Source organism: Kitasatospora sp. NPDC088548 (assembly GCF_044753005.1).
Lineage (GTDB): Bacteria > Actinomycetota > Actinomycetes > Streptomycetales > Streptomycetaceae > Kitasatospora.
Genome location: NZ_JBIVMI010000028.1, coordinates 56637 through 111292, shown reverse-complemented (window position 1 = coordinate 111292; position 54656 = coordinate 56637). Strand labels below are relative to the sequence as shown.

The window sequence follows — 54656 nt, the reverse complement described above, 5'->3', positions numbered from 1 at the left end:
GGGTCTCTACACCGCCGCCGGCGCCCGGATCACCAAGGCCGCTTTCCCCGCCACCCCGGTGGCGGACCGCACCATGACCGTCACCGCCGACGTCTACAGCACTCGCCGCAGCAGCGAAGGCGATCGGAAGCCGGAAGGCTCGATCCGCACCATCGCGTTTCGGGCGGGCGCGACCATCAAGGAGTCGCAGATCGCCAAGCTCTTCCCGGCGGCCACCGTCTCCTCGGTCCTGCCGTCCACGGGGGCGGCCGCGGGTGGCACCGTCGTCACGATCACCGGCACCAACCTCGACGGAGTCAGCGCCGTCACCTTCGGCGGCACCGCGGGCACCGCGCTCACGGTCGTCTCCGACACCGTCATCAAGGTCACCACCCCCGCGAAGGCGGCTGGCGCCGTCGACATCGTGCTGACCGACGACGCCGGCCCGGTGACCAAGGTCGGCGCCTTCACCTACTCCTAACCGGCAACGGCAGGGTGGCGGGCCAGAACGCGACACAACGGCCGGCGCCCGTCACTCTGCCCTCACCAACTGCCGAAGACCTGGTGAAGGACACCCGTGACCACTTCCTCCCGCTCTCGCAAGGCCGTCGCCGACGCTGTTCCTGCCGGGAACAGCCCGGCCGACGAGGTGGCTCCCGCCCCCGAGATGGCCCCCGCTTCCACCCCCCTCCCGACAGCGGCCCCCCTGGAGCCGCCCACCGGCGAGCCCACCGAACCCCCGGCCGCACCGGACCGCGTACCCGTTGCCGACGCCATCCCCGCCACGCTCGCCGGCCTGATCATCGACTCGGCCACGGGCCGGCCTCCCACCGACCTCGACGCCATCTTCGAGAAGGTCACCGCTCACGGCACCACGCAGATCAGCCTGCTGCGCCTGGTGGAGCACACCGCAGACCACCACGGCCGGACCATGACCAAGCTGCTCGCCGCCCGTGGAGCTCACCTCAGCGGTGATTCCGCGGCCAGCATCATGCAGCGGCTCAATGACCAGGCCGACGTCCGCAATGCGATCACCACCTAGGGGGCAGGTTGTCCACGCTCGACTGGCAGGCCCGACGAGCCGGCGCGACGTACGACCTGGGCGGCGCTGGTGGCAGCGTCACCACGCTGACACTGCGGGCCGAACCCGAGCCGAGTTCCGCAACCGTCGTCACCCTCCCGGCCGCGCTACCTCTGCGGCCCGGCACCTACCGGTTCGACATCCCGGACACCCTGCCTCCGGGCCGGTACTGGGGAGCAGTCCACTACATCCCGTCAGCCGGGGCCCCGCCGGCCATCGACCACGCGATCCGCATCGACCTCCCGACCGGCGCCGGTCTGGTCGCTGCTCCCGAGGAGGTGGCCGACAAGCTCCGCATCCCGCTACCCCTCACCGAGACGCAACGGGACGATCTCCGTACCGCGATCGAGGACGCCCAGTCGGACGTCGAGGCGTACTTGGCACGTCCGCTGATCCCGCAGCTGGTCACCCTTGCCGGCGCACGCCCTGCACCGGGGGTCGACCTGACTACCTGGAAGGCGTGGGCCCACTGCGGGCCGGACGACGACTTCACCATCGAGGGCCTAACGGTCCGATCGGACGGCACCTACGACGTACAGCTTCGCGTCGGCCTGGACGGCGCAGCCGAGCGCCCGATCAGGCGGTACATCGTGGCGCACGCCGCCGAAGCGTGCCGCAACACCCCGGGCGCGGACGGGGACCGTCGGGTGTCGTCCTTGTCTGCGGAAGGCCAGTCGATCAGCTACGACGGCGCCCCGGGGCCCGGCCAGGCTGGCTCACTGCCGACCCTGCTGTCGCTCGACGGATACCGGCAGCCGCCGGTGTACGTCCGTCCGCGGCCGCCGATCGCCCCGTGGCCGGCCGGGGGACGGTACTGATGGCGGTGATCCTGGCGAATCGCCAGTTCACCGCGCACGTCAGCCCGCACCCCTGGCCGCGCGACGCCCACGGCACCCCCATCGCCCCGGCGCCCGGATCTGTTCCCGCCGGGAACAGCCGGCCGCTGCCCGGATCGGCGATCAAGCAGCAGGACGGCACATGGTCGCTGCGCGTCGACCCGACGCTGTGGCCACTTCGTGTCGGGGATCGGATCGTCGCGACCACCAACGAGTCGTGGACCGTCGACACCGCCCGGCTGTGCGCCGTGGCGGGCCACACCGCCGCGGACTACATCGCGGTCACCGCCACGCTCGATCCGCCCGAGGTGCCGTGATGGCCAAGTTCATCCCCGTCCCCGGCCTGGAGGCGTTGGTGGCGTCCCTGGTCGCCCCGGAAGTCCGCCGTGTCGGGGAGAAGGTCGTCGCGGAGGCCCGCCGCCTGGCCCCGCCTACCAAGCGATGGGTGACCGTCGCGGACAACCGGGTCCGGCACACCCACGTCCAGGCGGAAGGGCAGACCGTCCCCAACAACCTGCGCTTCGCCGTGCCGTCCATGGACTGGGACCGGCGGCACCGCGGAGTTGGTGCCTTCACCTACATGAAGGCGCCCCGGGACCAGAGCAGCCGAGCGGTCGCCAACCTCAAGAACTGCCGCTGCCAGGTCGCCACGGATCCGAAGGGGGTGGCCCGGGGCATCAACGCCCGGCTGCCGGTCATCGCGGGCAACACGGTGAAGGTGACCGTGGTCTGCGAGGGCGACCTCGTTGTCCAGGCCGAACTCGGCGACGTCTACCCGGGTGGCCTCGTCGCGGCGGGCCTGCACTTCATGGCCCGCGCGGCCCGGACTGTCGCTGCCCAGTACTGAGGGCGCGACACAAGCCGGACGGCCCTGCAAGGTGCACCGTCATGGCAACCAACACCACCTCCAAGACCCCCACCACCACCGAGCCGGCCGCCCCCGCGGCTGGCCCCCCGTTCGTGGGCCCGCCGCTCCAGCACGGCCAGGAGGCCGAGCCGATCCGCCTTGCCCACCACCTGGCGATCGACCGTGCCGACTACCTGCCCGGCACCGACCTCCTCGTCTCCCCTGACTACGCCCGCCAGCTGCGCACCAACGGCTACGTGGCCCGAACCCGCCGCTGATGACCGACCCGAAGCACCTCTTGGCAGTGGCCGCCGCCGACCCGGTGGCGGCCTCGCTCGCCCACCTCAAGCAGCACCCCGACGTGACGGCGGCATTCGGCGGGCCCAACCACGTCTCCGGCCTGGTCGAAGCGCCCTGGCCCCGCCTGCGCGTCACGGCCGGCCCTGGGGGGAACCTCCGCGCGCTCCGCTGGGACACCGCCACCGAAGTTCTGCTGGAGGTGATCGGCGACCCCACCGGCTGGCCAGGCTCGGCCGAACTGCGCCGCCTCACCCTGATCGCCGCCGGCGCCCTGGCGCAGATGCCGGATCAGGACGGCCCACCCGACAGCCCGGTTGTCAGCCGCGTCACCCCCACCGGCCCGCTGGCGCTCACCGAACTCACCGTCGGCAGCTACCGGTACAGCGCCACCTTCGAGGTCGTACTGCACCCCCGGGTCGACTGAGGGCGCGACACAAGCACCACCAAGCCGTCACTGTCCCCGCTCGGCAGAACCCCACCGAGCAGAGGACTCCATGAGCACACCAGCGAAGACCAACGCCGCAGAAACCGTCATCCCGAGCCGGACCTTCGTCTACCTCGCGCCGACCGGCACCGCGGCGCCGGCCGACGCCACCGTGGCGCTCGCGGCCGGCTGGCGCAGCGTCGGCCACACCACCGAGGACAGCCTCAAGTTCAACGAGGAGCCGTCGTTCGAGGAGCTCAAGAGCGCGCAGAGCGACTTCCCGGTCCGCCGGTTCCAGACCAGCGACTCCGCAACGATCGAAGTCGACCTTGAGCAGTGGTCGGGCCCGAACTTCGTCGCGGTCTACGGCGGCGGCACGATCACCGAGATCACCCCGGCCGGCGGGGGCGCCGGACCCAAGCACTACAAGTTCGTTCCCCCGCGAATCGGCGGCCGCACCGAGGTCGCCGCGATCGTGGAGGTCATCGACGGCGGCAAGTCCTACCGCTTCGTCTGCCCCCGCGTCATGCAGCTCGAGGGTGTCGCCAACGACCTCCAGAAGGGCGCCGCGAGCAAGCTTCCGCTGCGCCTGGGTGTGCTGGGCGGCGACGACTCGGACGCCTGGTACCTGCTCACCAACGACCCGGCTTTCAGCATGGCCCCGTAGTTCGGCAGCACGCGCCACAAGCCCCGCCCGTGTGCGACGGTCCCGCCCACCAACTACTGGAAGGCCTTCCGCTGTGACGACCCCACCCCCGCTGATCGACCTTGACGCGCCGCGCCGCGAGGTCACCTACCCCGATGGGATCCCGGCTCTCTTCGGTGGAGAAACGTTCCTCTTCCCGGCCGAGCTGCCGCTCGACGCACTCGATCCGCTGCTGGCCAACAATTTGGATCTGATGGGGATCGCCGCGCAGGTGATCACCGACGAGGGCAACAGCAACGTGGCCGGCGGCATCGTGGACCTGCTCCTGACCCGCCCGCACCTCCCCCGGACCTTCCTCGCCGCGATGCGGGACGTCTACCTCCTGTTGCTCGGCGCCGACCAGTACGAGCGGTTCATCGCGAAGAAGCCGAGCATCCCCGACTACGTCCGGCTCACCAAGGCCCTGGCCAAGGCCTATGGGGTGGAACTGGGAAAGCTCTTCGGGTCGCCCGCCTCGCCCAACAGCGGTGGGACGACCTCGAATACGACCTCTCCCGCCACCACGGGCGAGACGCCCGCGACGCCTGGCGGCGCCCCGGAGATCCCCACTTCCTCGGAGTCCGCCGGCTGATCGTCCTGGTAGACGGGCTCCCCGAGCAGGCCCGCACCCGTCGCCCGCTCGGCCAGGCCGTCTGGTGGGGCTTTCAAGAGGAGCTGCTGGCCCAGATTGTCGAGGTCGTCTCCGTCCTCGCTTCGGACCACCGGTTCAAGGAGCCCCTCACCATCCCCCGCCCCAACAGCCTGACCAGCGCACCCCGACGCCGCGGCCCGTCCGGGTTCCAGAAGATGCTCGCCGCCGCGACGCAGAGAGGACGGATCCAGCATGGCTGAGGGGCACCTCGCTGGCCGTCTGCTGCTCGAGATCGAGGCCTCTGCCGCCGGCTTCGCCCGCGACCTCCGCGACAAGGTGGACGCAGCCGCTGCCGGCGTCACGGCCAAGATCGGCATCGAGCTCGACGGTGAAGGTCTGCGCAAGCGGCTCAAGGCCATCGTCAAGACGGCCGCCAAGGGCGTCACCGCCACCGTCAAGGTCGACGTCGACCAGGACGACCTGCGGGGCAAGCTCGAAGGCGCGGTAGCGAACGCGGCCTCCCGCGTACGCGCGCAGGTGCGTGCCACTCCTGACGAAGACCACTTCCGTCAGGAGCTCCAGCGCGTCGTCACCGCGGCTGCCGGTGACTCCAGCAGCGCTGTCCGGATCCGCCCCGACATCGACCGCAGTACCCTGGTCGACGCGGTCCGCCGCCGGGTTGCAGAAGCCGGTGACGACGTCGCCCAGGGCGGCGGGGTCAGCATCCCGTTCAAGCTGCCCGGCCGCACGATGTTCCTCGGGGCGATCCTCGCCCTGGTCCAGCCGGCCGTCGGCGCGCTCGCCCAGCTCGGCGCAGGTCTGACGGCCATGGTCGGCTCGGCTCTGCCCGCGGTCAACACCCTCGGCGCGCTGCCGGGCATCCTGGTCGCACTCGGTGCGGGCCTGCTGAGTACCAAGGTGCTGTTCGGCGGCGTCGGCACAGCAGCGCAGGGCCTCGCGCAGAAGATCGCGTCGGTGCGCGACGGCACGACCATGAGCGCCGCCGAGTTCGCCAAGATGAACGCGGCCATCGCCGGCGTCGCGCCGTCCGCCCGGGACAGCATCACTGCGGTCCTCGGCTTCCAGGACGCCTGGAAGAAGATCAAGCTCGACGCGCAGGAACGCTTCTTCTCGCGGATCTCCCGCGAGCTCACTCCTCTGGGCAACACGCTGCTGCCGCTGGTCCGCGATCAGCTCGACGGCGTCGCCGGTGTTGGCGACCGCTTCGCCACCAGCGCCGCCCGCTGGATGCAGACCCCCGTGTTCAGGGCCGACGCCGCTGCGATCGTCCGCTCCAACTCTCGCGTGCTGGGCACGATGAGCCTGGCCCTCGGCGAGGTAGGGCACGCCACCGAAGACGTCCTGGTCTCCTCCGGGCCGTTCGTTGAGCGCCTGGCCGAAGCGACGCGTCGCGGTGCCCAGTGGGCCCGCAACGCGGCCTCCGCCGCACGCGAGAACGGCTCTCTCAACCGTGCGATGAACGAGGGCGCCGACGTGGCGTCCTCCTTCGGCCGGTCGGTCCGCAGTCTGGGCAAGGGGCTGGGCGGGGTGTTCACCGCTGGGCGCGACTCAGGGAACTCGCTGCTCGCCGGGATGGAGAAAACACTCGACCGGTTCGACAAGTGGACGCACTCCGACGCCGGCAAGTCGAAGATGAAGGACTACTTCGACCAGGCGCTGCCCGGCGCCCGCGAGATGATCGGCCTGGTCGGTGACCTCGCCCGAGGTCTCGCCAAGCTCGGCGCCGACGGCGGAATCACCTCCCTGGTCTCGCAGGTCCGCACCCAGCTCGTCCCCGCGATCGGCGCCCTGATCACCGGACTCGGCAGCCTTGGCCCGCACGTGGTCGGTGCCCTGTCCAACGTCGCCGAGATCATTGGCCGACTCGCCTCAGGCGCCTCCGCCTTTGGCCCGGTACTGGCCGTCTTCTCCGGCCTCGCCAACATCCTGGCCGTCCTCCTGCGCACCGTCCCTGGCCTCTCCACCGCGCTCGGCGGCCTGCTCGTAGTGATGCTCGCCATCAAGGCCACCCAGGGGATCGGGGGCATGTTCACCGCGGCGAACGCGAACGCCACCGGGCTGACCCGCACCACCACCGGCCTCGTCGGCACCTTCCGCGGCCTGAACGAGCAGATCCGCCTCCAGCAGTGGCACGCCGAACAGGCCGGTGTCTCCCTCGGCCGCGTCGGGGGCGCCGTCTCTGCCCTCCAGTCCAACGTGCCCCGGCTACAGTCGACCATCCCCACCGTCGACGCCATGAACCGCGCCTTCCTCAACACGCGGTCGGCGGCCGGCGACGCCGCCAGCAGCGTCACCGGCGTCGGCAGTGCCATGAGGGTGGGCCTCAAGGGCGCTATGACAGGCCTGGTCAACTTCATGGGCGGGCCGATGGGCCTAGCCGTCGCAGGCCTCGGCATCGGCCTCGGGCTGCTCGCCAACTACCACCAGCGGGCCACCCAGGCCGCCGCAGACCAGCGCCGCGCGCAGCAGAACCTCACCACCGCGCTCCGGGACACCCACGGCGCGGTTACCACCGACGTCCGCACTACCGCCGCACAGCTCCTCCAGGACACAAAGGTGCTGGACGGCAAGCAGAAGCTCCTCGACGTCATGGCGAAGGTCAACGTCGGCCTACCGGAGCTGACCACCCGCTACCTCGGTCTCAACGGCGGCCTCAAAGAGCTGTCGAAGACCATGAACGAGCAAGCCGAAGCCGCACTCAAGGCCTACCGCGGGCACCCGACCGATGAGCTGAAGGCCAAGGCCGGCGACGCCGAGCGAGCAGCCAAGGCGATCCAGGAGCTCCTGAAGGTCCAGGAGTCCGAGGCTGCAAAGACCAAGGAGGCCGCAGCCGCAGCCGGCAGCCTCGAACGCTCCGGCCTGGTCTACGAGAAGTTGAAGGGCTTGGTCGGCCAGTACTCCAACGCGACCCTCGACGCCACGGCGCGCACCGACGCGCTCAAGTCCGCGCTCGACCTGCTGGCCGGCGGCACGCTGTCGTTCAAGGACGCGCAGGCCCGTGCAGACGGTCAGGTGCTGTCCGCGATGCAGGCCGCGAAGTCCGCCATTGACGAGCGCAACGGCGCGTTGAAGGAGAGCAACGAGTACCTCAAGGGCTGGGGTGCTGAGCTCCTCCAGGCCGACGGTTCGTTGAAGACCACCACCGACAACGGCCACCAGCTCTACAACTCGCTGGTGTCGATCCGCGATGCCACCCTCGACTCCACCCGGGCCGCGTACGACCTGGCGATCAGCCAGAAGAAGACCGTTCCCGAAGCCATCGCAGTGGCCAAGACCGAGATGGGCCGACTGTACGACGCCGCGATCAAGGCGGCCATGGGGTACGGCCTGAGCAAGGAGCAGGCCGAGAAGGCGGCGGCCGCCATGGGCCTGGTCCCCGACAAGGTGACCACCCTTCTTGCCGCCACCGGCGTCGACTCCGTCATCGCCCAGCTCGCCGGCGTCCAGGGCGAGTACGCCAAGGTTCCCGGCTCCAAGCAGATCACCGTCCAGGCGATGACCAATGAGGCACAGCAGCTGCTCCAGTCGATCGGCTACACGGTGGTCACTCTCCCCGACGGCCAGGTGCAGATCACCACCACGTCGGCGACGGCGAACGCCGAACTCGACTCCGTGATGAAGGCCCTGGCGACCATCCCACCCGGCAAGAAGCTCGATGTCGACGTGCCCACGCTCAAGGCCATGGGCCAGATGCAGGCCATCCAGGACAAGCTGACCGCGACACCGGGACAGAAGAGCATCACCGTCGAGGCACCCTCGGAGCTGGCGATCTCCCAGCTACAGGCGGTCGGCTTCAAGGTCGAACGCCTGCCAGACCACCAGATCAAGATCAGCGCGCCGAGCAACGAGGTTGAAGGGTCCGTCTCCCTGATCCAGCGCGCCATCAACGCCCTCAAGGGCAAGACCGTCTCCGTAGACGTCCAGTACAACTACCCGGCCGGCCTGCACCGAGCGGAAGCGGACGGCGGCATCCTCCGCTTCGCCAACGGCGGCATCCTCGCCCGAATGAAGGCCTTCGCAAACGGCGCGGAACGGCACATCGCGCAGATCGCCCGCCCCGGCGAATGGCGCGTGTGGGCGGAGCCGGAAACCGGCGGCGAGGCCTACATCCCGCTGTCCCCTGCCAAGCGAGGCCGCTCCGAGCAGATCCTCGACCGCGTGGCTGAGATGTTCGGCGGCCAGGTGGTCTACAACGCCGCCGGCGCGCTGCGCCAGCCCGGCGGCCTCACCCCCGCCGACCTCTACCGCAGCTCCACCCAGCACCGCGCGCGCGCCGCCGCCGCGGCGGCTGCCCAGCCGGCCGCCCTCGTCAACGGCGACCTGATCATCACCCGCCCAGAGACCGAGAGCAGCGGCGACGCCCTCACCGGCGTCATGTTCCAACTGCGCCGAACCCGCCTGGGGGGTGTCCATGCCGGAGTTGCGTGAGGGCCAGTGGCACCTGGCCTACGACGGGGATGGCCCCCACCCAGGTGCCGACCTGACGTTCGGCACGCTCGCCACCGGAATCTACTTGCTGTCCGAGCCAGCCATCGACTACGTCGACGGCACTCTCGGGGACGCCCCGCTCCCGTTGCAGGACGGCGTTCGCTTCGGCCAGGACACCACGGCCACCACGACGATCAGCTTCGAGCTGGCCGTGGACACCGTTGCCAGCAGCCCCACTCGGGCGGGCCGACATACCGCCAACCTCGGCGCCGTCGACACCCTGCTCGCGACCTGGGACGCTGCCGCCGTCCGCCGCCGGATGGGCGCCGTCGCGGTACTGCGCACCAACCAGGGCGGCCGAGTCCGGCGTACCTACGGCCGGCCCCGCCGCATCGCTCCGGCCAACACCAGGTTCACCCGCCAGGGCAGCACCAGCATGGTGGCGACCTTTGTCTCCACGGGCACTTTGTGGTTTGACGACCTCGAGGAATCGACCACCCCGACCGTGGCGCCGGCCCCGATCCGCGGCTTGAAGGCACCCCTCACGGCCGCCCTGTCGCAGCGCGTCCCGGCGCCGCCCCAACCGCCCGGCGCGATGGCGGTCACCGGCACCGTTCCGACCTGGCCCGTGATTACCGTCTTCGGCCCCGGCCGGAACCCGACCTTGACCTTCCTCGGCCCCGGCCGCACTCAGGCCGGCGACCTCGAACAGCGGATGACCATCGGCCTGGACCTGGTCCTCGGCGAAGGCGAGTGGGTCACCATCGACCCCCGCCCCTGGGCCCGCACCATGCTGCGCAACGGCACCGCCAGCGTCGCGGGCGCCCTCACCAGGACCAGCCCCCGAATGCAGGACATGGTCCTGCCTCCCGGCCTCCAGCACGTCCGCTACTCCGTCACCGACGACACCGGCACCTCGCGCGCCACCGTCTCCTGGCGCCCCGCCCACCGCTTCTACTGACCCCCGAAGGAGGCCCCCGTGTCCTGGGACTCGGTGCCGTGGTTCATCGAAGGCTCTGCTGAGCACTCCGCGCAGATCGCTCGCCTGCTCGCCTACAACAGCGTCGGCGGCGCCGAAGGCGTCATCGGGCCCAACGACCTGCGCGTACGGGCGCTCGCTGCTCCTGGCCAGCAGGTCGAGGTCCTGACCGGCGCCTGCTCCATCCTCAGCCGCGCCGCAGGGGCCCAGTATGAGGCGTACGCCGGCCGCATGATCTCCATCGACAAGATCCCCATCACCCCCACCGGTCCGACCGGCCGCTCTGATCTGATCGTCGCCCGGGTCGAGAACCCGTACCTGCTCGGGGAGACCTGGGCGCAGCCATCCACTCCCGCCACCGGCCCGTACATCTTCACCAGGGTCATCTCCGGGGTGCCGGCCGGAACGACGTCGATCCGACAGATCCGCCCCAACGACTCGGCGATCACCCTGGCCCGGATCGACCTACCGCCGAACACTTCGAGCGTCCTGCCCGGCCACATCAAGGACCTACGCAAGGTCGCCCGGCCGCGCTCGGAGGAACGCGCCTACACGATCATCGGCTACCCCGAGTACTCGTACATCGACACGACTGATAGTCAGTGGAAGGCCTGGCCCGAGCGCGCCAACTGGGCCATCGACATCCCCGAGTGGGCCGTCACCGCGACGGTCACCACGAACTTCTCGGGCATGCGGCTGTCGGTCAACAACGTGTACGTGTGGATGCGTCACATGTGGGGCGGCGTCGCCGGCTCGACCAGCGAGTTGGACGACGACGGTGGCACCGGCTTCCGGCGGGCCGACAAGCTCTTGGCCGACACCTACTCCGTCCCCGCGGCCTGGCGCGGCACAACCCAGACCCTTCACGTACAGACCGCAGCGTTCGACCCCGGCCGGCTGGACGTCAACGGCACCACCCAGGTCGTGGTCCGGGTGCTGTTCCGGGAAGCCGCCGCGCAGGACGGTGCATAGCGGTGAACTGGCGGTTCATCGCCTTGCGCGTCCTCACAGGGCAGATCCTCGACTGGGACGTCCCGCTGACCCTGACTTCGTTCCCCGTGCGGGAGCTGTCCGGCCCAGGCGGGATGAGCGGCCACGTCGAGCCCGAGTACGCCCGGCTGATCGCAGCCGACGGCGAACCCCTCCTCCGGGAGTGGGACACCGCGATCTTCGCCGAGCTCAATGGGCAGATCCGAGGCGGCGGACTGATCGTCAACACCTCCGCCGACAACGGCAAGTGGATGATCCGCTGCGCCGGCTACGCCTCGTATCCGCACGGACTTCCGTTCCTCGGCCTGATCCAGTCCGGCCTGCGCATCACCCCGCCCGACCCCAACGAGGGCCTCGACAAGAACCACGACGGGTACGTGGACTTCACCGACCCGCCGCGTTCCATCCAGGTCGGCCCCCCGCCCCCGTCCTACGGGGGACCCCGCATCGACGCCTACGACGCTGTCCGCCAGATTTGGGACCACGTCCAGAGCTACGACAACGGGCGGCTCGGCCTGGTGATCGACCAGCACCAGGCCGGGGTTCTCCTCGGTGCCGAAGACGGCTCAGACCCGTACGAACTCGCCTGGTGGGACACCCCAGACTGCGGCAGCAGCATCGACACCATCGCCCAACAGGTCGGCTTCGACTACCTCGAAGAACACGCCTGGGCCGACATCGACGGCAACAACACGACCATCGTGCACCGCCTACGCCTCGGCACCCCGCGCCTGGGCCGCAAGCGCACCGACCTCCGCTTCGCCGACGGCGAGAACATCAGCAACATCGCCACACCTCGAACCCTCGGCGAGGACTTCGCGAACGAGATCCTCGTCCTCGGCCGCGGCGAAGGCGTCACCATGCCCCGCCTCCAGCTGGGCCGGCCCGACGGCCGACTGCGCCGCGTCCACGTCGTCGCCGAGAAGGCGGCCACCGGTGAAGCCGCTCTGCGAGCCCGCGGAAACCAAGAGCTCCAGGCCAGGACACAAGGCCTGTACATCCCGATGCTCGAAGTCCGCGATCACCCCAATGCGCCCGTCGGCTCGTGGGTCCCCGGAGACGACATCCTCGTCCAGGTCCACGTTCCGTGGGTCGGAGACATCGCTATCTGGCACCGCATCGTCTCCGACGAGCTGCGCACCGACGGCACGGTCCTGCTGTCCCTCAAGCGCTCGGACGCATTGGGCTGATCACTGGCCCAGCCCGAAGGGACGCTGTTGCTTAACGCACTCGATCAGACCGTCCAGCAGCGTGAACTCGCTGCTCTCCTCAAGCGCATCGACCAGCGACTGGACAACCTCGAACGCGCCGCCCAACTGCCCTACAGCGCAGCCCGCGGCCAGCTCCACGTCGTGGACGACGCTGGCACGATCATCAGCACCATCGGCCGCCAGGTGGACGGCACGGTCGGGGTCACGGTGGCCGCTTCCCCGCCGCCGCCGACCCCGCTCGCCCCGCTTGTCCAGCCGGCCATGGCGGCGTTGAACGTCACCTGGGACGGGCAGTGGGTGGACGCCTACAAGTCTCCGCTGAACCTCTCCCACGTCGAAGTCCACGTCGGGGAGGGCGCCGACTTCACGCCCAACCCGCAAACCATGGCCGCCACCCTCGCGGCCGCCGGCGCCAGCATCACCCTGGCCACCACCACCTACACGCCGCTGTGGGTTCGGCTGGTCGGCATCAACGCCGCTGGCGCCAGCGGCCCGGCCAGCGCCGCCACCAAGGGCACCGCGCTCAAGGTCGTCTCCGACGACCTGGTGAACGGCATCATCGGCGAGCTACAGATCGCCAACAGCGCCATCACCGCCGCGAAGATCGCCGTCGGGGCGATCAACAACGACGCCATCGCCGCAGCAGCCGTGACCGCCGCGAAGATCGGCCAGGCGGCCGTCATCGCGGGCAAGCTCGCCGCGGACTCCGTCACCCCCGGCACCATCGCGAGCAACACCGTCACAGCCCGCGAGATAACCGCCGGGGCGATCACCACGGCCAAGCTCGCCGCCGGCGCCGTCACCACGACGGAGCTCGCGGCCGGGGCAGTCACCGCGGGGAAGATCGCGGCCGGGACCATCACGGCAACGGAGCTCGCCGCCAACTCGGTGATCGCCGCCAAGATCGCTGCCGATGCCGTCGCCGCAGGGAAGATCGCCGCCAACGCCGTGACCGCCCGAGAGATCAAGGCCGGGACGATCACGGCCGACCGAATCGCCGCGAACTCGATCACGGCCGGGCAACTCGCCGCCGGGGCCGTCACCGCGGCCAAGCTTTCCGCGGACGCGATCGACGGCAAGACCATCACCGGGGTCACCATCGTCGGCTCCACCATTCAGACCGGTCTCACCGGCCGCCGAGTCCTGCTTTCCCCCACAGACCCGACCGACGGAAGCGACAACCCCTCCGCGCTCCTCTACTCCGGAGCAAACACCGAGAAGGCACCAGCACGCCTCACCGCAGAGGTGCGGGTGCTGAACGAGGGCGCCGGCGCGACCGGACAGATGGCTCCGCGGTCTGTCCTCCCCAGCGCCGCAACAGCCCGCCTGACTGCCCCCCAGATGACCACGGACGGCTCGCACACCCCTCGCCTACAGCTCAACAGCGGCGGGCCGAACACCGGCTACGTCCAGCAGGGCAGCTTCAGCCTGTCCGCCTCCGGCACGGGCCTCGCAGGCGAGACCTTCGTGGGTGGCTCCGCCGGCTACGCACCTGGCTCCGAAGGACTGGTCTACTCGTATGTGCGCCGGTACACCGACCTCAAGGTCGCGATCGAGCAGCTTCGCCCGGAGTCCTGGTCAGTGCAGCTATCCGACCAGATCGCCGCCATGTACCTCGAGTCCAACGGCCTGATCATCAGGGCTCTCCTGGGTGAAGTCCTCCTTCAGACCAAGGACGGCATCCGGATGAACGGCGGGAACATCACCCTCGACGCTAACGGGATCATCAAGAACGCCTACACCTCCTGGGTCACCCCCACCTGGAAGAACGGCTGCGCCCAGTTGGCGAGCTGGCAGGCCGTCGGGGTGAAACGTCGCCCGGACGGAATGGTGGCAATGCGGGGTATCGCCTCCATCCCCGCAGGCTTCACGAGCGGGGTGGTCTGCACGATCGACGACCCCGCGCTACGCCCCCGGGTCGGCGAGGTCTTCGCCGTGGCCACGCCGAACAACGTTCAGGCGAACTTGTTCGTACAGCCGAACGGCAATGTCGAGGTCTGGAACGCGACCGGCAACCTCGGTGGGTGGTTGAGCTTCGGCTGCACTGAGTGGTCGGTCGTGGACTAGCCAGGACGCGACGCAACGCCACCGGATCGCCACCCTGGGATCGCGCGGGCGGGGGCCATCACCACGACCTGCCACCGCGGGGCCCCGGCCCGCGCATCGACCCCTGAGGAAGGCACGATCCGCTTGGCGCCCATGGACACAATCACGACCGTGGTCACCCCGGTGTGCACGCTGCTGGGTGTCATCGGCGGCGGCTGGTTGGTCACCCGACAGGTCGCCCGGCAAGCAGCCGCGCAGGAGCGCGTAGCCGAGTCCCAGGCCGATGCCGCGGAGGCCCAGGCCGAAGCGACCGTCGAGACCGCCGAAGTAACGGCGGCGGCGTCCGCGGCTGAAGCCCTCCAGGCCGGCTTCATCGCGTTGTACGCCGAGCACCGCGAGGAGCGGGCCGAACTGCGCAGCCGCATCGGCGCCCTGGAGGAGCGCCAGGCCCGCCAGGACGAGCAACTCGGCCGGATCGTGGAGGATCACCGACGCTGGCGGGACGCGGCGATCCGCTACATCCGCCTCCTGCGCGCCCAGATCAAAACCCTCGGGGCCCCCTACCCGGAGCCGGAGGAACCCATCCGGGCCGATCTGGAGCCGTAGAGCACGCGACACAAGCAGCTGCCGCCGGCCACCGTGCTCCTTGCACCGCACACCACCCCCCTTCCGGAAGGCAGCATGGATCTGAACACGCTCGTCCTGAACAGCGCCGGCTACGGCGCCGCGGCCGGCGCCGCGCTCCCCCTGGTCGCCTCCGTCGTTCTCCGACCGCACTGGTCCCCCGAGGTGAAGCACTGGATCGTCATGGCCCTGTCCGTCGTGTCCGGTCTCGCCACCGTCGCGGCGCAGGGCCAGATCACCAGCGACTACAGCCCCGGCGCAGTGATCGCCGCCGTCGCCGCGGTCTACGCCGCGTCCCAGCTCGCCTACATCGGCCTGTGGCACCGAACCGGCCTCCCGCAGCGGATCGAGACCGCCACCAGCCCGACCCCCGGCCCGCACCTGCTCGCGCCGCCGGACGACGGCGACAGTTTCGCGGCCCTGCTGGCCCGACTCGACAAGGGGGACACGGAGAACACCGATCGAAGCAAATAGCCGCAACGATTCCGGAGAGCGGGTATAACCCAGTACCATCTAGAGGAGGTGGCCGTCCTGCTGCCGACCCCTACCGTTGAGGGTGCCCGTTCCTACTCTTTCGGGGGAACCGGAGAACACCCGAGACCACCGGCAGTGCGAAAGCATGATGCCGGGGCTGGTGAGCGTTGCTCCGCGATGATCCAGCACACGGTGGGGTCGCCAGCAGGACGGCCACCGCTTCGGATGGACGAGAAGCACTCGCCCCCGCAGCCTCACCGAAGGGGAGATCCCGTGGCAACGCCTGTGCGTGAAGCTCCAGTCCTGGATCCGGACGACCTTGCCGAAGAAGTCGAGTTCCTCAGCGGAGCCACAGAGGAAGCCTTCGCCGAGGAACTGGTCGACTTCGTCACTGCGCGCTCCCCAGAGGCTGAGCTCGTGGCAGCCTTCCGCAGCCCGGAGGTCGTGAGGCGGGTAGCCAAGACAGCCGATCGGCTCCTTCGGGATCACGGTCCGCTGGTCAAGCAGGAGGACAACGAGTCCCGCAACGCCTTCACTCGCCGGGCCGGCCGGGCCCGGCAAGCCATGGAGTTGGAGCTGCGCCGTGCACAGCTCATCATCGCTGGCGACGCCGCGCGGGCCACTGGCCACATCTCCGCCGCTCCGAACCCGTCCAACCGTGCGCGCCGCCGGTTGGCTGCCCTACACCCTGAGCAGTACTTTCAGCTCAAGCAGGAAGAGGAGCAGAAGGCCGCCGAGGCCCGCCGGGCGGCGAAGCAGCAGGGCAGATCGGCACGCCGGCAGGCATCGCGCTACACAGCAGCATGACTGAGACGAAGGGGCTCCCTCGGGAGCCCCTTCGTCGTGAAGCGATCAGTCGTATATGGCGCCGGCCAGGATCTCGGCGGCCTCCACCACGGGCGCCCGGTCACCGAGCTGCTCGTACTGCTGGGCCACCTCCACGAGGCCCTTCTCCCGAAGAGCGCGGATCACCAGCGGCCGGGACTGACGGATGTGCCCTTGCAGTCGCACCGGGGGCAGCGCGGCGAGCGACCCGCCGGGCGGGAGTACCGACTCCATGTGCTTCTCCAACGTCCTCCCGAGGGCCCGCGCCTGTTCGGCCGCCTCTGCCTCCAGCATCTGCTGCGGGTTGAGCGGGCCGGTCCGGCGGGGCTGAGGAGGGGCCGCCACTGCCGAGCCACGCTGTTCCAGCTCGTGGTCGGCCGGCTCCCCGCCACCGGGGATCTCCTCGGACGGGTTCCAGCCGTCCCAGGGGTCTTCGCTCGATGGTGTGTTCCCGTCGGGAACAACCTGCGTCGTCGCCTCGGGGGTCGACGGCGGGAGCTGCTCGGTGTTCGGCACCGGCTTGGGGGGCGCCTGCTCCCGTTCCGACGTACTCGCTTCTACGGGGGCCGGTCGGGCGAGCGAGTTGAGCGCCCAGTCGATGGCATCGGTGACGCTCGTCTCGCCCTTCTCGCTGGTGATCATTTTGCGGGACAGTGCCTCACGGCCGTAGAAGATGCCGATCCGGCGAAGCGCTTCCGGGTCGCCGGCGCGGTGGGCCAGCTTGATCATGCGGGCGAGGTCGTCCGGGGACGGGTTGACCGGCAGGCTCGCGAGCATCTGCTCGACCGCCTGCTCGTGGACGTACGCGGCAGCGTTCGGGGCGATGTAGGTAGAGCGGACGCGTCGATCCATTCCGAGGTCGCGGAGCAGCTTGTCCACGGTGAAGCCGGGGTAGGGCCGGATGTGCATGGCCGTCAGGTCGTGGTTCAGACTCCGAACGGCCGTCAGGAATGCGGAGTCGCGGGCGCGCAGCTGGATCACGGCAGTGGCTTCGTAGGGGAGGCTCCTCTCGGTCTTCACCTTGAACGTCCTCTCCCGAGTCGGCTTGTCGCCGTCGAACACCACCACGTCGTCCAGTCGGGACAGGAAGAGCACGGGCCCGTCGTGGTGCTTGAGGGTGTTGATGACGTCCCTCCAGCGCTCCTTGGCCTTGTTCCACTGGTCCGCGGTGATGTTCACCTCGGCGCTGAGCGGCACACCCCGCTCCGTCGCCCGGCGCCGGGCGATGATGGCCTGCTCGTCGCACAGCAGCTCCCAGAGCATGGTGACCGAGTCCACCACGATCAAGTTGGGCTTCCCGTTTGTACGGGGCTGGTGAACGGCCCATCGAACTGCGTCGAGGAAGTCGGCGTACGAGCTGTTGTGCGGGACGATCTCGTAGGGGCCCAGCGAGCCGTACTCGTGGGCGGTGTCCTCGCCGATCTCCAGCCAGAGGGTCCGCCCGATCAGGTCGGAGTTCGCGGCCTCGGCCGCCGAGTAGGACTTCCCGGACTTCTCCACGCCGGCCAGCAGGATGCGGGGCCAGGCCGGAAGGCGGTTGGGTACGGTGGTGCCCCGCTCAAGGTTGCGGGGCGCGAGCAGCGCCGTCACGTTCACTTCTTTCGGTCGTCCGGGTGCTTTCCCGGTGATGGTGCCGTGCGAAGAGGCTAAGCTCTCGCTCTCACAACTGTATCACATGAAATGCATCACTGTTGGTCCGTCAACAGCCGCGAGACCGGACTCTCCTCGGCCTCCGCACCAGGGTTCAGCAACGGCTGAACCCGGGCGAACCAGGCGTCCACAGCAGCCGCGGTGCCCGCCACATCCGGATCGCCGGCTTCACCAGGGCCCCGCATCCATGCGCCCGCCGGGTCCTGCCACAGCTCAACCGCCTGGGCATACCGCCCCTCCGCCACCGCGGGATCCAGGCCAAGAGCGGCCCCCAACTCCTCCCAGCTCGCGCCTGCCAGCGCCTCGGCGATCACGGTCCGATCCAGAACCTCCAGCGCGAGCAGGCGAAGCCTCCGTGCCGCACGGATCCGGGCGTCGGTCGTCTGGTCGGCGGGGCCGGCTGCGATCAAGCCGATCGCGAACTCGGCGACGTCTCGGTCGGCCACCGCTGCGGCGACGAACGCGCGGGCCGCGGGGTCAACATCGGTCATCGCAGGCAGTCCTTTCGGGAACACTCCGGGAACAATATCCCGGGGGTGCGGCGTGGCGGCCCACCGAAAGCGGCTACCCTCCCGATGGGAAGCACCCACACCGGAAGGGTAGGTATGGCGAACAGCCGGCCCGTGCGCGGCGCAAAGCGCACCTCGACGAAGACGACCACTAGCACCGCGCCGAGCGGGCCGAAGGCCAACGCAGGGCCTCCCTCTCAGACCCGGACATTTCTCCAGACCCCCGACAAGGACTGGGACAGTCTGGACGTCGAGCTGAAGGACATCGCCACCAACCCCTACAACAAGCGCAAGATGCGCAAGCTCGAGGAACTCGCCGCGAGCATCGAGAAGGACGGCCTGGCGCAGCCCATCGCAGTGATGGACGCCGACGAGTGGCTGCTCCGGTACCCGCACACCGCCGAGCAGATCGGCGACAAGCGCAAGGTCATCGCCTTCGGCGAGCGGCGGTTCCGCGCAACCGTCCTGACCGGCGCAACCACGATCATGGCGACGCAGCGAAACGACGTCATCCCCAAGATCCTGGATCTGCTCTACCTGGAGAACGGGCAGCGCGAGGACCTCACCGCGGTCGAAGAGGCCAACCTGCTCCAGGACATGCTCGATGAGGCCGTCGCTGCCGGCAAGCCGATGAACCAGCGCGCACTGGCCGAACGGGTCAGTCGCAGCCTTAGCCACGTCTCCCGCCGTCTCGGCCTGCTCAAGCTGCACCCCGACCTTCAAGAGGCGGTCGAGGACGGCAAGCTGCCCGTGGACCACGCCCGGATCATCCGGGAGGCGTTCGCCGACGACCACGACCAGCAGCTGGCGACCTGGGGGCTGATGCGTGATCACCAGTACGGCCCCGAAGATGCCGTCACCCTGGTGCTGGCCGGCCAGGAAGCCATCGACAGGGCGCTCGGCCTCGGCGAGGAGGTCGAAGAGGACGACGGCCCGGAGACCGAGGACTCCCCTGCGGAGTCGATGGTCGACACGGACACCGTTGGCACGCCCAGCATGTTCGAGCCGGACGGCCAGGACGAAGACGCGGACTCCCGCCCGGATCCTGCCAAGCCGATCGTCCCCGCGGGGCGCACCCCGGAGTCGAACGTCAAGCCGGCGGCCAAGGCCCCTGCCGCTGCGGCCGTGCCCAGTGGAGCAGCACAGGCCCCCAAGCCGGCAACTCGGAACGCCAAGGCAGTCGAGCGAAGTCGTGCGTCGGACGAGCGAGTGCAGGCCGGAACTCACCGCGACGAGGTCTGCAAGACGCTGATCGCGGGCGAGATCCCCGACGAGCTGTTCATCGGGGTGGTGGGCCGCGCGCTGCTGACCCGCGAGGCACTCACCTCCCCGCGCCAGCAGGACGCCGTCCACATTCGAGCCCACGCCTGGCTGCGCGCCGCCGACATGCACGGCATCGACGTCTCCCAGGCCGCCGGCTACTTCGAGGCGGTTCGCTCGTCCTCCGACAACGATCTCCAGCGGCGCTGTAGCTTTGCCGTTGCACTTGCCGCGCTCGAGATCAGGGCCGCCGACGGGCGGCGCCAGTGGGACAGCTCGGACATCGCCCACGTGACAGCCCTCATCGACCACGCCGCGTACGAGCCGAAGACGCCGTGGGAGCAAGAAGCCGTCGGCTACGTTCCCGCCGGGAACAGCCCCGCAGTCTGACGCCACAGGAGAGCACCATGACCGTGTTGATTGACTTCCGGGGGCGTTCCGTCCACCTCCGCCCCAAGGGCCGGAAGTACCCGTTGCTGATCGAGGCCATCATCGAGGCCGGTGGCACGGCCAAGACCTCGAGCATCACCGCGCTGGCGGCCATCCTGGCCGAGCGGGGATACAAGGTCCTGGCCCTGGACCTCGACGCCCAGTGCAACGCCAGCATGGTTTTCGGCTGGCACCACCTGGACCCGGGCCAGAAGACGATCTACGACGTGATCCTGGGCGAGGCCCGCCTTCACGACGCCATCGTCCCGGCCCGTATCCAGGTCGGTTCGGAAGAAGTCGAGAACCCGGATGACCCGGACGGCGAGCCGATCACGGTGCCGATCTGGGAAGCCATCGAGAACCTGGACATCATCCCCAGCAGCCCCCTGCTCAAGAACGCCGACGTCGACCTCACTGTGAAGCAGAGCCGCTTCAACTGGTTCCAGAACGAGATGGACGAGTACGAGGGCGACCACGACGTCATCCTGATCGACATGCGGGCCTCCTACGGCCGCCTGCCGGCCAGCACCCTGGTGGCCTTCGAAGACGAGGACATCGTCCTGCCTGCGATCATGGCAGGCACCAAGGGGAACATCGCGCTCGGGAAGTTGCAGGCAGAGCTGGACGAGATCCGCGAGGAGTTCCGCCGCGGCCGTGCCTTCCCCGCCCGGCCGAACATCGGCTACCTCCTCCTGTGCGGTGTCCCCACCGGCGGCAACAAGCGCGGCAACGACGAGCGCCTGGCCGTGGACGAGGTCGTGGAAGGGGAGTACGGTCACCTGCTGCTCCCGCAGGTCCGCTACTCGGACCAGGCACAGGCGATCTACCGGGACGAGTGCCCGATGCCCATCCTCGCCCCGAGCAGCCACCAGTCCAAGGACTACAACGAGGTGGCAACCGCCCTGGGCTTCGTGAAGCGCGAGAAGTCGGAAGGCGACCCCGACCGCGAGACCGCGGCCGTCGCAGTCGCGTAGCACCCCCCCGTTGGGGCCGGCCCGAACGGCCGGCCCCAACGGCGTTCACCACGTCGTCGGCCGACGACGGTCCTCCGACTTGAAGTTGAGCGCCATCGCGCTCTCGCCGAGCCGCGAGATGAACCGGTCTCCCAGTACCTGCGCGATCTGCTCCGAGCGGAGGTTCGTCGCAACGATGGTCGGCAGACCCGAGGCCATCCGCGCGGAGAACAGGTCGACGGTCTCGCGGCGGATGAACTCGGTCGCCTGACCGTCCATCTCCCCGCACAGCTCGTCCATGATCAGCAGACTGCACCGGTCGTGGAACTCACGGACCTGCACGGGAGTCATCCCGGCGGGCGCGCCGTCCGGCCGCAGCCACCGAACGTAGTCGGAGTGCTTGACGTACCGGGTCATGATGCCGGCCCGGACCGCCGCCGAGCCGGTGGCGATCACCGCGGCCGTCTTCCCGGACCCGACCCGGCCGAACGCGACAACGTGCTTCGTCGTCCCCGGCACACCAGCGGCCAGCCGGTCGACCCACTGCGCCAGCACCGCCGGGTACTGCTCGCCGTCCAGGACGTGATGGCCGGTGGGGAGCTCTCCGTGGGGGGCGACCAGGTGGTGACGCAGGTACCCGGTGTGCCGGGCGCGCTCCAGGCTCCGCAGCCAAGCCGTCTCGTACATCGACTGCTGGTACTCCCTCGGGCGGGTCCAAAGCGGCCCTTCCTCGGCCGGAATGCCCCCTCGTTGCCGCTGCTCCGTCGCGCCCTTGGCGATCAAGCTCCGGGCAGCCTGGATCGCGGCAACCTTCGCCACCAGGCGGTCATCGGCGGGGAGCGTCAGCTCGCCGATCGTCGCCATCATCTCGTCACCTCCTCCTTCGTCGCTGCGTCCGGTCATCCCTTGCTCAACAGCGCGTCGATCTCCTCCTGGGTCAGGCTGGTGGCCGCGGGTGTCTGCTCGGCCCGCTCGTGGGTCGAGGCGTCGTTGTACATCGGGGCCTGGCCTCGCGACCCGGGCCGCACCGCTCGGCCAGTCGCCGCACCGAGGGCCTCCTGCCACTGCTGGGCGGCTGGCAGGTGCTTGCCGCACCGGTCCAGGGCTGCCCAGACCTGCTGCTTGGAGTAGCCGGCCTTCAAGGCGCGCTTGATCATCGCCATCAGCGCGGGGAAGCCGTTCGAACCGCCGGCCCACGGCCCGAAGGCCGTTTGTGCGTGGTCCCACCACTTCGTCGCCCCGGCCTTCGCAGCCTCGTTGAGCTGGGCCTCCGCAACGGTGCGCTCGGCTCGTCGCTCCTCTTCGAGCTGACGCTTCGTCTTCGGGCGGGGCGGCTTGCCGTCCCCGCTGGCTTGGGTCGATGCGTCGACGGCCGGCTGCTCCGAGGCGCCCGCCAGATGGGGTGGGTTACTGGTGTGAGTTACAGGAGTGGTTTGGGGGTCTGTCAGTCCCCCCTGCTGGGACTCAGAGTCCCCCCTGTCGGGACTGTCAGTCCCCCCTGCGGAGCTCGAGGACAGGGGGGACTCTGAGTCCCAGGACTGAGAGTCCCCCCTGCCGGGCTGTGCAGGATCGTCGCCGTCAGGCTTCCGCTTCACTCCGCAGTCGGAGCGCCTGGCGCGTTCAGGCGCCGGAGCGATGTTCGGCCGGGACGTCTCGGTGAGCGGCGGCAACCCCCTCTGCGACCGCTCGTCGTTCACACGGGCGGCCCGCACGCCGAACCACTTGTACGGGATCAGCACGTCGTACACCACGGGCCGGCGCCACTCCGGGATGTACCGGGCGGCCGACTGGTCGCCTTGAGCGATCAGCTTGCGCTCGACCAGCTTCTTGAGCTTGCGGCCAACGGTCTTCTCGTCGCACAGTGCGGCCTTCGCCAAGGTGGCCTGGGACGGGAAGGCGTTGCAGCCGTCGGGGTCCGCGCGCTCGGCGAGGGTGATGAGCAGCAGTCGCTCGATGGTGTCGGCGGCCGGCGAGTCCTTGAGGGCCCACAGGATCGGGTCCAGGCTCATCGCGGGTCCTTCCACAGGGTTCGGAACGAGGTGACGGTGGTGCGGCGGCTGATCCGCCGCTCCCGGGCGACCAGGCCAACGCGGACGAGCTCGGCGAGCAACGGCCGGGCCTGGTGCGGGGTGACGCCGGCGGCGTCGGCGACGTCGGAGCACGACGTCGTGCTGCTGGTGCCGAGCCGCAGGAGCACCGCGGAGTACAGCGCGTACGCCGGCGCGGACAGGTCGGTGCTCAGGGCCGCCCGGTGCTGGTCGCAGTGGCGGCAGCACGACGTCGGGGCAGGCGGCGGCGCCGCCATGGGCAGGGTGGTGCTCAATGGGAGTCCTCGGGTGAGGGGCCCGGCCGACGTCGCCGGCCGGGCGAGGCGACGGGCGGTCAGGACGTCAGCGCGAGATCGGCGGTTCGGTCCGTCGGCGCCGACCTCTTGGCCTTCCTGCGCAGCTTCTTCCGCTCGTCGTCGGTGGTGGCGCCGAAGACGCCAAAGTCCTTGGCCGCGGGCAGCAGCATGGCCGCCTCGAAGCAGTCGGTCCGGTGCTCGCAGAACCGGCAGACCTCCTTGGCGTCGGCGATGCCTTCCGCGTCGGAGGGGTTGGGGTACATGACCTCGGGGTCCACCTTGCGGCAGATGCCGTTGGGGAACTGGTCGACGGGGAACATCAGCCCTCACCACCCGGCAGCTCGAACGCGCCACGCATGTAGTCGGCGGCCGCGCCGTCGCGGAGGAGGCCCATCACCAGCTCGGCGCCGGTCTTCTCCCAGTTCGGGGCGATGCTCGACGGCGGCGGCGACGGCACCCACTTCACCCCGTCGATCACCTGGCCGGTCTTGGGGTTCACCGCCGTCCCGGTCTCCGGGTCGTAGACGCCGGTCGTCAGGAGCAGCTTCTTGAACGCCTCCTTGACCGTCGGCACCCACTCGAAGTGCTCAGGGTGGTTCGCGGCCACGTAGTCCAGGAACGCCGTCAGGTCCGAGACCTCGAGCTTGCCCGGTGCCGTGGCTTCCCGCACGGTCCAGGACACGGCCTTGGCCTCGCCGATCTTGGTGGTGATCGACTTCACCCCCTCGGCCTTGTGTCGCCGGAGCATCTCCTCTCGGAGGTCGGTGGTGGCCTCCTCCGCCAGCGCGCCGAACTTCTTGGAGATGACCGTGAGGACGGCGGCTTTCTGGCTGAGCTCCGGCAGGGCCGGAGCGGGGGTAGGCGGAGCCGCCTGGGGGTCCGTCATCGTCGTGCCTTTCGGTGAAGCCCGGGTGCTCTCCCGGACGTTCGTGGTGCCGGGGGCCGGCCCACCCTGCGTAGGCCGTACGTCCTGGTGGACGACGGCGGACCGCAAAGCGTTACAGACCCCCTGGGGCTGGGTGCTCTCCCAGCCTGGGCGTGCGCAACTGTATCAGATGAAATTCGCGAGGTGTGGGACCTGACCCCGCGACACAAACCCGCCCACCCGCCTACGGTCCGGCCAGCCCTGGAACGGCCACCGGTGCGCACCGGCGGCCGACCCAAGGCGTCGGCCCCGCCCCACCCGGGAAACAGGGACGCGGCCGAGCACCACCGGTCGCGGGGCGAGGGCTGACGTCCTCCTGGTTGCCCCGCACAGTGACAGGGGCGCGCGGTTGGAACCCGCGGTCAATCACTGAGCCCCCGCCCCGCGACCGCCCGAACCGCCACCGCACGAAGAAGAGGCCACCGTCGTGACGAGCACCCCGCCCATCCCGGCGCCACGCTGGACGGCCTACATGCCCCTGAACGTGCTCACCCCCGCCACCCGCAACCCCAAGCTCCACGAGATCACCCTCATCCAGGCGAGCATCCGCGACCACGGGTTCGTGGAGAACGTCCTGGTGGACGAGCGCACCGGCCGCACCATCGCCGGCCACGGGCGCCGCGAGGCCCTGATCGAGATGTACGCCGCCGGCGAGCCGATGCCGGCCGGCCTGATCCTGGACGAAGACGGCACGTGGCTCCTGCCCGTCACCCGCGGCTGGTCCTCCCGCACCGACGCCGACGCCGAAGCGCTGATCATCAAGCTCAACCGCATCACCACCATGGCCGACTGGGACAACAGGATGCTCGCCGCCATCCTCGAAGACCTCGTCACCACCGAGCCCGACCTGTACGACTCCCTCGCCTACTCCGACGAGGAGATGGAGAACCTGCTGCGCGCCGCCCCGGCCGAGTCCCTGGGTGAGGAACCCGCTCCCCTCCTGCCCGGCGCCGGCACCGACGACCTCTTCACCGACAACGACAGCGACCCCGAGGGCCTACGCCTCATCACCTGCCCGACCTGCGGGGACAGCTTCACGCCCCGTCAGGGCTGATCGGGAGCCCGCCCGATGGCCCGCCGCCGGCCCCGCAACGGCCGTGCTGTTCCCGCCGGGAACAGCACCGGCCGCCGGTCCCTGCTGCTCTCGCCCGACGTCGAGAAGAAGCTGCTCGACGGCACCCGCCAGGGCATGCCGGTCGAGACCGCAGCCGCGTTCGCCGGCGTCGCGCGGAGCACCTTCATGGGCTGGATCGCCCGCGGCCGCACCGAAGCCGCCCGCCGCCACGAAGGCCAGCCGCCCCAACCCGCCGAAGACCTCTACGTCACCTTCCACGAGCAGATCGAGCAGGCCCGGGAGATAGCCCACGCCGGCGCCGTCGTCCAGCTGCGTCGCCTCATCAACGGCGGCTTCGTCGTCAAGGAGGTCACCAGGCGCATGCGAGACCCGGAGACCGGCCAAATCGTGGAGGAGACGACCACCGACCGAGCCGTCCCGGACTTCAAGTCGATCTCCTTCTACCTCGAACGCCAGCACCGCCGGCACTGGGGCAAGGACGCCCAGCCCGAGGAAGCCACCACCCCCGCTGCCGACCAGGCCGAACACCTCGACGCCGACGAGCTCGCCGAGCGCCTGGCCGTCACGCTCCACGCCATGGAGTACCCCGACGACCAGGACGACAACAGCACGCGACACTAACCCACCGCGCCCGCCACGCTGCGCCCCTCACGAGACCAGAGGGGCCAGCATGACCCAGACGTTCTACCCAGGCGCCGACCGCACGTCCCAGTGGTTCGCCGGCGCGTACCAGGGGAACCAGATGACCCCCCGGTGCGGCATCCTCCACACCACCGAGGGCACCGGGTGGCCCGACTACGACGGTGGCGGCAGCGCCCCGCACATCACTGCGAAGCCCGACTTCGCCGGCCGCCGACTCACTTTCCGCCAGCACTTCCCCTTCGACCGCAGCGCCCGAGCCCTCGTCAACGCTTCGGGAGGCGTGGAGACCAACACCGCCGGCGCGATCCAGATCGAGCTGATCGGCACCTGCGACCCGCGCACTCACCAGGCATGGGCGGACCGAGGATTCCAGCACATCTACTGGCCCGAGGCCCCCGAGTGGGCGCTGCGCGACCTGGCGGCCTTCCTCGCCTGGAACGCCCAGACCAACGGCATCCCGCTTGACGGCCCCAGTCAGTGGCGCGCCTACCCGGCGTCCTACGGCGCCGGCAACGGCGTTCGCATGTCCTTCTCGACCTGGAACAGCTTCCGCGGTTGGGCAGGGCATCAGCACGTACCCGAGAACCTGCACGGCGACCCGGGCAACATCAACTTCGCCGCGCTCCTGGCTCTGGCCAAGGGCGGGGCTCCGACCTCCCCACCCGCCCCCAGCACGGCCAAGAAGGTCATCGTCTGGGCCGGCGCCACCCTGTCGGCAATCGCCGTGATGGCCGGGATCTCCCTCAGCGGCCTCCTCAAGGCCAACCCGCAGATCACCAACCCCAACGAGATCAAGCCCGGCCAGACCATCACCCTGCCAGAGGACGCGAAGCCGGTCACCCCGCCGGGCGGCACCTCGCCGACCCCGATCCCGCAGCCGCCGACCCCCACCCCGACCCCTGACACCCCGGCCGGTGCCCTCGTCCCAGGTGCACGCGGTGCGGAGGTCAGCACCATCCAGCAGCAGCTCAACCGGCTCGGTGCCCACCTGGTGGTCGACGGCGTCTACGGCCCCGCCACCGCGGCCGCCGTAAACTCCGTGATCCGTGCGCACTCCGAGCTCGGGACCGCCGACGGTGTCGCCGGCCCGCGCACCCGCCAGAAAATCGCCGATCTGGCCAGCCAGACCACCACCGCCCAGCCGTCCGGATCGCTCGCTCCGGGCGCCCGCGGTGCGGAGGTCAGCACCCTCCAGCGGCAGCTGAGCACCATCGGCTACCCGCTCACCCAGGACGGTGTCTACGGTCCGAAGACCACTGCCGCCGTCAACGCCTTCATCCGCCTCAACCCCAGTCTCGGCCGAGCCGACGGCATCGCCGGCCCCCAGACCCGCCAACGCATCGCCAGCGCCGCGTCCGCCATCACCTCCCAGCCCGTCAGCCTCCGGCCGGGCAACCGCAGCGCGGACGTCAAGACCCTCCAGCAGCAGCTCAACAAGATCGGCTACCGCATGCCGACCACCGGCTTCTACGGCCCGATGACCACCCACGCCGTCAACGCGGTGATCCGCCGGTACCCCGGCCTCGGCCGGGCCGACGGTGTCGCCGGCCCGCTCACCCGCAAGAAGATCGCGGCCCTCGCCGCGGCCCGCTGACCCGCACCACACCAAGGAGAAGCTGCCCGTGGCAGGCGAAACCGTCATCACCCTCGTCGGCAACCTCGTGGACGACCCCGAACTGCGCTTCACCCCGTCCGGGGCCGCGGTCGCAAAGTTCCGCCTGGCGTCCACCCCCCGTACCTTCGACCGCCAGACCAACGAGTGGAAGGACGGCGAGAGCCTGTTCCTCACCTGCAACGTTTGGCGGCAGATGGCGGAGAACGTCGCCGAGTCGCTCCAGCGCGGCATGCGCGTCGTCGTACAGGGCCGGCTCCGCCAGCGCTCCTACGAGACCTCCAACGGTGAGAAGCGCACCGTCTTCGAGGTCGAGGTGGACGAGGTCGGCCCGAGCCTCCGCTCGGCGACCGCCAAGATCACCCGCGCCAACCGGTCCAACAGCCCGGCAGGCGGAGGCGGCGGCGACCCCTGGACCAACAACCCCGAGGCCGGGACCTGGTCCGGTTCGTCGGGCGGTGACGAGCCGCCGTTCTAGGCCGCCTTCGCCTCAGCGCGCAACTTCAACGTCGCGGTCAGCGCTCCTCGAGCATCCGAGCTCCCGGGTGCTGGCCGCGAAGGCGTAGCAGCCGAAGGCGTGCTCTCCGGGCTGACAGACAGCCGGTCCAACTCGGCCGTGGGCACCGGGCCGCGACCGGTGCCACTGCTCGGCCCGCTGCCTGGGGGCACACCGTCCTGCGCGACATCGCTGGTGGGCAGCGGGGCCGGCTCGGCTGCCGGATCGGGCGCAGGTGAGCGGGACAGGCTCGGCAGCACCTCCGGGGCCGGCGACATGCTGATCGAGGGGGGCGGTTCAGCACTAGGAGGGGAGGTTGGCGGCGGGGCGTGGGTGCCGGTCGGCGTCGGCATCGGGGACGTCGTCGGGGACGCTTCCACGGAGGGGGAGGGCGACGGCCTCGCCGAAGTGGTCGGCCCGACCGGGTCGGGGCTCAGCGGTGAGCTGTCCGGCTGAGTGGGAACGCGCGTCGCCTGCACAGTCGGCGACGAAGTGGCAGCTGGGCCGTTCGGCACGCCGAGTATCGAGGTCACCAGGTTGCCATCAGCCAAGGCCCGGTCCCTGCCGGTGCCGTCCGCCTCCGATTTGCCTCCGAGGACGAGTAACACCGCAGCGAGCAGCGTGGACGTCCCGGACGTCGGTTGCGTCTCGATCCGAGCCACGCGCTCAGGGGACACTCCGAGCGTGCCGAACGCCAGCACGGCCAGGCGCTCGGGCATCCTCGTGGCCCGCCCGGCGGCATCGGTGTGCTGACTGGACTCGACCACCAGGCCCCGGTACTCCTCCAGGCGCGGGCCGTCCGTACCCCAGAACACGAACCGGTCCACCACGCTCAGGTTCGGCAGAGCCTTCTGGTTGCCGCTCTCCGCCGACCACTCGGCAGCGTGTGAGGGCGACCGGAAAGCCATCACGTAGATGCGCTCCGAGCCGTAGCTGAAGCTGTAGGCGATGGACGACGGCGAGATCGCGGCCTCGGAGTACATCACCAGGTGGTCGACGTCGGTACAGCGGGCCTGGAGCGCGCCGATGGTCTCGCACCGCATCTGGCCGGCAGCGGCGAACTCCCGGAAAGCCGGATCGTCCGTGTAGGTCGGGGCGTCCGGGCTGTTCGCCACTTGCTGCTGCGAGGACTGACTGTCGATCTTGTGGGCGCTCCAGCCGACGCTGACGCACACCGCGGCGACGGTGGCGGCCAGCAGAGCCCGGCGAAGCATCCGGCGTCGGCGCCCGGTGGCCGGGTATGCTCCCGGCCAGTTCGCTGGCGATGCTGATCGTTCGACCGAGGGTGGAGACACGCCGACGCCGAGCAGCTCGTCCATGGACAGCAGGCCCGGCATCGCTTCGCGGACCATCGCCCGGACCTGGTCGGGGTGAAGATGAGGAAAGTCTTCGCGGAGGACAGCAAGGACAGCAGCGGTCGCAGAGCCGAACGTCTGCGCAGGGTGGACCGCCACGATCGCGCGGTTGCCGTCCATGATGAGCGTGGCGTCAGCGTTGATCTTGTCGGAGGGGACGATCGTAGGTAGACGACGGCGCACGACTACCTGGAGCCCAACCGGTCGCGATCGGCTATCAGCGCGGCGGCCTGGGCCGTGATCTCGGCCAAGGCCGCATCGTCCAACGGATCCACCCGGGCGGTGATCACCCGCAGCCCAGCCGTCGTGGTGGCCCGCGCAGTGGAGGGGACGACCCAACCTGTGCTGTTGGGGTCATCGAGAAGCTGAGAGGGCGCCTCCGCCGGCTGCTCGGCCTGGAACGTTCTGTCCACCTCGGCGAACATTGCGTCCAGACCTGCCTGGTAGGCGCCCTCGCTCAGCGGTTCGGCCGGGCGCAGAGCCCAGGCCGTGGTCACCGCCCGTCGGGTAACACGATCGTGAACCCCCGCGCCTGTGCCGTCCAACTGGCGGTTTAGGCGTTCGACCTGGTCCCGTCGCATCCTTCGTCCAATCTCGCAGATCACACCGTGATCACGTTGCCAGCAGCACGATCCTCGGCGACAGCAGGTGAAGCAAGGAGGACTTCGGCCAGCTTGTTGGCCTTCTCGTCAGTCGGCAGGATCTTCGAGAGTTTACGCAACCCCCGGGTGAGCAATACCCGGACAGCCCCTTCCGATGTCCGTCGGAGCGGGCTGCTGAGCACCTCTGCCGTCTGTGCGGTGCTCAGGCCGACGCACACCCGGAGGTACACGGCCTCCCGCTGGCGCTCCGGGAGCTTCGCCAAGCACTCCTTCAACGCCGCCGTCAGGTCGCTGCGTTCAGCAAGCTCCTCCGGGCTCTCCTCCGTCGAGGGGACCTCGACGGCCACGGGCGTGCTGCTCAGGACCTCCTGGGCCCGCCGGCCAAGCGTACGGTAGTGGTCGACCACCAAGTTGCGGCCGATGGTGAACAGCCACGGAACGAAGCCGCCACCCCGGTTCGAGTACTGCCCGATCGAGCGGGCGACACGCAGCCACGTCTCCTGAGCCAGGTCCTCGGCAGTTGCCATGCTGTCCACTCGGCCGCGGATGTCCCGCAGCACCGGGTCGCGCAGCGCCGCGTACAGCACCCCGAGCGCCGCCTTGCGCTCCTCTGCGGTCGTCGCCTGGGCCGCGACCTGGGCCTGCTGCTCGATCAGCGCGTGCTGGTCGACATCATTCACGTTCGAGAGGGCACCTCGGATCGGTCGCGGGCGCGGAGACGTCAGGAGCACGGAGTACCGCCCAGAGTGTGGGGCTGATGGGTGGGTTGGCTGGGAGGAGACGGGGTGCTTGCCCTCACCAGGGAATATATTTCTTGCGATACAGTTAGCGGCCCCGGTGCGCTGCTGTTGCGGAGCACCGTCGAGCTGGGTGAGCACCCAGCCCCGATCACACCGAAAGGACGCCCGATGGTTCCGTCGCCTGCATGGGAGTTGCTCCGCCACCTGCCCACCGGCCGTTGGCTCACCGTGTCCGAGGCTCAGGGCGCAGTGCGGCATCTCGAAGGTCGGAGGGGCGTCGTCGGTGCGGACGAGGTGCGATCGGCCATCCGGCACGGCCGCCGGCGCGGTGCCGTCCTGACTTCCGGAGACCAGTTCCTCGTTCGCGGGCGTTAGCTCTCGACCCGCCGCGGCCGGCGCCCCCAGGCTCCCGCCGAGCAGCACCGAGGTCTCGCATCCGCCCCGGCGAACGGTGGAGATCGGCCTTCTCCGGCCCCCCATGGTGAGTCACCGCCTTCACGTATCTGTTCAACAGGTTGAACATCAAGGGCAGCATAACCAGAGATCAGCCCCGCAAGCACAGTCGATTACCGAGAGTGAAAGTGGGTAGAGGTGTTCAACCAGTTGAACAGAGCTATGATCTGTCCCCCGGCGAGCAAAGGATCGGAAAGAGCATGAGCGCCCCAGACGACGACCTGACGGCCTCCAAGGTCCGCGAGAGAGCCGGCGAGATCGCCGACAGGCTCGACCGCCTGATCAAGGCCGAGAACGAGAGACGAGAGGCCCGCGGGGAAGCGCACATCACCCACCGCGAGATCGCCAAGAAGACCGGCGGCCGGGTCTCCCACAGCACTGTGCGCAGCGTGCACCTGGCGGAGAACGGGCGCGGCGCACCGGTCAACCCGCAGGTCACCACGCTTGACGCGATCGGAGAGGTCTTCGGCATCCGCAACGGTGCCGAGTACTTCCTCTCCCAGGCCGCTGCCGATGTCGTCGATGCCCAGCTCAAGTCACTCCACGCGCTCGCGGCAATCAAGGGGGACGGCGAGCACGAGCCGGGCGACCCGGGCCTGAGTCTGGCCTTCCGGGTCGCCCAGCTCGGGCCGACCAGCTACCAGGTGGTGAGCAAGCTTGCCGACCGACTGCTGGCGATCGAACTCAACGCGCGCCAGGGACCTGACAAGACAGGGCGTCAGGACCAGTAGGAGGTGGGCCCCGAGGGTCCTACCTTCCAGTGGTCAGCCCCACATCGAGTCGTCTACCTGAGCGGGTTCCGCTGTCGGCTCGGTGGGGGCCGGAGTCGACACGGCGGTGAAGCCCCACATGGAGTCTGCCGAGGTGACCTGATCGGTCGGTGCGGTCGCGCCGGCGACCACCGCGGCGACGGCGAGGAGACCTGCTGCGGCCAGGCCGGCGGCGGTTCGAATGCGCTTGGTGATCATGGTTTCCCCCTGGAAGCTCGCAACGCTGAGAGCGTTTGTGTCCTGACTGTGAAGGGGGTCATGTCGTCCGTGGAACCCCTCGACTACATTTCATGATCGGCCATCTGGAATCAAGCGCTCCGAGGTGCGTATACCCGAACTTCCGGATCAGGAAATCAACTTGACAGGCAATACGCCCACAAACCTATTAAATATCCATCAATCGTCCAAAACGGACAAAGCGCGCGCGGGGAGTGCAAGCAATGGTCACGGTAAGTATCAAGCCCGGCCCGACTCAAGAGCTGGACCAGTACCTTGACGACCTGCGCGCCCACGCCAGGGCCCTGTTGAACCAGACGGACGCCCTCCCCGACCGAGTCCAGGAACTCGCCTGCTCCTCCTGGCCCGACGACACTGCGGTCGAGCACCTGGTCGGCATGGACTACATCAACCGCAGGATCGCCGGCTACCTTGACCAGGCGAAGGTGTCCCTCCGTTCTGCACAGCCGGCCCCGCGCGACGTCCGCGTGCGGCGTGGCTCCTACGAACGGGACTTGCCGCTGCTCGCCCGAGGCGTCGCCGTCCACACCATCTACCCCGACAGCCAGCGGTTGCACGAACCCACTGCTCGGTGGGTGGCGACCATGACGGAGTCGGGTGCCGAAGTCCGCACGCTGCCTGGTCCCTTCCAGCAGGTGATCATCATCGACTCCCGGGCCGCGTTCATCCCGTCCGCCAGTGCGCCCCAGACTGACCAGCCCAAGGCCCACGCGGAGGCGACCCTGGTCAAGGACCCCGCGGTCGTCCGGTTCCTCGTTGAGGAGTACGAAGCCCGCTGGTCGGCAGCGGCCAAGTGGCACCCGGCCCCGGTCTCCACCGAAGTGTCCAGCCTGGTACCCCTGGCGCCCGTGCAGAGCATCATCCTCCAGCTCCTGGCCGTCGGCCGCTCTCAGGACGCCATCGCCAGGGAGCTCGACCTCTCCATCCGGACCGTCAGCAAGCACCTTGCGGCCATCCGCAATATCTACGGCGTCGACAGTGTCAGTGCCCTGATGTATGAGTACGGGATGGAATGCGCGGCCAAGCGGAACCCTGACGCCCAGCAGAGCTGAAAGCTGAGGGAGGGGCGGCCGACCGGCGGGCCATAACCGGAATGCACCATTCGGGTGTGATTAGATTCCCGTTCCGGAGTCCGAACCCCTGGTCTGCCGGATTGCGCACTTCATCGAAAGGCCCGCCATGCCGCTCCCCCGTGGGCTACGCAAGCGGTGTGAGGCGATCCTCGCTCACCTGCCCATACCCACGCCGTTCACCCCAGAGGGGTTCGCGACAGCCCTCGCGGAGCAGCGCGGCCGGCCGATCGTCATGGAGGACATGCCCCTCGAAGCCGGCCCGGGAGCCCCGACCGGGCTGTGGGTACGCCTGCCATCCGTCGACGCTGTCTTCGTCCAGGCGAACACCAGCCCCGCGCACCGGACGCTCATCAGGCTCCACGAGCTCAGCCACATCGCGGCCGGGCACGACTGCCGAGTGAACCCCGATCTGATGGACATGCTCTTCCCCGGTCTCGAACCCGAGCTCGTGCACAGTGTGCTGCTCACCCGGGATGGCTACGACCGTGTCCAAGAGCAGGAGGCGGAGATGTTGGCCCTGCTGCTCGCGGATCACCTCGGCACCAACGGCGGAACGACCTACGAAGGCCGGCGCTTGACCGAGACGCTGTCGTACCCGGTTCGTTCCCGCGGCTGGCGGAGGGCGAACTGATGGACCTCGTGCTGTTCGCCGTCCTCCCCACCGTCCTGGTCGGCATCTCCCTGTGGCGAATACCCGCGGCGATTCACGCCGGACGCCCCGCTCGCTCGCTCTGCTTGACCGTTGGATCCCTCGGGCTCTCCCTGTTCCTGACCAACCAGGCGATCGGCGGCCCGATCCACCACCTGGTGCCGAACCTGCCCGTTCTGCTGCGGCACCTGCTGACCCTCGTCTCGGCCACCTACCTGCTCGACTACCTCGACGCTGTTCATGGACGCGGTGGCAGAGACCGCCTGCGGCCGGGCCTCCCGCTGCTCACCGCCTCGGCCGGCGCCATGGCCACGATCTTCTTCTTTCTGCTGCCCCGAGCAGCCACCCCGCGCGCCGATGACGTCATCATCCAGCACCTGGGCGACGTGCGGGTCGATCTCTACATGGCGATCACCTACGCCTACCTGGGCGTCTCCATGATGAGTGGAACCCGCACCTTCTGGCGCAACCGGCGCTCTGTCCCCCGAGGCCTGGCCCGCGCCGGGACCATGCTCCTGGCCGCAGGATGCGCCACCGGCGCCCTCTACACGGGGTGGCGTCTGATCATCATGGCCGCCGCCCACTTCGGCGAGCCGGAAAATGCGGTCACCAACGTCACCGGCGACGCGCTCGCCCTGGTGACACTCCTTCTGATTGCCGTGGGCTTGATCGTCGCCCCGCTGCGCACGCTGGTCCGGTACTGCCGCGACCAGCGGAACCTTTGGCGGATGCACCCGCTGTGGGCGGACATCGCCGAGCAGTTCCCCCACCTGCTTCTCGGAGAGAAGCCCCGCTCGCGTTGGCGGGAGCTGTTCACCCTCGGTGACCGTTCGATCGACGTGGCCCACGCCGCGTTCACCATTCGCGACGGCTTCCTCAGCATCACCCCGTGGGCGGCGCCCGATGCCCCCCGCCCTACAACTGCCGGGACCGACGCCCTGAGCGAAGCGCTGTGGGTCCGAGCTGCCCTCACCCGCAAGACGGGCGGCGACGGTCATCAGAACGTCGACCTCGTCCTGCACGAGCAGCAGCTTCGCGGCCCCACTGCCGAAATCCGCTGGGCCGCGCAGGTCGCAAGCCACTACACGAAGGCCAGCTCATGACCACCAACGCCGCCGAAAGCACCTCCGAGGCACCGGTTTCCGGCGCCGAGCGATGGGCCCGCCGAATCACCAACTGGGTTGATCCGGCCAACGTGATCGTGGCGGTTTCCTTGGCCATCGGCTGCGGCCTGTTCGGCTGGAAGGGCCTGGGCTGGGCGGTGATCGCGATCATCTTCGCCGCCGTCCTGCCGATGGCGTACATCCTGTACATGAGGGGCGGCGAGACGTGGGCCACGCGCCACCTGACTGACCGTCAGAAGCGCGTCACCGTGCTGCCGATCATCTGTGCTTCGGTCACAGTCGGCCTCGTCCTGGAGGCGGCCACCAACGCCCCGACGCCGCTCATGGCGATGACCACCGCGATGTTCGCGACGATCACCGCGATCTGGCCGATCACCGCGCTGGCGAAGTACCAGATCAGCGCGCACGCGGCAGTCCTCGCCGGGTCCTTCGCCATGCTGGCGCAGGCCTACAACCCCTGGTGGCTGTTCGGCTACCCCTTCGTCGCCCTGCTCTGCTGGGCCCGCGTCACCGTCCGCGAGCACACCGTCTCCCAGACCGTTACCGGCGCCATCCTGGGCACCCTCGTTGCCGGCGGCGTCTACGCTCTCATCGCCTGAGCCCAGACGCGCCAAGGGGGCCCTGGAGCGAACACGCTCCAGGGCCCCCTTGCACCCAGGACGGAAGACGTCCCGATCGTTCGACGTTGCGATCCTCGGCCCCGAAGGGCCGCCACCATCCGCCGCAGCGGACGCCAGAGCTGCGGGAGCTCCCGTAGACGTGCAGCGAACCAGCACACCTGTGTTGAGATTCACCGGCCCCGGAGGACCGCCAACACCAGAAGCTTAGGGGATCCCAGCGACAACGAGCGGCGATCCCGAATAGTCGTACCGGCGCGTGCCGGGGGCCTGCGCTTGGGGCCTCAGCCGGCTGCCTCGGGCGGTTCATCCGGCGCGCGGTCCGGAACGTCGCTCGGCGCCGTCGAGCGCTCGGCAAGGAGCAGCTTGACGCGGGTGGTCGGTACTCCCGTCGCCAGGGCGATGTCCCGCAGTGTTGTCCGTCGCAGCGCCAGCGCCGCCGCCGCGGTGCTCAGGGCTGCCGTGTAGGCCGCCTCTGCGGCTCGCAACAGCTCCAGCTCCGGTGAGGACGGGCGGAGCTTGACCGTTGCGGTCACGCCAGCGACAGCGAGCGCCTGCTCCGTGTTCTCCTGCGCAGCCTTCAACGTCCGTCCGTGCCCGTACACGGCGTGCTCGGGGAGGTGCACCACCCAGGTCCGGCCGCGCCTGCTGGCCACGGCCTCGATCACCTCGTTCACGCCGGGCTCCCCATGTCCTCGATGAGCTGCTGCACGACCGCGTCCGGAATGGGAGTGGGCAGGACCATCCGCTGTCCCCCGATTCGGTACACCGTGTGGCTGGTGCTGCTCTCGACCACGGCGACCGTGAGACCCAGCCGCCGAGCGGCAGCACGCAGGCGCAGCAGCGGGCCGCCCTCGTCCCCCGCGCGCAACGCGGCGGTGACCTCCCTGGCCTGCTTCCACTCTTCCAGGCTCACCACCGGCTTGTGCACGACGGTCGGGGACCATGCCCATTCGGAGATCGGGTTCGCCCGGTTGAAGCCGGGCCGGCCGGAGCGGTTGGCCTTCCGGTTGTACACCTGGTGGCCAGTCAGCTTCGGGTTGGCGATCAGGCCCTCGACCAGGTTGTGGGTCCAGTTGCCCGGGTACCGGTCAGGCTCGGCGGTCAGGACGGCGATGATGTCCGCAGCCTTCATCTGCTCCTCCCGCCGCAAACGGCACAGCAGCTGCGCGGCGTCGAACCGGCGCGGGTCGGGGTGCGGGGCGAGCTTCCGCTTCGGCCGGGCCAGGCCGAACCGGCCGCGGTCCGTCACCGGGGCGTTCTCATCGACCACCGTGGTGTACGGGTACGGCGGGTAGCCGTGGTTCCAGCCGTTGACGGCGTGCTGGACCTGCCCGCCCATCGACTGCTCCATCAGCACCGCGCGGTAGATCTCCGCGTCGACCTGGCTGGACCGGCGGACGCGAAGCCGCCCGGACTCGGTCCCCCCGACCGGTTCGTTCGCGTAGACCACCTCCACCCCGAACCGCTCCAGCGCGTTCTCCGCCGTGAGGCTGGTCACCAGGACGCGCGCCAGGCGATCGGAGCGCTCCGCCAGCACCCGAGTCACCCCCAGCTGCTCCGCCCGCTCCACGAGGTCCTGGAGGCCGCCGTCCCGGGGCACGGGGACGGCCAGGGCGTCGTACATCTCCTGCGGTCCGAGGCTGCGCAAATCGGGGGGCAGCATCCCGCTCTCGACGTCCCAGAAGTACGCGACGAACTCCTCGTCCTCCTCCAGGCGCTCGGAGGCGAGGGCTACTTGCCGCGGGATGGAGGTGGCGGGCTGCTGGTTGTCCTTGGTGGACACGCGACCGACGAACACCGACCGGCGCTGACGCAGATCCGTCCGCGCGAAGCCGTCGAGGTCCGAGAGGTCGATGGGTGGTCCGAAGCGAGAGGCCATGGCCCTTCCTTGGTCGGTGGGTGGATCGGCAGGGGCGGCGGCCGACCGGGTGCCCGGTCGGCCGCCGATGAAGTGCCGGCAGCCGTTACGGAGAACTGCCGACGTGCTCAGTCGAGCGAGGAGTGCAGGGCGTAGCGCTTCGCGGCCGGCTCGGGCATCGCGGCGAGCATCCGCAGAGCTGTCGGGCCGTCGAGCTGTTCCACGGTGAGCTCCAGCCGGGCGGTACCGTCCCCGACCGCGTGGACGTGCACGACGCCCCCCGACCACCGCACCCGTCCCGTTCCCGGCCGGGTTCCGGTGGCAGCAACCTCGTGGTCGCCCACCAGGTCCCCGATCTGGGTGAGGAGGGCCGCCAGATCCGCGTTCGCCCGCTCGGTCCGGGCGGCCAGCTTCTTGTCCCGCTCGCGCCAGGTCGGCAGAAGCACGGTGCTGACCTGCTCGGCCAGCTCGGCCAAGGCGCTCACCGCGCCGTTCGTCTCGCCGATGTGCTCCCCCCGGCCCGGCCAGACGAGGGTGGGGTTCAGCCGCGGCAGCAGGCTGACGGATCCGTCGGAGGCCACGGTGACGGTGAGCGTGAGACCGGACGGGCCGTGCAACCAGGCGGAGGCCGGGTCCAATATGGATTCGGCCCGCCAGGCGTCGCCAAGGTGCTTGGCGATCCTGCGGCTGACGGTGAGAGCGGAGATCATGACGGATCCTCTTGAAAGTGGTTTCCGGTCGGCAGGGGGTGCCTGCCGACCGGCGGGGAGGGGCAGGGTCAGGCGGTCAGGGCGTAGCGGTGGCGGTAGGCGTCGGCGGCCGCGCGGCTGACGTACTGGGCGAGGACGTCGCCGATCTGCCAGTCGGTCAGCGGGCCGCGGCGGACCGCTTCCTCGTACACGCGGGCCATGGACACATCGGGCTTGAACTGGTGCTGGATCGCGGCTTCGAGCGCGACGTACCGGGCGGCCAGGGTCAGGCGCAGGCGGGCCGCGCCCGGGAGTTCGGGGCGCGGCCGGGGCGGGTCAGCGGAGCAGCGCCAGCAGCGACGTCTTGAGGCCTTCGAACTGCTCGTGGCTGGAGCACACGGCGCTCAGCCGGTCCACCAGGGCGTCGGTGATCGCGGTGGCCAACCGGCGTCCGGTCGCCTTCGCGGACTCGGCGGAGTCCGGCGTGACCGTGTAGAGCTTCGACGCGTCGCCGTTGCCCGGGGCGGGGGCGAGATGCCCGGAGAGCCTGAACAGGAACTCGGTGCCGGCGTCCACGAGGGCGGCCAGGCCGCTGCTGTGGGTGAGGGAGAACGTGTTCGGTCCGGCGGGGTCGACGGCCAGCTTCCAGGCGGGCCCCAGCTGCTTGGCGGCGGCCTGGCCGACCGTGCGGTGGTGGCCGCTGTCCACCTGGTACGCCTTCGGGTGGGCAGGGGTGGGGGCGGCCATCGCCTCGTTCGCCAGCATGGTGAGCGCTTCCCGGATGAGATCGCGGGCGCCCTCGCGCAGGGTGGAGCCGTGCAGCGTCTGGAACGGGCGGGGCTCCGAGTAGGCGTCGTGGGCGTCGCCGAACTTGAGGTGCAGCACGGAGCCGCTTGCGTCGGTGTCGAGTTCGATGTGCAGGCCGCTGGTGTGGCTGATGCGCAGGTGGCTCAGGCTGCTCGCGTTGCCCCAGTCGGCGCCGAGCTGGACGGCAGCTTCCTGGATCAGTTCGGCGTCGGTGAAGAAGGTGGAGTTGGGCGTGGTCATGCTGGTGCCCTTTCGGTGGGGCGGGTGCTCTCCCGCCGGGTGCGTTAAGGCGCCCGCCCGGTGCCGGGCGGTGCAGGTAGGGCGGTGTCGTTGACGGCCGCCGTCCGGCGCCGGGGGTGCCCCGTTCGGGAACGGGGCACCCCCGGCGGGGGCGGGGGGTCAGGAGGCGGCGGGCGGCGCGGCCTTGAGGCCGGCCCGCGCTGCCGTCGCTCGCTCCAGCGTCCTCGTGGCGCCACTCAGCTCGGCCTGAGTCGCCTCACCGCCGAGGTTCAGGAAGGTGTCCGCGTACTCGATGATCATGTCCATCACCGTCACGTCGCCGGTGATCATCAGGGAGTACGACCGGCCCCGCCGAACCGACTTGCCGCTGTCGAAGGCGAGGCGCAGTGCGAGGCACTCGGGGTCGCTGTCGTCGTCCCCCTGAACCGCCCCGGTGCCCTCCAGCCAGTCGGCGAACGAGCCGGGCACGCTCACCGTGGCCACGGGGCGAGCGGCCGGGGCCGGCTTCTCCGTCGCCTGCTCCTCGCGCTGTGCCTGCTCGGCTTCCTTCGTGGCGCGCAGCTCGGCGATGCGTCGGTTCAGCTTCTCGTGGGCCATCTCGGTGGGGGGCGTCTGGTCCGCCAGAACGGTGACGGTGCCGAGCGACGCCCAGTTGGCGGTGATGCTGTTCGGACCGATCTCGTCCAGCTCGATCCCGAAGGGCCACTCGGACTGGCTGTACGAGTTGAACCAGCGCAAGGTGCCGGTGGCGCCGTTCGCCATGCGCACGCGGGTGCCCTTCGGGGTGTCGAGGGTGGCCAGCGGTTCGGCGGCGGGCGCGGTGCTCTTGATCAGGGTGACGGTCATGGCTGGTGGGTCCTTTCGGTGGGGTCGGGGCGGGGTTGCTCCCCCTGTCCGACATGCATAACTGTATCGCATGAAATGGCCAGCGCCTAGGGGGTGACCCCCACCGGGTTTATTGGGCCAGGTCAGAGGCCGAGCAACCGTAGCCGGGGCTTCCCGGTAGCGTCGTCCCAAGCCTGTTCGAAGCCGGCCCGCTGCTTGTCTCGAACCACCGCCGGTGCGGCGACCAGGAACCCTTCGTACGTCGGGTACAGGCGGCCCCGCTCCGCGTACTGCACCCTGCTGATCCCGTCCTTCGTCGTCACGGGCCGGCCCCGCTCGGCGGCCGACGCGTGCAGGCGGGCAGCTGCGGCGTCCGGTGAGCCGACGAAGACCTGCCGGACCGACCGCCAGGCCACGCCCTTTGCCTCCGGGTCGCGGCAGTCCGCCCCCGGCGTCCGGCAGCTCTTCCCGTGCCGCTCCCGGCACCAGGTGGTCCGTCGGGGGAACACGATCCGGCGCACGTCGTACACCGCGCTCTCGCCGCTGGTGAGCTCCCGCTCGAACTGGGCGAGGGCGGCCGCGTTGTCGTCCTCCTCGATCAGGCCAAGCAGCGACCGGTTCTTGAACAGGGTCGAGTTCGGGTTGAGCGACATGGCCACCCGCTCCATGACGAGAACCGCGGCCGCCAGCTCCGGGTACTCCCGCAGTCGCCCCAGGTGCGCGGGCAGGGAGTCAGCCGACTCGGGAAAGCAGCACTCCGCGCAGTAGGACTTGGGGTACTCGGCGATGCCGAGCTCGGCCCGCAGGTACCGCTGCACGTGGCGGCGCGTCCAACCCCACTCGATCAGCGGGTACCAGGGAACCCGGCCGGTCCCGGTGTACGTCTCGTCCCGGTCGGCCCGCTGCTGCTCGTCGTACTCGTAGCCGATCACGTGCCGGTACGGTGCCCCGCCGAATTCCGCCGCTGCCCACCGGTCCAGCGGCCAGCCCTTGAACTTGATCGAGCACGTCCTACGCCCCTGGGCGAACTGGGGCACGGTGCCGGAGGTGCGCAGCTCGTCCGACAACGCCCACGGGCCGCGCCGGTGCAGCCGGTACGGCTGGCGGCTGTCGTCCAGGACCACGATGCCGTCCGTGTCGCTCGGGCCGCCCCGGGCGATCTGTACCAGGCGCACGTTCGCGCGGCGCAGCAGCGGCAGGACCAGGCGCTCGGCCAGGTCGTCCACGGCCGGCCACTCGTCGCCCGTACAGGCGGTCACGATCGTCAGGTCGGACAGGTCGGCCCGCAGGCCGTAGGCGGTCGGGTCCTCCAGGAAGCCGACGATGATCGCGGTCGAGTCGGCTCCGCGCCCCCATGACAAGAGGGTGGGCAGGGTGTTCGGGGTGGTCACGGCGGGGCCTTCCGGTGGCGCCCGGCCCGGGTGCTCTCCCAGGGCCGGGCGAAGTCTCGAATCACGCACGTTCGGGGCGCCCCGAACAATCTGGGCAGGAATCACCCCCGGACCGTGGCGCCGCTCAGCGTGCCCGGCCCGGGGGTTGGTGCAGGGTCAGCTGCCGCCGAAGCCCGGCCCGGCGCCCGTACGCGTTGCCGCGACCGCCTGGTCGTGCTGCTCCCGCACCATGGTGGAGAGTCGCGCTGCGGACACCTCCAGCAGGACCCACCGCGCCGGGATCCCGCTCTCGTCGTCGTCCTCGTCGTAGTCCTCGTTGATCTCGAACGCCATCACGCGCCCGGTGGCCACGTCCTCGTCGTCGGAAGTGGTGGTGACGGTTATGGAGCCGTCCACGTCGCCCCCGATGTCGTAACCGACCTCGATGAACACCAGCGTGCCGTCCTGGTGCTCGATGTGAACCTCGAAGTGCTTGCTCTCGGTGGCCGTCCACTTGTTGCCCAGGTGGGTCAGGGCGAGGTCGGTCAGCTCAATCAGGTCGTACGAGTAGTCCTCGGTGCCGTTGTAGAACTCGGCGTCAGCGGCCGGCGAGTCGACGGTGAGCAGGGTTTCGGACATGGCGGGTGATCCCTTTCGGTAAGGCCGGCGATGGGGTTGCCCCCCCCTGCCGACATGCATAACTGTATCGCATGAAATGGAGTGAGGGGAAGGGGGCCCGGCGAACCACAGGCCCCCTCCCTGTGCGCGCTACTCCTCCGCGCTAACTCGCTGCGCCCACACCCCGCCCGAGAACGGGCCGGCCCTCCACCCAGGGGCCGCGTTCAACGTCTCGGCCCACCCGGCCAACGTGTCCCGGTTCGGCAACCCGATCAGCTGCCCGTCCACCGACAGGAAGATGTGCACCAGGTCGCCGCGGGACCCCTCCACCCAGAACCCGCTGCTCCCCGAGATCGGCGCCCAGTCGCCAGCGACCGCGCCCGCGTACCCAGCAGCGGCCAGCACCTCTGCGGCTTCCACCGCCACCGAGCACTGAGCCTCGGCCCTGGAGAGCCCAGGAAGGCCGGCCACCTCCGTCCCCGCAACCGGCGTCCGGACCATCAGGCCGCCACCTTGGTGCCACACCCGCACCACGCCCCGCCCGTTGCCCTCCACCCGGCACTCCAGCATCGTCAACGCGCTCTCGACCGCCCCGACCGCCGCCGTCCACTCCACCTCACGGGAGCGCGACGGCTCGGCGCCCGGCACGTCGAAGAACTCCTCACGGAAACGGCCTCGATGCGGGAGCAGCGCCATGGCGCAGCGCTGCACATCCGACTCGTTGTGCTGCGACTGCCGCAGGTACTCCGCAGGGATCAGGTAGGGCCGCCACACGTCCATCGGAGGGGCGGTCAGCTCCGGGGAGAACAGCATGTCTCCCATCCAGATCGACCCGTCGCCGCCGACCACGGCCGGTATGCCCCGCTGCGCACTGTGCTCGATCGCCGCCCAGACGTCGCTGGTCGAACGTACTCCGGCCATCCGTGCGTCCCGCTTCTCCCACATCATCAGGTTCCACCGGCGGTGGTCCGGTACGGGCAGTGGTCCGGAGCCCACGGCCCGGTCCATCGCCAACACGATCCCCGGCCGCACCTTCCGTTCCTGCTTGCCGTCCACCTCGACCTTCTCCGTCGGGTCGATCACCATCAACGACAGCCGGTCGTTGGCGTACCGGACCGCACAGTGGTTGGCCACCAGGAAGCGCCGGACGTCCTCCAGCCATCCGATCGTCTCCCCGACGACCAGGGCGCGATCCCGCTCCACGGTGGACTCCGGGGCGCTGTACCGGACTCGGACGGTGGCGCCCGGAACGGAGGTGTCCCCCTTGCTGACCTTGAGCACGTGCCACCGGGCGAACTCCCCCTTCTCGTCCAGCAGGCGGGAGAGGGGGCCGACGGTCGGTCGGGCGATCTTGTCGGGGACGGGCGTGGACATGGGGACCTCCAAGGGCCGATCAGATGTAAAGGACATGTGCGTTTCTGGACTTTCTGGACCGTGCCAACGCGCGCACCCGCGCGCGGGGACGGTGATGTTCGGGGGGTTCCGAACGGACCGGCCGTCAGATGTTCCCGGCGGGAACAGCCCGGCGGCCGGCCCGGCTGGTCGGCTCAGCCCATGTACATCAGGCGGCAGAACTGGTCACCGTTCGCGGTCGGGGACCAGGCGCTGATGACGTTGTCCTGGACGACCATGTAGCCGTTGTCGAACAGCACGTCCGTGGCGGTGTCGAGGGACGTTGCCGGGTAGATGCCGAACGGGCCGGAGACCCCGGCGGGGATGCTCTGCACCACGGTCACCTCCTGTTCGGTCTCGTCCCAGTACGCCGTGTATCGCGGCTCGTTGTCGGGCATGGCCCGGACTCCTTCCGTGTCGTGCTGCGCCCCGGGGGGCGGCCCGGGGCGCAGCACTGGGTCAGTGGCGGGCGGTGCCGTACCCGGCGGGGGTCAGCGCGGCCTGGAGGGCATGGAAGGCGCTGAGGCCCTGCAACGTCGCGTCCAGCGTCAGGCGGCGCAGGTTGACGATGGTGATGCCGTCGGGGCGGATGGCCATGGTGTGTTCGGCCGGGCCGCCGTCCTCGTGGTCTACGGCGTGCTGGCCGGGGAGCGCTTCGGTGAGGGTGCCGACCCAGCCGTCGGGGCCTTGGTAGCGCTTCGGGTCGGCGCCGAGAACGGAGGTGATCAGGGCGTCGGCCTCGATGGTGGGGAGGTCGGCGATCAGCCAGACCGTGGCGCCGTTGTAGACGATCATCTCCAGGTGGCGGCCGTCGGGGCCGGCCCACGTGAGGGCGAACCGTCCGGGGAGGGATTCTTCCGGGTCCAGGCTGGCGGCCGGGAAGTGGTGCACGATCAGCCGGATCGCGGCGGCGTCCACCGCTACGCGCCGGTCGTTGAGGGCGTCCTCAAGGGCTTTGAGCTCAGCAAGGGCTTTGAGCTCAGCTTCGATGGTTGTGGTCATGGTGGGGCCTTTCGGATCGCGGCGGTTGCTCCCGCCGACTGACATAACCGTATCGCATGAAATGGATGAGTCAACATCCGCAGGGAATTTCGATCAGACCCATTTCATGTGTTGCACTTACGCCACCTGACCACTACGGTGGGAACCACACCGGCCGAGCAACCGGTACCGGCGGGAAGCACCCGCCCACCGAAAGGACCCACCACCATGCGCAGCAGCACCGGCACGCCCACGTCCAAGACCCACCGCAAGGCCAAGCTGCGCAAGCGGCTCCAGGACCTCCGCGAGATCCGCCGGGCCCCCAAGGCCGTGGCCACCAACCCGGTGCGCTCCCTCTCCACCCACCTGATCGCCCGGGGCATGCACCCCGACACCGCCCACCGCTTCAACGGCGCCGCCACCCGCAAGGCGGACAAGGCCGGCCTTCCGAACTCCGGCGAACTGATCCGGACCATCAACACCCCCAAGGGCCCCCGCCCGGAGCGCGTCCGCCTCTACACCCCCGACCAGGTGGACGCCCTCCTGGCCGTCTACCGCCCCGCCAAGGGCCGGAAGAACACCGACGCGATCCACGCCTTCGACCGCATCGCGGGTGGCCCCCTCGCCCTGGCTGCCTGACCCCTGCTGCGCCCCGGGGTCGGCCGCCACCCGGCCGACCCCACCCCACCCCAGAGGAGAACCCCCGTGCTGCTGCGCCTGCTCGTCGCCACGCTGCTCATCGCCCCGACCCCGCTCGCCGACCAGCCCATGCGGGTCGCCATCCATGTGGACGCCACCGGCATGACGATCGCCCGCATCCTGCCCGAACCGTTCTGCGCCAGCGCCAGCAACGCCCTGACCGAAGCGCTGGAGAACGAGGGGCTGGAGTCGTACGGCGTCACCGCCCGCACCGCCCGTGAGGCCGCCGCCGCCGTCCACCGCTTCTACGCCACCGGCAACGGCCCGGACCCGAGCGAGTACCCGCCCGCTGGCGACTGCTGACCAACCGGCGGGCCGGGGCCCCGACCGGCCCCGGCCCGCCACCCCGCGACACAGAGCACCACCCCCCGGCACCCTTCGCACTGCCCGCCCGCCCCGTTCGGAGAGCACCGAACGAACACCGAAAGGCCACCACCCCATGAGCAGCACGATCCACGCCGCCACCCAGCTCACCCCGCTCGGCGTCCCGGTCAGCCTCACCAAGCCCCGCCGAACCGTGATCGTCCTGTACCGCGTCCTCTCCGGCGGCGGCCGCGAGATCGTTGACGCCCTGTTCGAGCCGACCACCGTGGAGGGCCTGAACGCCCTCTGCGCCCGCCGCGAGCCCGGCAGCCTCCTCCTGTGGATCGACGCCACCGACCTCTGGGACGCCCGGACGGCCGCCGTCGAGATCCTCGCCGAACACACCTTCGTTGACGACGCCTTCAACGCCGCCGTCCACGCCACCATCTGACCCCGCCGGGCCCGCTGCGCCCCGCGCGGCGCCGCGGGCCGGCCCTCTCGACCGGAGAGCCCCCGATGGCCGACACCCTTCCCGCCGACGAAGTCCCGCCCGGCGCGGTGGTCGAGTACCACGGCGGTGGCCTGATGATCGTCGCCACCGCCGACACTGCCACCGTCCGGTACCTGGGCCGCCGCCGCTTCCTGCACGGCGCCGTGCTCACCCTCCCGAAGAGCGGCGGCCCCTGGACGATCGGCGGTCCGGCGGAGCGCGTGACCACCCCCCGCGCCCACATCGCCGTCCACGAGCAGCGCCCGGCGCCCGACCGGTGCCCCTGTTCCACCCACGTCCGACTCCGCACCCACTGACCAAGGGAGACCGCCGTGCGCGACTGGGCCGAGATGCAGCCCGACGACTTCGACCAGGACGTTCCGACGGCCCTGTTTCAGGTCACTGCGCCGCCCCCGTCGGTGCCTGCCGTGCCGGACGACTACGGCACGGAAGCACTGTTCGGCGCCCCCGCCACCCCGAAGCGCCGCCCCACCCGAAGGCCGGCCACCCCGCCGCCCAACGGCCCCGCCCTGTTCTGACCTGCCCGACCCCGAGAGGCCTACCTCATGCAGTTCGAACCGACCGCCGAGTTCTCCGCCCTGGCCGCCGCCATGCCCGCGCTCCTGGCCGTCACCGCCCGGCCGTTCACTGGCGACTATGACGATCAGGGCCCGCGCGTCGACGTGACGATCGACCGGGACGACGACGAGTGTCGGACCTACGCCCGGGTCTACGTCGACGGCACCCTGGTGGAGTCCCGTGAGGCCGTGCACGTGCACTCGGACAGGACCGTTGACCCGGTCGTGAGGTTCCACCTCCTCGACTCCGGCGACTACGACGACACCCAGCCCCACGACTGGTACGTCGACGCCCTGCGCGACGTCGCCGACGCTCCGGACGACGTTCGCGCCTACGCCGCCGAACGGGCCCGCGAGTACCACCGCCCGGCCGACTGCCAGGACTGCCGGGCACTGCCGTGCGGCACCCGCCCGACCCCGGGCCGCACCCTGCTCCCGAGCCAGGACCTGAACGACCTCACCATCAGCCAGCTGGAAGACGCGCACGCCGCCGCGGCCGACCTGATCCGCACCCGACTCGATGCCCTGGTGCGCAGCGAACTGCGCGCGGCCGTCACCCACATCGCGGACAGCGGCATGCCCATGACCAAGGCCGTGATCCCCGCCTACGGCGACACCTACGGCGGGAAGCCGGGCGAGTACGACCTCACGGAGATCGCGTTGTCCGGCAGCACGGGCCGCTGGATCGAGGTCGATCTCAGCGACGTTCCGGCGCTGGTGCGCGCGGTCGAAGCCATCGCCGACTGGCGCCCGGCTGCCGACGGCGACCCGCTGGAGTTCAACCTCTGACATCGACCCATCCGAGCAGCGGGGGCCGGCCAGCGACAGCCGGTCGGCCCCCGAACCCCAAGGAGAGAGCATCATGAGCGAGCGCACCGACCTCCCGGCTGGAACCGTCCAGCGGGCCACTGTCAGCCTGTCGATCAATGGCACCGGCTACCCGCCGGTCATGACCCCCGAAGGCCCGGCAGCCCCGGAGATCCTTCGGATCGAGTACGCGGGCAACGTCACCGGCAGAGACCTCGGCTACCACCTCAGCACTGTGCTGTACGCCCGGCTGCCCGACGGGGAGACCGCCCACGTCGAGTTGCTCGACCGCCCGGCGGACCAGCGCCCCGACTGGTTCCCGGCGCTGCTCCAGCGCTTCCAGCCCTACGGCTGGGAGCTCCCGGCCGACGCCCGCAAGGTCGGCACCGTCCACCTCTGACCGCCCCTGCTGCGCCCTACCTGAGTTCAGGGAGCAGCGGGGGCGGACTTCCCCTCATGGCATTTCATGCGATACGGTTATGCATGTCGGGCGGAGGGGGCAACCCCGCCCGGCCCCACCGAAAGGACTCCACAGTCATGCGCATCTCTCCTCTGGACCGTCACGACAGGCGGTTCCTCTGGGCCCTCCTGATCGTGGTCGTCGCCGCTCTGCTGGCCGTCGCCACTGCCGCCTCGATCCTGGCCATCGCACCCGCTAATCCGGCCACGACCACCGCGCCGGATGAGGATGAGCCCGGATTCGACTGCCGCATCCACGGCAACCGCATCTGCGGACCCACCCCCGCCCCCTGAGTCCTGAGCTCTGCGGTGCCGACAGTCGTCCTGGCCGTCGGCGCCCTCCCTCGCGCCACCAAGGTTCGGGGCGCCCCGAACGCCTTCGATAGCACAAGGATCCCCATGGCACCCCACCGCGCCGACTTCTTCCCCGTCATCGTCCGAACCGACCACCACCCCGAGACCGCCGCCCTGCTGCGCCGCCCGGACCTGCGCATCACCCGCGCCGACCAGATCAAGGCCGGCGACCTGATCCTCTCCGGCTTCGACACCTGCGGCCCCGACACCCGGCTCCCCGCCACCGACTACTTCGCCGGGGGCGCCTACCCCGCCAACCCCGAGAAGCACGACCCCACGTGCGGGTGCGGAGTGTGCGGCCTGGAGGAGTTCCCCGGCGGCACGGTCGTCCTCACCACCGGATTCCCCTGGGACACCTGCGACCCCTGGGCCGCCGACGCCCTGGTGCTGATCCTCCCGTTCTACGACCCCAACCCCTTCACGTTCGTGGAACTCAAGACCGTGGCCCGAGGTGAGTACGTGCCCCGCCGGTACGACACCTGGTCTGTGGAGTCCTTCCGCCACTACCTCGCCACCGGCACCTACCTTCCGGCCGACACCCGAACGTCCGCCTCGGTCCAGCACTACATCGAGACCGGCGCCTACCTTCCGGCCACCGACCGCGACCAGACCTGAGCACCCCCCGATGCTGCGCCCGGCCGCCCCGGGCGCAGCACCGGGCGACGCAACCCCCACACGGCCCGTACACCAACACGCACACGCGCCCCGACCGAAGGAACGACATGATCGACACGACTGGCCCAACCGCCGAGTGGGAGGAAGCGCTGCGCGCCGCCAACGCCGCAGCCTTCGAGCTCCTGGCTGCCATTCGGCCCGAGCTGCGCCGCGTCGAGACGGACTCGACGGCCCTGTGGCTCAACGCCACGTGGGAGACCGAAACGCACGCCGGGCAGCTCGTCATACGGGCCGCAAGCGACGTGGACCTCGGGTTCTCGAAGCTGCCCGTTCGGTCGGCCGATCGCATCCTGGCGTTCGTCTCGCCCGGACACGACCGGAGCCGCAGCGTGGGCGGCTGGTCCGTGGGCGGCTACAGCTTCGGCCACGAGGACGCGAGCGAGTTGTTCGTGAAGGCGAACGGCATCGTCACCCTCAACACCGAGGACCGCAGTCTGCAAGGCGCCTGCGCCATCCTCGCCGCCCTGGACGTCCCCGATGCCGAACCGCTCGGCCGCTGCCTCTGCGTCATCCCCGGCCCGGCCAACTGCGTCTGCGAAGACCACTGCGACCGCTGCGACACCACCAACAACCCGACCGACCACGTCTGAGCGTGCCCCCGGGGGCGCTCCGCCACGCCGAGCGGCCCCCGGCTCCACCCCTGCTGAGAAAGCACTCAGCCCCACCGAAAGGCCCCACCGTGAGCACCGAACTCGACCCGCGCAACCTCGACCTCAACCCCGACATCCACTGCGCCCTGCACGCGCTCCTGACCGCCGGCCTGCCCGCCTCGATCATCTGCGCCGACGGCGGCGGCTACCACATCCACGTTCCCGGCCCCGGCGACACGTACCTCCTGATCGGCTGCTCCGAGAGCTTGCCCGCACGGGACGAGCCGCTGACCGGCTACCACGCGCAGCTCCAGAGCGCCGATGGCGACTTCGTGTCCGTCGTCTACGACTCCTTCGCCGACCCGATGGACGACACCGTCGGCGACCCCGACCCGCACAAGCTCGCCGCCGCGATCCTCCACGCCTTCCAGAACCACAGCACCGCCGCCCCGGCGCAGCCTGCCGACCCGGACACTTCGGCGGTCCCGGACGTCCACGCCGGGATGCGCGCGGTCCTCGACGCCCTCACCTTCACCGACCTGGAGGGCGGGGACATTCTGGAGGACATCATCTGGCGCCTGCGTCGGCTCGGCTTCGACCTCACCCCCCGGGACGCGGACAACCCCGACAAGGTGGCCACGGAGCAGCGCGCGACGACGTACACCGGCCGCGCCGACGCGATCGGCGCCCTGTTCGGCAGCACCGGCGTGTACGTCCGCGACGCCCCCGTGACCGCCGTGGAGGTCTTCACCCCGGCCCCGGCCGTCCGCCTCACCCTGACCGACATCGCCTCCGGCACCGAGAGGCTGACCGTCGTTCTGGACGCCACCACCGGCCCGTGGGCCGTCCACCCCGCCTACGCGGGTGAGTGAGCGCCTGACGCTGCTACTGGACGAGCCCGCCCCCGCCCGGCCGGACACCTGGGACCGAACCGTGCTCGACCCGACCCCGAGCTACCAGGGGCTCGTCACCGGCGACACGGTCCACGTCCAGTGGTTCACCAACGACCCGCCAATGCGCGCCACCGTCACCGGCACGTGCACCTTCGGCGCCCTGGTCCTGGTCGACGGCTACTTCCGCCCGTTCGAGATGTACGTCCGCCACCGCAACCAGCACGGCGCCTGGTACCGCTGACCATCGCTCCGCCGGGGCCCGCCAGCCGGGCCCCGGCCTTACCTCGAAAGCACCTGATGAACCTGCTCACCAAGCTCACCAGCGACACCATCGCCCAGCACACCGGATGGGGCGCCTACACGGTCACCAGCAGCCGCCCCGGCGCCGCACCGGTACCGACGTCCCCGATGCGGCTGCGCCGTCTCCTGGAAACCGCCCTCGAAGCCGGTGGCGGCGCCGTCCTCCTGCACGCCGGCACGCTCCGATGCACCACCGGCCCGGACGGCAGCGAGGAGTTCACCGCGACCCCCGGCCAAGCGGCCAAGCGGCAGTGCCGCTGGTGCCTGCACTGGAAGTCCGAGCACCACCCCGGCCGGGAGCCCGACGAGAACACCAATGACTATCTCGCCCGCCTCGACGGACTCCAACTCACCTCCTGTGCATCCGACTTCGCGCCGCTCACCGACGAGGACCGGTCGATCTGCACACGCTGCTCCCAGTACCGGGCCGAGCACGCCAAGGCTGGCCACCTTGACGCCGACTACGAGGATCTGACCGTGGCCTGCTCGGACTTCACCACCGCCTTCGAACCGGAACCCGACTGGGACGAGGAGGACGACGAGTGGAGCGAAGCCGACATGGAGGACTGCGCCCGCTGCGGGAAGTACCGCAAGGAACACGAACCGCTCCACCAGGTCGTCGGAGCCTGTGACGACTTCGAGGGTGAGCCCGAGTAGGAACGCGGTGAGCCGCCGGGGCGTTCGGCGGCTCACCGCCCTGCCCGGCCCGCCGGGTACGGCCCTGTTCCCGCCAGGAACAACCCGGCCACCGCGCGACTCAAGGCCGGCCCGCGTGCTGATCATGCAGCCCACCCCGACCCGCGAGGAGCGCCGTGAGCAGCACCGACACCCTGACCGTCGAACTCAGCATGACCGTCTCCGAGGCGACGATCTTCACCTTCCCCGTCCAGCTCCGCGTGCCCGCCGACCTGGTAGACGAGCACGACGACGAGTACCCCGCCCTGGCGGCCTGGCTGAACGAAAACCGCGAGCTGTGGATGGACGCCATCGACCCCAGCAAGCACATGCAGGACACCCAGGAACTCGACGTGATCTTCGTGGACGTCCACGGCATCGACCCCGACCCGAGCGCAGGACACAAGGCCCCCACGACCGGCACTGTCCACCCCACCTCGGGAGAACCGAAGCCCGGGGAGGAAGGGAACACCCATGCGCCGCCGCTCCCGTAACACCGGCCCGACCACGTCGATGCGCGCCCTGGTCTACCAGCGCGACGGCCACCGCTGCGTCCGGTGCGGCACCAGCCAGAGCCTGACGATCCAGCACCGCACCAACAGGGCGATGGGCGGCAGCACCGACCCCGCGATCAACCAGGCGCCCAACCTGCTGACCGCCTGCCAGCAGTGCAACATGCACTTCGAGGCGCAGCCCGCCGAGGCGTACGCCAACGGCTGGAAGGTCCGCAGGCCCGCCAACCCGGCGCACATCCCCGTCCTCTACGTCGGCGGGGAACTGCGCAGCCTGGAGCCCGACGGCACCAGCCGCGACCTTGGCCGGCCCAAGCTGCGCGCCCTGGTCGCCGCCGGGGCAGTCCAGTGACCTCAGTGGCCGGGCTGCCGTGCATCCGCGAAGCACACCCCGACGGGGAGTGCCCCCGGCACCAGCTCTGCCCGACCTGCGGTGAGTCCACCTGGGACTGCACCTGCCCCTGCCACCACGAACCGGCCGCCCGCCCGGCCCCCTGAGAGAGCATCCCGTGCCCGAGACCAACCCGCCGCCGACCCCGGCCGCGTCCACCACGACGCGCGACCGGGTGGAGACAGCCATCCGGTGCGCCCTGGCGTTCGGTGCCGACCCGGCCGACCTGGCCGCCACGATCACCGACGTCTTCGGTCGCGCGTCGGCCGAACTTGACCAGGTGAAGGCGGAGCTCGCGGTGCTGCGCGTCGGTGAGGAGCAGCCCCACGACGAGCGACTCCCGGTCACCCCGGCACAGTGGCTCTGGTACCTCAACCGCGCCACCCCGGACCAGCGACTGGAGGCGGCTCACCAGGCGATCGAGGCCGCGGAAGCGGTGTACGAGTGCCAGCTCGCCGACCATGGCGGCCAGGTCGCCCGCGTTCCGGCGCTCCAGCGGCGCCTGAGCAGCGCGGAGGAGGAGCTGAGCACGCTGCACGCCCAGCTCCGGCAGGCCCAGGCGCAGCGCGACGAGGCGATCAGGTTCATCGCCGCGCTGGCTGGCCAGGTACCCGCCTTCCGCGTACCGCTGGCGTACCGGCCCGACCCCGGCGACCCGATCGAGATCGTGTTCCTGCGCGTCGGCGGGCAGCTGCTCCAGTGGTGCATCGAAGCCCAGCATGAGGAGCTGTTCGCGCACGTGGAGAAGCCCCCGAGCGGGGACGGCGAGCAGTGGCTCCACCGGCTGCGGTGCTCCACCCCCGAGGCCCTGCGGACCTGGGCGGCAAGCAGCCAGTGCGCGGCCCTCTGCTGCTCCCCGGGGCCGGCCACACAGTGCCTCTGCGGCCCGCCGCCGAAGGAACGGCGATGACCCTGCTGGCCGCCCTGATTCTGCTGACCTGGGCGCTCGGCATCATCGTCGGCGCGGCCGCGCTGCCCCACCTGATCCGCCACGACATCCGGCTGACGCTCGCGTTCGAGTACCAGCCGGTCGCGGTCGGCCTGCTGCTGTCCGCCGGGGTGGCGTTCTGGCCGGCTGCTCTCGGGGCCGCCGTGCTGAGCGCAGCGGTCGGACGCCCCGCCCGCTGACCCAGCCCGCCCTGCCGTTCCCACCGACCAAGGAGACCTCCGTGCCCGCTGTCCGCCTCGCCGCTCGGGTCGCCGCGGCCGTTGCCGTCGCGGCTGTCGCCGCCGTTCAGCCTCCCGCGCAGCCCCTCACCGCCGATCAGCGGCTCGTGGCCGCACTCCCGGCCGCCGTGACCGCGCCCGCGCCCGGCTACGACCGGGACCTCTTCGGCGCGTGGGCCGACCTGGACGGCGACGGCTGCGACTCCCGACAAGCCGTACTGCTGCGCACCCTCGAAGAGCAGGTGACCGCCCCCGACCGGCCGACCGAGTGCACCATCGTCCTGTCCGGCACGCTCCAGGACCCGTACACCGGCACCCGGGCGGCCGTCGCGGCCTCACACGTCGACATCGACCACCGGGTGGCGCTGCGCGACGCCTGGGAGTCCGGGGCGAGCACCTGGACCGAGGAGTGGCGCCGGGACTTCGCCAACGACGAAGACAACCTGCTGCCCACCCTGCCCGGGGTGAACCGCTCCAAGGGCGCGCGGGGCCCCGACCAATGGGCGCCGGGCGGCGGGAAGGCCGCCGAGTGCGCGTACGCGGCCGGCTACGCCCACACCAAGGCCCGGTGGGAGCTCGGGGTCACCGACGCGCAGCGCGCGGCCCTGATTCGGCTGCTGAACGGCTGCTGACCCGCTGGGCGTTTCGTGCGGTACAGTTGTGTTGTTCGGTGATGGGGATTCCCCAGCCGCGTACCCCTGTACCGCGACTGCCCCGTGAGGTGAGCACCCATGGTTCGACCCAAGTTCATATACCCGGCCCGCCCTGACTTCGATGAGGCGCGGGCCAAGGCCGGTGCCGAGGTCACCGCCGAGCTCGGCAAGCTCGCCCGGCCGGACGACCGGGCCCGCCGCGCCGGTGAGATCGTCGCCGCCGCCGACGAGGTGATCGCGGAGCACCAGTCGAAGCGTGACGCCGCCGCGCTGTCCCTGTGGGCGTACGAGGGGCACCGCACCCGAGGGCTCGAACTGTCGATGGGCATCACCCGGCCCACGTTCAACAAGATTCAGTGGGCCGCCCTCGACACCACCAGGCCGCCCGAGCCCGGCCCGGAGCGGATCGCCGCCGCGCGGGCCGCCGGGATCGAGGAGCTCGACGTCGACCAGGCGCTCACCGACCTCCC

At 70.2% G+C, this 54656-nt stretch carries 69 protein-coding genes (2 of these 69 cut by a window edge); 47 read left to right on the top strand and 22 right to left on the bottom strand.

Annotation, left to right across the window (positions count from 1 at the left end; all coding sequences use genetic code 11):
* The 17 genes from ACIP82_RS29885 to ACIP82_RS29805 form a co-directional block, all read left to right on the top strand.
* Positions 1-460: the 3' portion of an IPT/TIG domain-containing protein gene (locus ACIP82_RS29885; protein WP_400657905.1), read on the top strand. Its footprint begins 2 nt before the window's first position; only the last 460 of its 462 coding nucleotides appear in the window; its start codon straddles the left edge of the window (only 1 of its three bases is visible, at position 1); the stop codon is at positions 458-460.
* 96 nt (positions 461-556) lie between these two features.
* Positions 557-1021 carry a hypothetical protein gene (locus tag ACIP82_RS29880; protein WP_400657903.1) on the top strand — a complete coding sequence of 155 codons (465 nt, stop codon included), beginning with the start codon at positions 557-559 and terminating at the stop codon, positions 1019-1021.
* Positions 1022-1029: 8 nt separating this feature from the next.
* Positions 1030-1878 carry a hypothetical protein gene (locus ACIP82_RS29875; protein WP_400657900.1) on the top strand — a complete coding sequence of 283 codons (849 nt, stop codon included), beginning with the start codon at positions 1030-1032 and terminating at the stop codon, positions 1876-1878.
* A complete protein-coding gene (locus ACIP82_RS29870; RefSeq protein ID WP_400657898.1) occupies positions 1878-2213 on the top strand; it encodes a hypothetical protein in 336 nt (111 codons plus the stop codon). The genes ACIP82_RS29875 and ACIP82_RS29870 overlap by 1 nt, the downstream gene beginning before the upstream one ends.
* Entirely contained in the window at positions 2213-2743 is a 531-nt protein-coding gene (locus ACIP82_RS29865; RefSeq protein WP_400657895.1) for a hypothetical protein, read from the top strand. Before ACIP82_RS29870 ends, ACIP82_RS29865 begins: the two co-directional genes overlap by 1 nt.
* 41 nt (positions 2744-2784) lie before the next feature.
* A complete protein-coding gene (locus ACIP82_RS29860) occupies positions 2785-3021 on the top strand; it encodes a hypothetical protein (RefSeq protein ID WP_400657892.1) in 237 nt (78 codons plus the stop codon).
* Positions 3021-3467, top strand: coding sequence for a hypothetical protein (locus ACIP82_RS29855; protein WP_400657890.1), 447 nt, complete (start codon positions 3021-3023; stop codon positions 3465-3467). The genes ACIP82_RS29860 and ACIP82_RS29855 overlap by 1 nt, the downstream gene beginning before the upstream one ends.
* A 70-nt stretch (positions 3468-3537) precedes the next feature.
* The gene (locus ACIP82_RS29850) at positions 3538-4134 is read left to right on the top strand and encodes a hypothetical protein (RefSeq protein ID WP_400657888.1); all 597 of its coding nucleotides are present in this window, start codon (positions 3538-3540) and stop codon (positions 4132-4134) included.
* Positions 4135-4207: 73 nt separating this feature from the next.
* Complete coding sequence (locus ACIP82_RS29845; RefSeq protein ID WP_400657886.1) at positions 4208-4744, top strand: hypothetical protein; 537 nt, start codon at positions 4208-4210, stop codon at positions 4742-4744.
* A gap of 252 nt (positions 4745-4996) precedes the next feature.
* Positions 4997-9193, top strand: coding sequence for a hypothetical protein (locus tag ACIP82_RS29840; RefSeq protein WP_400657884.1), 4197 nt, complete (start codon positions 4997-4999; stop codon positions 9191-9193).
* Positions 9177-10154 carry a hypothetical protein gene (locus ACIP82_RS29835; protein WP_400657882.1) on the top strand — a complete coding sequence of 326 codons (978 nt, stop codon included), beginning with the start codon at positions 9177-9179 and terminating at the stop codon, positions 10152-10154. Before ACIP82_RS29840 ends, ACIP82_RS29835 begins: the two co-directional genes overlap by 17 nt.
* Positions 10155-10172: 18 nt before the next feature.
* The gene (locus ACIP82_RS29830; protein ID WP_400657880.1) at positions 10173-11144 is read left to right on the top strand and encodes a hypothetical protein; all 972 of its coding nucleotides are present in this window, start codon (positions 10173-10175) and stop codon (positions 11142-11144) included.
* 2 nt (positions 11145-11146) lie between these two features.
* A complete protein-coding gene (locus ACIP82_RS29825; RefSeq protein WP_400657878.1) occupies positions 11147-12352 on the top strand; it encodes a hypothetical protein in 1206 nt (401 codons plus the stop codon).
* A gap of 27 nt (positions 12353-12379) precedes the next feature.
* Positions 12380-14440, top strand: coding sequence for a hypothetical protein (locus ACIP82_RS29820; RefSeq protein WP_400657876.1), 2061 nt, complete (start codon positions 12380-12382; stop codon positions 14438-14440).
* Positions 14441-14572: 132 nt separating this feature from the next.
* Positions 14573-15025 (top strand): hypothetical protein, encoded by a 453-nt coding sequence (locus tag ACIP82_RS29815; RefSeq protein ID WP_400657874.1) that lies wholly within the window; start codon positions 14573-14575, stop codon positions 15023-15025.
* 75 nt (positions 15026-15100) lie between these two features.
* Positions 15101-15517, top strand: coding sequence for a hypothetical protein (locus ACIP82_RS29810; RefSeq protein ID WP_400657871.1), 417 nt, complete (start codon positions 15101-15103; stop codon positions 15515-15517).
* Positions 15518-15790: 273 nt separating this feature from the next.
* Positions 15791-16324 (top strand): hypothetical protein, encoded by a 534-nt coding sequence (locus ACIP82_RS29805; RefSeq protein WP_400657869.1) that lies wholly within the window; start codon positions 15791-15793, stop codon positions 16322-16324.
* A gap of 45 nt (positions 16325-16369) precedes the next feature.
* Here ACIP82_RS29805 and ACIP82_RS29800 read toward each other — a convergent pair whose 3' ends face one another.
* Both ACIP82_RS29800 and ACIP82_RS29795 read right to left on the bottom strand, forming a co-directional pair.
* The gene (locus ACIP82_RS29800; RefSeq protein ID WP_400657867.1) at positions 16370-17932 is read right to left on the bottom strand and encodes an AAA family ATPase; all 1563 of its coding nucleotides are present in this window, start codon (positions 17930-17932) and stop codon (positions 16370-16372) included.
* A gap of 95 nt (positions 17933-18027) precedes the next feature.
* Positions 18028-18483: a hypothetical protein gene (locus tag ACIP82_RS29795; RefSeq protein ID WP_400657864.1), complete on the bottom strand. Its 456-nt coding sequence runs from the start codon at positions 18481-18483 to the stop codon at positions 18028-18030.
* 114 nt (positions 18484-18597) lie between these two features.
* Here ACIP82_RS29795 and ACIP82_RS29790 point away from each other — a divergent pair, with 114 nt between their 5' ends.
* Together ACIP82_RS29790 and ACIP82_RS29785 are read left to right on the top strand one after the other, a co-directional pair.
* Entirely contained in the window at positions 18598-20151 is a 1554-nt protein-coding gene (locus ACIP82_RS29790) for a ParB/RepB/Spo0J family partition protein (RefSeq protein WP_400657862.1), read from the top strand.
* A gap of 17 nt (positions 20152-20168) precedes the next feature.
* The gene (locus tag ACIP82_RS29785; protein WP_400657859.1) at positions 20169-21164 is read left to right on the top strand and encodes a ParA family protein; all 996 of its coding nucleotides are present in this window, start codon (positions 20169-20171) and stop codon (positions 21162-21164) included.
* Positions 21165-21209: 45 nt separating this feature from the next.
* Here the strand turns inward: ACIP82_RS29785 and ACIP82_RS29780 are convergent, their stop codons facing one another.
* Genes ACIP82_RS29780 through ACIP82_RS29760 form a run of 5 tightly spaced genes read right to left on the bottom strand, consistent with a single transcriptional unit; the run spans position 21210 to position 24373 of the window.
* Entirely contained in the window at positions 21210-22046 is an 837-nt protein-coding gene (locus ACIP82_RS29780) for an ATP-binding protein (protein ID WP_400657857.1), read from the bottom strand.
* Positions 22043-23152, bottom strand: a complete 1110-nt coding sequence (locus ACIP82_RS29775; protein ID WP_400657855.1) for a helix-turn-helix domain-containing protein — start codon at positions 23150-23152, stop codon at positions 22043-22045. Before ACIP82_RS29775 ends, ACIP82_RS29780 begins: the two co-directional genes overlap by 4 nt.
* Entirely contained in the window at positions 23149-23466 is a 318-nt protein-coding gene (locus tag ACIP82_RS29770) for a FaeA/PapI family transcriptional regulator (protein ID WP_400657853.1), read from the bottom strand. Before ACIP82_RS29770 ends, ACIP82_RS29775 begins: the two co-directional genes overlap by 4 nt.
* A gap of 59 nt (positions 23467-23525) precedes the next feature.
* Positions 23526-23807, bottom strand: a complete 282-nt coding sequence (locus tag ACIP82_RS29765; RefSeq protein ID WP_400657851.1) for a WhiB family transcriptional regulator — start codon at positions 23805-23807, stop codon at positions 23526-23528.
* Entirely contained in the window at positions 23807-24373 is a 567-nt protein-coding gene (locus ACIP82_RS29760) for a hypothetical protein (protein ID WP_400657849.1), read from the bottom strand. The genes ACIP82_RS29765 and ACIP82_RS29760 overlap by 1 nt, the downstream gene beginning before the upstream one ends.
* 466 nt (positions 24374-24839) lie before the next feature.
* Between ACIP82_RS29760 and ACIP82_RS29755 the strand changes: the two genes are divergently transcribed.
* The 4 genes from ACIP82_RS29755 to ACIP82_RS29740 are packed head-to-tail and all read left to right on the top strand — an operon-like array spanning position 24840 to position 28219.
* Positions 24840-25466: a ParB N-terminal domain-containing protein gene (locus ACIP82_RS29755; protein WP_400657847.1), complete on the top strand. Its 627-nt coding sequence runs from the start codon at positions 24840-24842 to the stop codon at positions 25464-25466.
* 15 nt (positions 25467-25481) lie between these two features.
* A complete protein-coding gene (locus tag ACIP82_RS29750; protein WP_400657845.1) occupies positions 25482-26108 on the top strand; it encodes a hypothetical protein in 627 nt (208 codons plus the stop codon).
* A gap of 49 nt (positions 26109-26157) precedes the next feature.
* Positions 26158-27723, top strand: coding sequence for a peptidoglycan-binding protein (locus tag ACIP82_RS29745; protein WP_400657843.1), 1566 nt, complete (start codon positions 26158-26160; stop codon positions 27721-27723).
* A gap of 28 nt (positions 27724-27751) precedes the next feature.
* Positions 27752-28219, top strand: a complete 468-nt coding sequence (locus ACIP82_RS29740) for a single-stranded DNA-binding protein (RefSeq protein WP_400657841.1) — start codon at positions 27752-27754, stop codon at positions 28217-28219.
* Here ACIP82_RS29740 and ACIP82_RS29735 read toward each other — a convergent pair.
* The 3 genes from ACIP82_RS29735 to ACIP82_RS29725 form a co-directional block, all read right to left on the bottom strand.
* Positions 28216-29712: a hypothetical protein gene (locus tag ACIP82_RS29735; RefSeq protein ID WP_400657838.1), complete on the bottom strand. Its 1497-nt coding sequence runs from the start codon at positions 29710-29712 to the stop codon at positions 28216-28218. The two genes, ACIP82_RS29740 and ACIP82_RS29735, sit on opposite strands and share 4 nt — an antisense overlap.
* 65 nt (positions 29713-29777) lie before the next feature.
* A complete protein-coding gene (locus ACIP82_RS29730) occupies positions 29778-30089 on the bottom strand; it encodes a hypothetical protein (RefSeq protein WP_400657835.1) in 312 nt (103 codons plus the stop codon).
* Positions 30090-30193: 104 nt separating this feature from the next.
* On the bottom strand, positions 30194-30874 hold the full coding sequence (locus ACIP82_RS29725) for an RNA polymerase sigma factor (protein ID WP_400657833.1): 681 nt from the start codon (positions 30872-30874) through the stop codon (positions 30194-30196).
* Between the two features lie 713 nt (positions 30875-31587).
* On the opposite strand from ACIP82_RS29725, the gene ACIP82_RS29720 reads away from it, so the two are divergent.
* Complete coding sequence (locus tag ACIP82_RS29720) at positions 31588-32118, top strand: multiprotein-bridging factor 1 family protein (RefSeq protein ID WP_400657831.1); 531 nt, start codon at positions 31588-31590, stop codon at positions 32116-32118.
* A gap of 33 nt (positions 32119-32151) precedes the next feature.
* Here the strand turns inward: ACIP82_RS29720 and ACIP82_RS29715 are convergent, their stop codons facing one another.
* Positions 32152-32355 carry a hypothetical protein gene (locus ACIP82_RS29715; RefSeq protein ID WP_400657829.1) on the bottom strand — a complete coding sequence of 68 codons (204 nt, stop codon included), beginning with the start codon at positions 32353-32355 and terminating at the stop codon, positions 32152-32154.
* A gap of 242 nt (positions 32356-32597) precedes the next feature.
* Here ACIP82_RS29715 and ACIP82_RS29710 point away from each other — a divergent pair, with 242 nt between their 5' ends.
* The 4 genes from ACIP82_RS29710 to ACIP82_RS29695 all read left to right on the top strand — a co-directional run bounded on the left by ACIP82_RS29710 (position 32598) and on the right by ACIP82_RS29695 (position 35839).
* On the top strand, positions 32598-33446 hold the full coding sequence (locus ACIP82_RS29710; RefSeq protein ID WP_400657827.1) for a LuxR C-terminal-related transcriptional regulator: 849 nt from the start codon (positions 32598-32600) through the stop codon (positions 33444-33446).
* A 262-nt stretch (positions 33447-33708) separates the two neighbouring features.
* A complete protein-coding gene (locus ACIP82_RS29705) occupies positions 33709-34098 on the top strand; it encodes a hypothetical protein (RefSeq protein WP_400657825.1) in 390 nt (129 codons plus the stop codon).
* On the top strand, positions 34098-35219 hold the full coding sequence (locus tag ACIP82_RS29700; protein WP_400657823.1) for an MAB_1171c family putative transporter: 1122 nt from the start codon (positions 34098-34100) through the stop codon (positions 35217-35219). Before ACIP82_RS29705 ends, ACIP82_RS29700 begins: the two co-directional genes overlap by 1 nt.
* Entirely contained in the window at positions 35216-35839 is a 624-nt protein-coding gene (locus ACIP82_RS29695; protein ID WP_400657821.1) for a hypothetical protein, read from the top strand. The genes ACIP82_RS29700 and ACIP82_RS29695 overlap by 4 nt, the downstream gene beginning before the upstream one ends.
* Positions 35840-36141: 302 nt before the next feature.
* Here the strand turns inward: ACIP82_RS29695 and ACIP82_RS29690 are convergent, their stop codons facing one another.
* The 11 genes from ACIP82_RS29690 to ACIP82_RS29640 form a co-directional block, all read right to left on the bottom strand.
* Positions 36142-36534: a hypothetical protein gene (locus ACIP82_RS29690; RefSeq protein ID WP_400657819.1), complete on the bottom strand. Its 393-nt coding sequence runs from the start codon at positions 36532-36534 to the stop codon at positions 36142-36144.
* Positions 36531-37739: a recombinase family protein gene (locus tag ACIP82_RS29685; RefSeq protein ID WP_400657817.1), complete on the bottom strand. Its 1209-nt coding sequence runs from the start codon at positions 37737-37739 to the stop codon at positions 36531-36533. Before ACIP82_RS29685 ends, ACIP82_RS29690 begins: the two co-directional genes overlap by 4 nt.
* Before the next feature lie 107 nt (positions 37740-37846).
* Positions 37847-38428 (bottom strand): hypothetical protein, encoded by a 582-nt coding sequence (locus ACIP82_RS29680; protein ID WP_400657815.1) that lies wholly within the window; start codon positions 38426-38428, stop codon positions 37847-37849.
* 68 nt (positions 38429-38496) lie between these two features.
* On the bottom strand, positions 38497-38628 hold the full coding sequence (locus tag ACIP82_RS29675) for a hypothetical protein (protein ID WP_400657813.1): 132 nt from the start codon (positions 38626-38628) through the stop codon (positions 38497-38499).
* Between the two features lie 115 nt (positions 38629-38743).
* Positions 38744-39454, bottom strand: coding sequence for a hypothetical protein (locus ACIP82_RS29670; RefSeq protein WP_400657811.1), 711 nt, complete (start codon positions 39452-39454; stop codon positions 38744-38746).
* A 159-nt stretch (positions 39455-39613) separates the two neighbouring features.
* Complete coding sequence (locus ACIP82_RS29665) at positions 39614-40300, bottom strand: hypothetical protein (RefSeq protein WP_400657809.1); 687 nt, start codon at positions 40298-40300, stop codon at positions 39614-39616.
* Positions 40301-40422: 122 nt separating this feature from the next.
* Complete coding sequence (locus ACIP82_RS29660; RefSeq protein WP_400657807.1) at positions 40423-41670, bottom strand: hypothetical protein; 1248 nt, start codon at positions 41668-41670, stop codon at positions 40423-40425.
* Positions 41671-41826: 156 nt separating this feature from the next.
* Positions 41827-42288, bottom strand: a complete 462-nt coding sequence (locus tag ACIP82_RS29655) for a hypothetical protein (RefSeq protein ID WP_400657805.1) — start codon at positions 42286-42288, stop codon at positions 41827-41829.
* Positions 42289-42417: 129 nt separating this feature from the next.
* A complete protein-coding gene (locus ACIP82_RS29650) occupies positions 42418-43641 on the bottom strand; it encodes a hypothetical protein (RefSeq protein ID WP_400657803.1) in 1224 nt (407 codons plus the stop codon).
* Between the two features lie 173 nt (positions 43642-43814).
* Entirely contained in the window at positions 43815-44057 is a 243-nt protein-coding gene (locus tag ACIP82_RS29645; RefSeq protein WP_400657801.1) for a hypothetical protein, read from the bottom strand.
* Positions 44058-44118: 61 nt separating this feature from the next.
* A complete protein-coding gene (locus tag ACIP82_RS29640; protein WP_400657799.1) occupies positions 44119-44661 on the bottom strand; it encodes a hypothetical protein in 543 nt (180 codons plus the stop codon).
* A 207-nt stretch (positions 44662-44868) separates the two neighbouring features.
* On the opposite strand from ACIP82_RS29640, the gene ACIP82_RS29635 reads away from it, so the two are divergent.
* The 19 genes from ACIP82_RS29635 to ACIP82_RS29545 all read left to right on the top strand — a co-directional run.
* Complete coding sequence (locus ACIP82_RS29635; RefSeq protein WP_400657796.1) at positions 44869-45279, top strand: hypothetical protein; 411 nt, start codon at positions 44869-44871, stop codon at positions 45277-45279.
* A gap of 66 nt (positions 45280-45345) precedes the next feature.
* Positions 45346-45642 (top strand): hypothetical protein, encoded by a 297-nt coding sequence (locus ACIP82_RS29630; RefSeq protein ID WP_400657793.1) that lies wholly within the window; start codon positions 45346-45348, stop codon positions 45640-45642.
* 136 nt (positions 45643-45778) lie between these two features.
* Entirely contained in the window at positions 45779-46093 is a 315-nt protein-coding gene (locus ACIP82_RS29625) for a hypothetical protein (protein ID WP_400657791.1), read from the top strand.
* Between the two features lie 65 nt (positions 46094-46158).
* Positions 46159-46449, top strand: a complete 291-nt coding sequence (locus ACIP82_RS29620; protein WP_400657789.1) for a hypothetical protein — start codon at positions 46159-46161, stop codon at positions 46447-46449.
* A 15-nt stretch (positions 46450-46464) separates the two neighbouring features.
* The gene (locus ACIP82_RS29615) at positions 46465-46671 is read left to right on the top strand and encodes a hypothetical protein (protein ID WP_400657787.1); all 207 of its coding nucleotides are present in this window, start codon (positions 46465-46467) and stop codon (positions 46669-46671) included.
* Positions 46672-46698: 27 nt separating this feature from the next.
* On the top strand, positions 46699-47499 hold the full coding sequence (locus tag ACIP82_RS29610) for a hypothetical protein (protein WP_400657785.1): 801 nt from the start codon (positions 46699-46701) through the stop codon (positions 47497-47499).
* Between the two features lie 73 nt (positions 47500-47572).
* Positions 47573-47917, top strand: coding sequence for a hypothetical protein (locus tag ACIP82_RS29605; protein ID WP_400657783.1), 345 nt, complete (start codon positions 47573-47575; stop codon positions 47915-47917).
* 137 nt (positions 47918-48054) lie between these two features.
* Entirely contained in the window at positions 48055-48270 is a 216-nt protein-coding gene (locus ACIP82_RS29600; protein ID WP_400657781.1) for a hypothetical protein, read from the top strand.
* 105 nt (positions 48271-48375) lie between these two features.
* A complete protein-coding gene (locus tag ACIP82_RS29595; protein WP_400657779.1) occupies positions 48376-48945 on the top strand; it encodes a hypothetical protein in 570 nt (189 codons plus the stop codon).
* A 107-nt stretch (positions 48946-49052) separates the two neighbouring features.
* The gene (locus ACIP82_RS29590) at positions 49053-49595 is read left to right on the top strand and encodes a hypothetical protein (protein WP_400657777.1); all 543 of its coding nucleotides are present in this window, start codon (positions 49053-49055) and stop codon (positions 49593-49595) included.
* An 89-nt stretch (positions 49596-49684) separates the two neighbouring features.
* Positions 49685-50467, top strand: coding sequence for a hypothetical protein (locus tag ACIP82_RS29585; protein ID WP_400657775.1), 783 nt, complete (start codon positions 49685-49687; stop codon positions 50465-50467).
* Positions 50460-50729 carry a hypothetical protein gene (locus ACIP82_RS29580; RefSeq protein ID WP_400657773.1) on the top strand — a complete coding sequence of 90 codons (270 nt, stop codon included), beginning with the start codon at positions 50460-50462 and terminating at the stop codon, positions 50727-50729. Before ACIP82_RS29585 ends, ACIP82_RS29580 begins: the two co-directional genes overlap by 8 nt.
* Before the next feature lie 56 nt (positions 50730-50785).
* Positions 50786-51445 carry a hypothetical protein gene (locus tag ACIP82_RS29575; RefSeq protein ID WP_400657771.1) on the top strand — a complete coding sequence of 220 codons (660 nt, stop codon included), beginning with the start codon at positions 50786-50788 and terminating at the stop codon, positions 51443-51445.
* A gap of 155 nt (positions 51446-51600) precedes the next feature.
* Entirely contained in the window at positions 51601-51957 is a 357-nt protein-coding gene (locus ACIP82_RS29570) for a hypothetical protein (RefSeq protein WP_400657769.1), read from the top strand.
* Positions 51938-52327, top strand: a complete 390-nt coding sequence (locus ACIP82_RS29565; protein WP_400657767.1) for an HNH endonuclease — start codon at positions 51938-51940, stop codon at positions 52325-52327. The genes ACIP82_RS29570 and ACIP82_RS29565 overlap by 20 nt, the downstream gene beginning before the upstream one ends.
* Before the next feature lie 157 nt (positions 52328-52484).
* Positions 52485-53276 (top strand): hypothetical protein, encoded by a 792-nt coding sequence (locus ACIP82_RS29560; protein ID WP_400657765.1) that lies wholly within the window; start codon positions 52485-52487, stop codon positions 53274-53276.
* On the top strand, positions 53273-53494 hold the full coding sequence (locus tag ACIP82_RS29555; protein ID WP_400657763.1) for a hypothetical protein: 222 nt from the start codon (positions 53273-53275) through the stop codon (positions 53492-53494). The genes ACIP82_RS29560 and ACIP82_RS29555 overlap by 4 nt, the downstream gene beginning before the upstream one ends.
* Before the next feature lie 41 nt (positions 53495-53535).
* The gene (locus ACIP82_RS29550) at positions 53536-54165 is read left to right on the top strand and encodes a DUF1524 domain-containing protein (protein ID WP_400657761.1); all 630 of its coding nucleotides are present in this window, start codon (positions 53536-53538) and stop codon (positions 54163-54165) included.
* Between the two features lie 99 nt (positions 54166-54264).
* Positions 54265-54656: the 5' portion of a hypothetical protein gene (locus tag ACIP82_RS29545; protein ID WP_400657759.1), read on the top strand. Its footprint extends 208 nt past the window's final position; the window shows 392 of its 600 coding nt (coding positions 1-392); its start codon is at positions 54265-54267; its stop codon lies off the right edge, out of view.

What these genes read in the sequence shown, in the direction of transcription:
- ACIP82_RS29600 (WP_400657781.1), top strand. Translation starts at nt 48,055, where the DNA reads ATGCGCATCTCTCCTCTGGACCGTCACGACAGGCGGTTCCTCTGGGCC.
- ACIP82_RS29590 (WP_400657777.1), top strand. Translation starts at nt 49,053, where the DNA reads ATGATCGACACGACTGGCCCAACCGCCGAGTGGGAGGAAGCGCTGCGC.
- ACIP82_RS29675 (WP_400657813.1), bottom strand. Translation starts at nt 38,628, where the DNA reads ATGGCCCGCGTGTACGAGGAAGCGGTCCGCCGCGGCCCGCTGACCGAC.
- ACIP82_RS29790 (WP_400657862.1), top strand. Translation starts at nt 18,598, where the DNA reads ATGGCGAACAGCCGGCCCGTGCGCGGCGCAAAGCGCACCTCGACGAAG.
- ACIP82_RS29665 (WP_400657809.1), bottom strand. Translation starts at nt 40,300, where the DNA reads ATGACCGTCACCCTGATCAAGAGCACCGCGCCCGCCGCCGAACCGCTG.
- ACIP82_RS29745 (WP_400657843.1), top strand. Translation starts at nt 26,158, where the DNA reads ATGACCCAGACGTTCTACCCAGGCGCCGACCGCACGTCCCAGTGGTTC.
- ACIP82_RS29670 (WP_400657811.1), bottom strand. Translation starts at nt 39,454, where the DNA reads ATGACCACGCCCAACTCCACCTTCTTCACCGACGCCGAACTGATCCAG.
- ACIP82_RS29655 (WP_400657805.1), bottom strand. Translation starts at nt 42,288, where the DNA reads ATGTCCGAAACCCTGCTCACCGTCGACTCGCCGGCCGCTGACGCCGAG.
- ACIP82_RS29700 (WP_400657823.1), top strand. Translation starts at nt 34,098, where the DNA reads ATGGACCTCGTGCTGTTCGCCGTCCTCCCCACCGTCCTGGTCGGCATC.
- ACIP82_RS29555 (WP_400657763.1), top strand. Translation starts at nt 53,273, where the DNA reads ATGACCCTGCTGGCCGCCCTGATTCTGCTGACCTGGGCGCTCGGCATC.
- ACIP82_RS29595 (WP_400657779.1), top strand. Translation starts at nt 48,376, where the DNA reads ATGGCACCCCACCGCGCCGACTTCTTCCCCGTCATCGTCCGAACCGAC.
- ACIP82_RS29635 (WP_400657796.1), top strand. Translation starts at nt 44,869, where the DNA reads ATGCGCAGCAGCACCGGCACGCCCACGTCCAAGACCCACCGCAAGGCC.
- ACIP82_RS29855 (WP_400657890.1), top strand. Translation starts at nt 3,021, where the DNA reads ATGACCGACCCGAAGCACCTCTTGGCAGTGGCCGCCGCCGACCCGGTG.
- ACIP82_RS29815 (WP_400657874.1), top strand. Translation starts at nt 14,573, where the DNA reads ATGGACACAATCACGACCGTGGTCACCCCGGTGTGCACGCTGCTGGGT.
- ACIP82_RS29565 (WP_400657767.1), top strand. Translation starts at nt 51,938, where the DNA reads ATGCGCCGCCGCTCCCGTAACACCGGCCCGACCACGTCGATGCGCGCC.
- ACIP82_RS29735 (WP_400657838.1), bottom strand. Translation starts at nt 29,712, where the DNA reads ATGGACGGCAACCGCGCGATCGTGGCGGTCCACCCTGCGCAGACGTTC.
- ACIP82_RS29810 (WP_400657871.1), top strand. Translation starts at nt 15,101, where the DNA reads ATGGATCTGAACACGCTCGTCCTGAACAGCGCCGGCTACGGCGCCGCG.
- ACIP82_RS29760 (WP_400657849.1), bottom strand. Translation starts at nt 24,373, where the DNA reads ATGACGGACCCCCAGGCGGCTCCGCCTACCCCCGCTCCGGCCCTGCCG.
- ACIP82_RS29705 (WP_400657825.1), top strand. Translation starts at nt 33,709, where the DNA reads ATGCCCCTCGAAGCCGGCCCGGGAGCCCCGACCGGGCTGTGGGTACGC.
- ACIP82_RS29860 (WP_400657892.1), top strand. Translation starts at nt 2,785, where the DNA reads ATGGCAACCAACACCACCTCCAAGACCCCCACCACCACCGAGCCGGCC.
- ACIP82_RS29605 (WP_400657783.1), top strand. Translation starts at nt 47,573, where the DNA reads ATGAGCGAGCGCACCGACCTCCCGGCTGGAACCGTCCAGCGGGCCACT.
- ACIP82_RS29850 (WP_400657888.1), top strand. Translation starts at nt 3,538, where the DNA reads ATGAGCACACCAGCGAAGACCAACGCCGCAGAAACCGTCATCCCGAGC.
- ACIP82_RS29680 (WP_400657815.1), bottom strand. Translation starts at nt 38,428, where the DNA reads ATGATCTCCGCTCTCACCGTCAGCCGCAGGATCGCCAAGCACCTTGGC.
- ACIP82_RS29695 (WP_400657821.1), top strand. Translation starts at nt 35,216, where the DNA reads ATGACCACCAACGCCGCCGAAAGCACCTCCGAGGCACCGGTTTCCGGC.
- ACIP82_RS29640 (WP_400657799.1), bottom strand. Translation starts at nt 44,661, where the DNA reads ATGACCACAACCATCGAAGCTGAGCTCAAAGCCCTTGCTGAGCTCAAA.
- ACIP82_RS29765 (WP_400657851.1), bottom strand. Translation starts at nt 23,807, where the DNA reads ATGTTCCCCGTCGACCAGTTCCCCAACGGCATCTGCCGCAAGGTGGAC.
- ACIP82_RS29865 (WP_400657895.1), top strand. Translation starts at nt 2,213, where the DNA reads ATGGCCAAGTTCATCCCCGTCCCCGGCCTGGAGGCGTTGGTGGCGTCC.
- ACIP82_RS29625 (WP_400657791.1), top strand. Translation starts at nt 45,779, where the DNA reads ATGAGCAGCACGATCCACGCCGCCACCCAGCTCACCCCGCTCGGCGTC.
- ACIP82_RS29715 (WP_400657829.1), bottom strand. Translation starts at nt 32,355, where the DNA reads ATGATCACCAAGCGCATTCGAACCGCCGCCGGCCTGGCCGCAGCAGGT.
- ACIP82_RS29650 (WP_400657803.1), bottom strand. Translation starts at nt 43,641, where the DNA reads ATGTCCACGCCCGTCCCCGACAAGATCGCCCGACCGACCGTCGGCCCC.
- ACIP82_RS29775 (WP_400657855.1), bottom strand. Translation starts at nt 23,152, where the DNA reads ATGAGCCTGGACCCGATCCTGTGGGCCCTCAAGGACTCGCCGGCCGCC.
- ACIP82_RS29870 (WP_400657898.1), top strand. Translation starts at nt 1,878, where the DNA reads ATGGCGGTGATCCTGGCGAATCGCCAGTTCACCGCGCACGTCAGCCCG.
- ACIP82_RS29645 (WP_400657801.1), bottom strand. Translation starts at nt 44,057, where the DNA reads ATGCCCGACAACGAGCCGCGATACACGGCGTACTGGGACGAGACCGAA.
- ACIP82_RS29840 (WP_400657884.1), top strand. Translation starts at nt 4,997, where the DNA reads ATGGCTGAGGGGCACCTCGCTGGCCGTCTGCTGCTCGAGATCGAGGCC.
- ACIP82_RS29710 (WP_400657827.1), top strand. Translation starts at nt 32,598, where the DNA reads ATGGTCACGGTAAGTATCAAGCCCGGCCCGACTCAAGAGCTGGACCAG.
- ACIP82_RS29835 (WP_400657882.1), top strand. Translation starts at nt 9,177, where the DNA reads ATGCCGGAGTTGCGTGAGGGCCAGTGGCACCTGGCCTACGACGGGGAT.
- ACIP82_RS29785 (WP_400657859.1), top strand. Translation starts at nt 20,169, where the DNA reads ATGACCGTGTTGATTGACTTCCGGGGGCGTTCCGTCCACCTCCGCCCC.
- ACIP82_RS29620 (WP_400657789.1), top strand. Translation starts at nt 46,159, where the DNA reads ATGGCCGACACCCTTCCCGCCGACGAAGTCCCGCCCGGCGCGGTGGTC.
- ACIP82_RS29575 (WP_400657771.1), top strand. Translation starts at nt 50,786, where the DNA reads ATGAACCTGCTCACCAAGCTCACCAGCGACACCATCGCCCAGCACACC.
- ACIP82_RS29685 (WP_400657817.1), bottom strand. Translation starts at nt 37,739, where the DNA reads ATGGCCTCTCGCTTCGGACCACCCATCGACCTCTCGGACCTCGACGGC.
- ACIP82_RS29795 (WP_400657864.1), bottom strand. Translation starts at nt 18,483, where the DNA reads ATGACCGATGTTGACCCCGCGGCCCGCGCGTTCGTCGCCGCAGCGGTG.
- ACIP82_RS29610 (WP_400657785.1), top strand. Translation starts at nt 46,699, where the DNA reads ATGCAGTTCGAACCGACCGCCGAGTTCTCCGCCCTGGCCGCCGCCATG.
- ACIP82_RS29750 (WP_400657845.1), top strand. Translation starts at nt 25,482, where the DNA reads ATGGCCCGCCGCCGGCCCCGCAACGGCCGTGCTGTTCCCGCCGGGAAC.
- ACIP82_RS29780 (WP_400657857.1), bottom strand. Translation starts at nt 22,046, where the DNA reads ATGACCGGACGCAGCGACGAAGGAGGAGGTGACGAGATGATGGCGACG.
- ACIP82_RS29720 (WP_400657831.1), top strand. Translation starts at nt 31,588, where the DNA reads ATGAGCGCCCCAGACGACGACCTGACGGCCTCCAAGGTCCGCGAGAGA.